This is a genomic window from Oligella urethralis DSM 7531 (assembly GCF_000372065.1).
Taxonomy (GTDB): Bacteria; Pseudomonadota; Gammaproteobacteria; order Burkholderiales; family Burkholderiaceae_B; genus Oligella; species Oligella urethralis.
Window position 1 is genome coordinate 1 of record NZ_AQVB01000017.1, and the last position, 44,090, is coordinate 44,090.

Consider the following 44,090-nt stretch of genomic DNA (forward strand, 5'->3'; position numbering starts at 1 on the left):
TCATATCACACAAGGATATAACCTTACTATTTCTTCATAACTTAAGCATAAGCACTTAAAACATAATTTATTTCGCTCACCGTCGTGAAACGGCGGTCGCTCACCATGTTAAGTGCCCACACTTATCGGTTGTTTAAATTGTTAAAGAACACGTGGTTGATTTCAACCAGTTAAACCATCCTAACGAATCGCTTAGCTTGTTGTCATCAGCACTGCTTCGTGAGCAGCAAAGATTTAAATTATGAATCATCTAAATCTATTTGTCAACACATTTTTAAAAAATATTTGAAAATAAATTTTAGTGTGTTGTTTTTATTTTACTTCGCTTTTACTCGCTATCACTAAATATCGCGAAAGACAGCTATTATGCTGAAGTCTTTTCTTCTTGTCAAGTCTTTTATCGAAAAGCCAAAACATCCTAGTGAGTTACCACTCAAAAGCAAGGCTATTTTAAATAAAAGTGATTTGATAGAAAGAGAAGTGGTGCCGGCTACAAGAGTCGAACTCGTGACCTTCTGATTACAAATCAGCTGCTCTACCAACTGAGCTAAGCCGGCTGAAGATTGAAATTATAGACGATTTATATTTATTTGCAAGTACTTTTGTTGTTATTTTATAAAAAAGTCGAATTTAATGCTTTTTTTGCAACAAAAATGACTTATTTGATAATTTGCAGTATTGAGGCTTTTTTGGTTTCAGGTTTTTCGGAAGCTGCGCCAGGCTCAACTGCGTTATCAACTAAATCATAATCCTCCTCAAAGGGAAAGCCCATACCCTCTTGTGTTTCTCGCGCAAAGAAACTCACCACGGTAGCCACCGGAAACATCACCTCTTGTGCTTGACCACCAAAACGCGCACTAAATGAGACCCAGTGATTATCCACATGAAAATCCTTGGTTGCTACTGGACCCACATTAAAAGTGATATAGCCATCTTTAACAAAGGCCTTTGGCACTTGGCAGTTTTTATCGACGCGCACCACAATATGCGGTGTTAAGCTTTGGTCATAACACCACTCATATAATGCACGAATCAAATAAGGCTTACTGGATGCCGGAAACATACAATCACTCCTTGCACTTAAATCACGCAAAATACCCGAACTTCATCAAACTGACAGCTCGGGTACTAAGCATCATAAAAACTAACGACGCATTACCTTTTCACTTGGGGTAAGCGCCTCAATAAAAGACGGTCTGGAGAAAATACGCTCAGCATACTTCTGAATTGGTGCTGCGCTGCGCGGCAACTCAATCCCATAGTGCTCTAAACGCCATAGTAGTGGCGCAATCGCTACATCAGGCATTGAAAAATCATCGCCTAACAAATAGTCATTTTTGCTCATCACCGGTGCTAACACAGTTAACTGATTGCGAATACGGTTACGCGCCACTTCCACTTCCTTGGCATCTGGACTTAACTGGCGATCCTCTAACACTAGCACGTGTGAAAAAAGCTCACGCTCAAAATTATGTAAAAACAAACGCGTACGTGCACGCATAATCGGTTCGGCTGGCATTAATTGTGGATGAGGAAAGCGCTCATCAATATACTCATTAATGATATTTGACTCATAAAGAATCAAATCACGCTCTTCCAAAATAGGTACTTTGCCATAAGGGTTCATCACTGTAATATCTTCCGGCATATTGAATAAATCAATATCACGGATTTCAAAGTCCATGCCCTTTTCATATAAAACAAAACGACAACGCTGAGAAAAGGGGCAAGTTGTTCCCGAGTGAAGAATCATCATATAAATTGGTCTCCGTTTAAACGAATTAAGGTCAGCGCCATAAGACACTGACCTCATTTGCATTACACAGTAGTGTAGGTACAAAAAACTGTCGGTGTTGAACTATTTTACATTTTTCCAGTATTGCTTGTTCAAGAACCAAGCGACAACAAAGAACAGTGATAAGAATAGCATTACCCAAGTACCGAGCACTTTACGGAAATGCTGATCCGGCTCAGCCATCCAACCCAAGAAAGCACTTAGGTCGGCCATGTTCTTATCAAAGGCCTCACGCTTAGACTCGTCTAAGTATGTAATTTCAGCAGAAGAACTTTCGCCGCCTTTATAATCACTAAGCACTTTTTCACTTACTAAGGTAGCAAAACCATCTTTGTCGAACTTAGTCACCGTTTCAACCCATTTGCGCGTATCGCCGTCCTCAACTGATTTGATATCAGTAATGGTGGCTTCAACCGGACCCTGCATTCTCCATAATGGATTAGGCATTGCCGCATTTGGGAATACGATATTATTCCAACCCGTTTGGCTGCTTTGATCACGATAGAAAGTACGCAAATACGTATAGATGTAGTCCGTACCCGGCTGGCCTAAGTTAGCCGCTCGAGAACGAGCAATCACAGACAGATCGGGCGGCGTCACACCCATCCACTTTTTAGCATCCTGTGCCGGTAAGGCAATATGCATCATATCGCCTACACGCTCACCAGTAAATAATAGATTATCCTCAATCTGCTGCTCAGTGAGACCCAGATCCATCAACTTGTTATAGCGCACATAATTAGCGCTATGGCAGTTCAAACAGTAATTAACAAATAGCTTAGCGCCATTTTGTAAGGCAGCTTTATCAGTTACCTTAACAGGCATCACATCCCAAGCTGGGCCTGTTGTTGCTGCTCCAGCTGAAGTAACAGCAGCAACTGTTAAAGCTAAAACGCTTAATATTTTTTTCAACATGATTCACCCTTGCTCTTAGTGTGGCTTGTAGGTAACACGCTCAGGTACTTCTTTGAACGTACCTAAACGACTCCAAATCGGCATAAAGAAGAAGAACGCTAAGTAAATAACTGTAGCCACTTGCGACGTCAAGTTTAATAAATCTGACGGCGCTTTAGTACCGATGATACCTAAGATAATAAAGTTAATCATGAAGATGGCGTAAAGTAGCTTGTGCCAACCTGGACGATAACGAATCGACTTAACTGGCGATTTATCTAACCAAGGTAAGAAACCAAGCATCACCACCGTACCGCCCATGACCACAACACCCCAGAACTTCGCATCAAACACACGAAGTAGCACAGCCACAGCAATTAAAATCACTGGCCATACAATCTTCCAAATGCCACGGGTATTTTTACTGAAGAATAAGCCAATCGCAAAGAGGATACAGAAAGCAACTAAAGCCCAAGTAAACTCATCCGTGGTGGCACGCAGCATCGAGTAGAATGGCGTGAAATACCATACTGGCGCAATATGCGGCGGTGTCACATAAGGGTCAGCAGGGATAAAGTTATTAGCCTCTAAGAAGTAACCACCCATGGTCGGCGCAAAAAACATAATAGCCGCAAAGACTAATAAGAAACCGGCCACACCTAAAATATCATGCACCGTGTAATAAGGATGGAACGGAATACCGTCAAGAGGACGACCGTTAGCATCTAATTTTTCTTTAATCTCCACACCATCAGGGTTATTAGAACCCACTTCGTGTAAAGCAATGATGTGCGCCACAATCAAACCGATAAGCACTAATGGAATCGCAATCACGTGGAAAGCAAAGAAGCGGTTTAAGGTAGCATCAGACACCACGAAGTCACCGCGAATCCAAGTAGATAAGGCTTCACCTACAAAAGGCACAGCCGCAAAAAGGTTAACAATCACCTGAGCGCCCCAGTATGACATTTGACCCCAAGGCAATAAATAACCAAAGAAGGCCTCAGCCATTAAGCAGAGGAAGATGGCAACCCCGAAAATCCACACTAGCTCACGTGGCTTGCGGTAAGAACCATAGAGCATACCACGCAACATGTGCAAATACACCACCACAAAGAACATGGAGGCGCCGGTAGAGTGCATATAGCGAATCACCCAACCAAAGGGTACTTCACGCATGATGTACTCAACTGAAGCGAATGCTACATTACCATCTGGCTTATAGTGCATCACCAAGAAAATACCGGTCAAGATCTGAATAACCAGTACTAGCATGGCTAATGAACCGAAGAAATACCAGAAGTTAAAATTCTTGGGGGCATAATACTCCGTCATATGCTCCTTGACCATTTTGGTCATCGGAAATCGGCGATCTACCCAACCAAGAAGACCTGTTGTTTCAACAACTTTCTCGCTGGCCATGTAAGGCTCCTTTTTATCAAAAGCTAACAATCAAAAAAACCCTGCAGGTTCCCAAGCGATTAGGCCGGAGAAACCATCCCAATCATGATGTTGAAATCGTCAACAAAGTAATAAGGAGGTACCAGTAGGTTATCAGGGGCCGGTTGGTTTTTAAACACACGACCGGCAAAATCAAAGACCGAACCATGACAAGGACACAAATAACCGCCCAACCAATCGGCGCTCATACCTTGAGAACTACCAGTGGCAAAGCGAGCGGAGGGAGAACAGCCTAAATGTGTACAAATACCCACCATCACCATCCACTCAGGGTTAATTGAGCGGTGCTCATTTTTGGCAAAGTCAGGCGTAAAACCAGGACGATCGGACATTGGATCAACCAGTTCATCATTAAGCTTGGAGAGCGAAGCAAGCATCTCGGGTGTGCGGCGCAAAATCCATACCGGCTTACCCTGCCACTCAGCAGTAATCATCTGACCCGGGGCCACTGCTGAGATATTTACCTGAACCGGTGCACCGGCAGCCTTAGCTCTATCTGATGGTGACATTGATGCCACAAAAGGAATTACCGTAGCAACCCCTGCAACGCCACCGACCGCACAGGCGGTACCTAACCAAAAACGACGAGCGGGATCATCAGGCAACACACTGGGTGAGGCCTGCTCAACGACCATCTCTTTTGAAACTGTAGATTCTTGACTCATATCATTCCCTATTTCTGCCAAGGTCTAAAAAATAAACGATGTGTGGCACCAGAAACCTGCGCTACAATCGTACAAACATAATCTGAAAAATATACAATATTACTATACGCAATACTATTTAACCCCTTATTATATACTTTATAAACCTGTTACATCGATTAAAAGGAAATTTTTTATGAGCAAGGCCTCCAGTTTTATTCAAGAGTTCAAGGAATTTGCTGTTAAAGGCAATATGATCGACCTCGCCGTCGGGGTGATTATCGGTGCCGCTTTCGGCAAGATCATCGACTCATTAGTCAAGGATGTGATCATGCCGCTTATCAGCTTTATCATTGGCGGTTCGGCCGACTTCTCTAATATGTTCGTAGTGCTATCTCGCCCTGAGGGATACAGCGGCCCTGAAACCTACCAAGCGCTGACTGAGGCAGGCGCTAACGTCTTTGCTTATGGTAATTTTGTCACCATTTTAATCAACTTTATCTTACTGGCATTTGTGGTCTTTTTAATGGTAAAAGTCATTGCTAAAGCACGCGCTAGCTTTGAACACGAGAAAAAGGTCGAAGAGGCGGCTCCTGAAGCTGAACCAGCTGATGTTGCACTGCTCCGTGAAATCCGCGATTTACTACAAAAGCAGGAAGCACAGTCGCAAATTGACAACAAATTGCAGTAGTCGTTATTAGCGCTCATCATTGCATCAGCCCGAACCTAGCTTGTTCGGGCTAATTTTTTGCTAAGTAACGCCCCATCAAACTGGGTTTTCAATATTCACAAACTCTAACTGCAGCTGTGGAAAGCGTTCCTGCATCACCCGCATCAAACCCTGCACACCATAGCGCTCAGTCGCATGATGGCCGGCACCATAATAGGCCACACCATACTCTCTGGCCAGATGAAACACTGGCTCTGAGGCCTCACCAGTGATATAGGCATCGGCACCAGCTAAAACCGCCTCTTCAAACATACTTTGAGCGCCGCCGGTACACCAAGCAACGGTGCGAATCCTTTGCTCCGGGTCGCCAATAAAGAGCGGTGCGCGACCCAACGCCAGCTGAAGATGTTCGCTGAATTGCTGCGCAGTCATCTCGTCCTGTGGCGTCTGCCCCAACCAAATCAAATTATCCCTGCCCACGGTGTGTGGTTTATTATCCACATAGTCAACACGCAATCCCAAGACTTGCGCTAACATGGCATTATTACCCCATAATGGATGAGCATCAAGTGGTAGGTGATATGCAATCAGATTGATATCATGTTTGATAAGCTTAGCCAGTCGCTGATATTTTGCATTGATGATTCTGGTGTCTTCATTTTTCCAAAACCAGCCATGATGCACGATAATCGCATCTGCCTGCTTTTCAATCGCTTGTTCCACCAAATCCAGACTGGCAGTGACACCGAAAACCACCTTTTTGATCTCAGGTTTTCCCTGCACCTGCAGTCCATTTGGCGCATAATCCTGAAACAAATGGGGTTGCAGCTGAGTATCGAGCCAATGCATGAGCTCTTTGACTGTAATTTTATTCACGATCGATTCCTACGTTATTTATGTACCGCTATTGGTTGATTTTTACACAAGCCGTCACGATTGTCTTGGCACTGATATTTACAATTAGTACTATCAGGCCCGGATGGCTGGATCGACAAATAGAAATCCAAACTCAACCAACCGCCATGGTCAAGATACAACCCGAGGCGATTCCCAATCAAAACAGCTCCACTAAGTCTCAAAGCCCCATCACAACCACGGTGACGGTCTTTACCTCCTATGCGGATGCAGTGAAACTTGCCGCACCCTCAGTGGTTAATATTTATACCACTAAACGCGTTGCTTCGCCGCTACGCGAACTGAATGATATACCCTCGTTACGCCCCTTTATTCAGGAGCAAAATGAGCGTCAGCGTCTAAGCGATCCAACCAGCCTAGGCTCAGGCGTGATCGCCTCAGAACAAGGCTATATCTTAACCAATTATCACGTCGTTGAAGCGGCGGATGCGATTGAGGTGCTGCTTCATGACGGGCAAAGAGCAGGCGCTAAATTTATTGGCGCCGATCCAGACACCGATCTGGCGGTACTACAAATTGATTTACCAACGATCCAACCCATCAAAAGCGATCCTAATCAAACGCTTAATGTCGGCGATGTGGTGTTAGCGATAGGCAACCCCTTTGGTGTTGGCCAAACCACCACCATGGGCATTATTTCTGCCTTGGATCGCTCAGGCCTCGGCATCAATACCTATGAAAACTTTATTCAAACCGATGCGGCGATTAACCCAGGTAACTCCGGTGGCGCCTTAATTAATGTAAATGGCAGTTTGATTGGTATTAATACAGCGATATATGCTGAGTCTGGCTCTGGCGGTTCTTTAGGCATTGGCTTTGCAACGCCAGCCAGTACGGCCTTAAAAATCATGGCCGAGATTATTGAAACGGGTAAGGTTTCACGCGGCTGGCTAGGAGTTGAGCCGCAAGACGTGACCCCAGATCTAGCCAAAGCCTTTAATCTGCCCCAAGTGCGTGGTGTGATTATTGCCTCGGTAGGTCAGCAAAGTCCTGCAGCCACCAGTGGTTTAGCGGTGGGCGATATTATTTTAAAAATCAATGACAAAGAGGCGATTAACACCCGCCAAATGCTGAATGAAGTGGCCGGACTAAAGCCCGGCACCCTGATTAAGCTAGAGGTCTTAAGAGGTGGTCGTAAACTTAGCTTTGATGTGACTTTAGCGCAGCGCCCTAAAAGCTTTGAGTAGCACTGATTACGACTCCTCTGCTACCGCTTCGCTCTCCGGCTTTCGGACCTTGACAAAGCGGCATAAGAAAATGCCAAACTCATACAAAATACACAGTGGCAAGGCCATGAGTAACTGACTGATAACGTCCGGTGGCGTCACGATAGCGGCTACGACAAAGGCACCGACAATCACATAACCACGAATGGCTTTTAGCTTTTCAACCGTGATAATACCAAATGAAGCTAATACCACGACCACCACCGGCACCTGAAAAGTCACACCAAAGGCCAAAAACATCGTCATCACAAAGCTGAGATACGCTGCAATATCAGGCGCAACAGCAATCGACTCTGGCGCAACCATCGCAATAAACTGAAAGATGGTATGAAATACCACGTAATAGCAGAACAGCATGCCCAAGAAAAAGAGCAAGGTACTGGACACAATTAAGGGGATGATTAAGCGCTTTTCATGCAAATACAATCCCGGTGCAATAAAGGCCCACGCTTGATATAAAACCACCGGCAAAGCAATCACAAAGGCCACCAACAGAGTCACCTTGAGCGGCACCAAAAACGGCGTAATAACGCCTGTCGCAATCATGGTGCGATTTTCTGGTAGGGTACTGATCATGGGTTGCGCCAAAAAATCATACACGGCACCAGTACCAGGATAGATGGTCAGCACCACAAAAACCGCCAACACCGCCAACAACATACGGATGATGCGTGTGCGCAACTCAATTAAATGTGAGAAAAAACTTTGACCCGGATCGTCTGCCGCTGAACTTGCTTGTTTAGACATGTGAGCCACCCCTATCACTACTTGATGTGTTCTTATTGCCTGCTTCGTCGGCAGCGGCCTCCTCATGCTGCGCAAGGCTAACAGCAGCCGATTCAGCACCAGGCTTTTGCTCCCATAGCGCTAAGCCCGCTAAACTTTTATCAGCATTTATAGGACTCTCATGCTCCGCCACATAGGCATCCCAAGCGGCGTTATCTGCTTCAAGCGCCTCCGCATCTCGCTCAGGCGCTAGCGGTGGTTCGTAGCTTGGTCCATCATAAGCACTAGTCAGCTGCTGCCTACTAGCACTCACGCTAGATGCAGCGGACTCCCCACTTGCGGTTGATTCATCAGCATCAGGTATCCAGCGCTTACGCAATACATCCGCGCCGGCGGCTAGACTCTCGTCCTGCTCTTCGGGATAAATTAAGGCCTCCGCCACCGTCGAATCAACGGACCTCATACGCGGCGCTGGCGCCTGCTGATGCTGTGCGGCATCAGGCATTGTGCTCTTAGCCCCAGCCCCCGTCACAGCCTCGGCAGAAGCACTGGAAGCGCCAGCGCTTACCGCAGCCGCATCACGACTGACAGTGCTTGAGGCCACTGTCTTTGGCGCCTCCGTCAGCGGCACCGAAGCCGCTGTCTTCGCTGCTTCGTCTAATTTTAAGCTATCTAAATTTGGTAAAGGGTTTAATGAACCCTTTAGCTGCTGCTCCAGATCCTTTACCTCAGATTTAACCGTATCTAAGGGGTTTGTGATGCTTTTAATGGGATTGGTAATGGAGGTAATTTCACCCTCCACTGAAGACTTAGCTTTGGAGACGTTTGAAGCCACTTCGTCCTTAAACTTTTTAATATCATCAACGTGCATTTCACGCTCGATATCACTTTTAATATCGTTCACATAGCGTTGTGCACGGCCCATCAATAAACCAAGCGCCCTTGCCGTTTTCGGCAGGCGCTCAGGTCCAATCACGATTAGCGCAACCAGCGCAATAATAATTATCTCGGAAAAGCTAAGACCAAACATAGTAACTCGGCACGACCACCTACACCGAAGTGCTTAAGCAGATGGCTTATCCTTGTCCTTAATCTCGGTAAATTCGGCATCGCTAACCTGATTTACGGGCACTGCTTTAGCCTCTTCGGTAGCCGCTTTTTTGGCTACTGTGCTTTCTTCTTCGGCATCACCAAGGCCCTTTTTAAAGCCTTTGACCGCCGTACCTAAATCCTCACCGACATTACGCAATTTCTTGGTACCAAAGACTAAAGCCACTACGACCAAAACGATTAACCAATGCCAAATACTTAATGAACCCATCATATTCTCCCAAAAATTTCTTTGCTAATAGTATAGCATTTGCAAGTTGATACCTTTATGACTAAAAGCAGTCCGACCTATTCAGGACGTGACGCTTTTTCAACTAAACCGGATAAGCCCTCACGCCGTGCCAATTCGGCTAGTACCTGTGCCGGTGAAACGCCATAATAGATCAAAGCAAGCAGACTATGGAACCATAAGTCGGCCGCTTCATAAATAATTTCTTCTTGATTGCCATCTTTGCAGGCCATAATCAGCTCAGCGCCCTCTTCGGCAATCTTTTTCAAAAACGAGTTCTCACCCTTATGGTAGAGCTTGGCCACATATGAGGTGTCGGGATCGCCACCATTTGCCGGGAGACGGCTTATTAAGACCTGCTCTAAATGCGCTAACACCTGTTGCGCTTCAATTTGCTTTTGCTCTGACATTTACCACTCTAACTAATTACTCAGACTTGTACATAAGCGCTGGATCCATCAGCACAGGGTCTACCGCATCCCAATAGCGCTCACCCTCAGCAGATGTCTTTAAGACTCGAAAAAAACAACTCTCGCGACCGGTATGACAAGCCACACCGCCCTGTTGCTCGATCTTGAGTAGCAGCACATCAGCATCACAATCCAGAATAATCTCATGCACAATTTGTGTATTGCCTGAGCTTTCACCCTTACGCCACAGCTTTTTACGAGAGCGGGACCAATAAACACCGCGTTTAGTGGTCACCGTCTCAACTAAGGCTTCATGGTTCATCCAAGCCACCATCAGCACACGATTTGTTTGCCAATCCTGCGCTATCACAGGGATAAGCCCCTGATCATTAAAGTTGACTTGAGTGATCCAGGTCATTTAGTCCATCCTAACTGCAATACCTTGATCGCGCATAAACTGCTTGCACTCTTGCACCGTAAATTCGCCAAAGTGGAATACACTGGCTGCCAACACGGCGCTAGCGCCACCCTTTGTAACCCCATCAGCCATATGCTGGAGCGTACCCACACCACCAGAGGCGGTAACAGGAATGCTCACCGCATCGCTGATGGCGCGCGTTAATGCCAGATCAAAGCCATCTTTGGTGCCATCGCGATCCATACTAGTCACGAGAATCTCACCTGCGCCCTTTGTCTCCATGGTTTTGGCCCATTCAACTGCGTCCATACCAGTGCCCTGACGACCGCCGTGAGAAATAACCTCCCACCGTGGTGCTTCGCCCTCGGCATTCACCTGACGCGCATCAATCGCGATGACGATGCGTTCGGAACCAAAACGCTCGGCTGCCTCCCTAATCAGCTCGGGATTGGCAATGGCCGCACTACCGATGGATACCTTAGAGACGCCAATATCAAGCAGGCGCTGGATATCCTCCAGACTACGCACACCGCCACCGACTGTCAGCGGAATATTGATAGCCGCTACGGTTTTTTCAATGACCGGAAAAATCATCTCACGATCGTCACTAGTCGCAGTAATGTCTAAAAAAGTCAGCTCGTCGGCTCCCTGTTGACAATAGCTTTTCGCTATTTCAACCGGATCGCCGGCATCTCGTAAGCCGACAAAATTTACACCCTTAACTACACGACCACCATTAACATCTAAGCACGGGATGATTCGCTTGTACACATTTGATTGCTGGTTTAATTGGTCGTTTTGCATTATTCCTCTATCTCTTCAAAATAGTCATCAACAAAATCGAGGGCTTCTTCAAAATCCAAAGTACCTTCGTAGATACTCCGGCCGAGGATCACACCCTCAACGCCTTCATCTGCCACCTGACAAAGTGCCTCAATGTCTCGCAAATCAGTCACTCCGCCGGAAGCGATGACCGGAATTCTGGTCGCATTGGCCAGACGTACGGTTGCTTCGATATTAACCCCGCTCAACATACCATCGCGGCCAATATCAGTATAGATAATCGACTCCACTCCGAAGTCTTCAAAACGCTTTGCCATATCGATCACATCATTTTTTGTGATCTTGGCCCAACCATCAGTGGCTACCTTACCATCTTTGGCATCTAAACCCACAATAATATGCCCGTGAAAGGCGCTGCACGCATCCTGTAAAAAACCTGGATCCTTAACGGCTGCAGTACCGATAATGACATAATCAATGCCGCTATCAAGATAATGCTCAATGGTTGCCATATCCCGAATACCGCCGCCAATTTGTACGGGAATTTCGCGATCAACGGCTTTTAAAATGGCATCAATAGCGGCTTTGTTTTTAGGGCGTCCGGCAAAAGCACCGTTTAGGTCAACCAGATGCAGGCGCTCCGCCCCCTTTTTGAGCCAAGCTTCAGCAACTGCGGCTGGGCTATCAGAGAAAATCGTGGTGTCGTCAAGATCACCCTGTCTGAGACGAACACATTGGCCGTCCTTTAGGTCGATGGCTGGGATGAGCAGCATGATATTATAGAATAGTAGAGTAAATAGTTTAAATTTAAATCAAACGGCGATGGATAATATTTATCGCCCCGCAAATAGTATTTATACCTTATTTTGAGTGTTTTGCACTAGCAATTACGAGGATCAATACAATTAAATTTGATGCTTCCTCAAATTGTCGTCCAAAGCCCACGCAGACCCTGGACGACACAGGCAAGACTAGAGCACACCCTTGGTTGAAGGAATTACCCCGGCCATACGCGGATCCTCGGCTAAGGCCATGCGTAGCGCCCGTCCGAATGCCTTAAATACCGTCTCGGCTTGGTGATGTGAATTAATCCCTTTAAGATTATCAATATGCAAGGTCACTGCGGCATGATTCACAAAGCCCTGAAAAAACTCTTGGAACAAATCCACATCAAAGCGACCAATCAAAGCCCGCGTAAAAGGAATGTGGTAGTACAAGCCTGGGCGACCTGAAAAATCAATCACTACGCGTGACAGCGCCTCATCCAAAGGCACGTAGGAATGACCATAGCGGACAATGCCCTTTTTATCACCCACGGCTTTGGCAAAGGCTTGCCCCAGCGTGATACCGACATCCTCCACCGTGTGGTGATCATCAATATGTGTATCACCATCACAGTAAACCTCTAAATCAATCAGACCGTGACGTGCGATTTGATCAAGCATATGATCGAGAAATGGCACGCCCGTATTAATATCCTGTTTACCCGTACCATCTAAATTAATGGCAACACGAATCTTCGTCTCTTGGGTATCACGACTAACTTCAGCAGTACGCATGACATCTTCCTTATAATAAATTAATTCTTATAGCGGTATTCAGCACTACGGGCATGCGCCTGTAGACCCTCACCATACGCTAAACTACTTGCAATCGGCCCTAGCATCGCAGCGCCTGCTTGCGACACCCTAATAAGGCTAGAGCGCTTTTGGAAATCATACACGCCCAACGGCGATGAAAAACGAGCCGTACGTGAGGTGGGTAAGACATGATTAGGACCTGCACAATAGTCGCCTAAGGCTTCAGAGCTATAGGGTCCGACAAAGATCGCACCGGCATGGCGAATTTTATCGACCAAGGGCTGCGCATCTGCGACCGAAATCTCCAAATGCTCCGCAGCGACATAGTTAGCGATCTCACAGGCCTCATCCAAGTCTTTTACTAATATCAAGGCACCGCGATTGGCTAAACTTGTAGCAATAATCTCACGCCGCCACATGTTGGGCAACTGGCGTTGGATCGAAGCCTCCACCTCGTCTAAATAGGCCGCATCAGGGCATAATAAAATGGCTTGTGCCAATTCATCATGCTCAGCTTGCGAAAAGAGATCCATGGCAATCCAGTCAGCTGGCGTTTTACCATCACAAATAATTAAAATCTCACTGGGACCGGCAATCATATCAATACCGACCACACCAAAAACTCGACGCTTTGCCTCAGCCACGTAGGCATTACCCGGACCGACAATTTTATCGACCTGTGCAATCGTCTCAGTACCATAAGCTAAGGCAGCCACCGCTTGCGCACCACCAATGCTGAGCACGCGATCGACACCGGCCACCGCCGCTGCGGCTAGCACTAAAGGATTATGCTCACCGCCCGGAGTCGGGGTCACCATCACCACTTCCTGCACCCCGGCCACCTTGGCTGGCACCGCGTTCATCAAAACCGAAGAAGGATAAGCGGCCTTACCGCCAGGCACATAGAGCCCAACCCGATCCATGGGGCTGATTTTAACCCCTAGCACCGTACCATCCGCCTCCTCGTAATGCCAGCCCTCGCTTTTTTGATGCTCATGATAGCGACGAATACGCTCAGCGGCTTTCATCAGGGCCTGACGCTGCTCCTCAGGCAGACCCTCTAATGCGGCCTGACATTGCGCCTGAGAAATCTCCAACTCAGCCATGCTCTCGGCCTGTACGCCATCAAATTTGCGGCTATACTCAAGCACGGCCGCATCACCACGCGCCCGCACATCCGCTATAATTTCGCTGACCACCTGCTCAATTTGAGCGTCTTGCGTCTCGTCATAGGCTAATAACTGAGCTAACTGCTCACCAAATCCTACACTACTAGCATCTAATCGATTAATTACTGACATAACTATTCCAAGGCAGCCTTTTCAAATGCATCAAGAAAGGGCTGCAAGCTTTTACTACGGGTTTTTAAGGCCGCTTGATTCACAATCAGACGTGATGAAACTGGCATCACATCTTCCACATCAATTAAATTATTCGCTCGCAGGGTACCACCCGTGGAAACCACATCCACAATGGCGTCAGCCAAGCCAGTCAAAGGCGCCAGTTCCATGGAGCCATATAACTTGATTATATCAACGTGTACACCCTTTTTAGCGAAGTGCTCGCGCGTGATATTGACATACTTGGTGGCGACCCTTAGGCGACTCCCTTGGCGCACCGCCTTTTCATAATCAAAATCCTGACGCACCGCCACCGCCAAACGACATTTCGCAATATTTAAGTCAATCGGCTGATAAAGACCACCCGCATGATCCTGACTATATTCATACAGCACGTCCAAACCGGCCACACCAAAATCCGCCGCACCGAACTGCACATAGGTTGGCACATCAGAAGCGCGCACAATCAAAATCTGCAAATTCGGATCGCTAGTGGCTAAAATCAATTTGCGCGAGGTACTCGGGTTTTCTGCCACCTCAATCCCAACACTGGCCAATAATGGCAAGGTGTCATCAAAAATACGTCCTTTGGAAAGGGCAAGCGTCAGCTTATCCATGCTTAATCTATCCTTTGAATTGTTGCGCCCACGGCGCTCAGCTTTTGTTCCATATTGACATAGCCGCGATCGAGGTGATAGATACGATCGACAATTGTCTCGCCCTCTGCGACTAAACCAGCAATCACCAAACTAGCCGAAGCCCGTAGATCGGTTGCCATCACCATGGCTCCGGATAGGTGCTCAACACCGTTAACCACGGCGGTGGGACCATCAAGTAAAATATCCGCATTTAAGCGCAGCAGCTCAGAAACATGCATAAAGCGATTTTCGAAAATATTTTCTACAATCACAGCAGTCCCCTCAGCAACACAATTCATTGCCATCATTTGCGCCTGCATATCCGTAGGGAATCCTGGATGCTCGGCGGTACGAAAACTGACGGCTTTAGGCCGTTGCTTCATGGTTGCATGAATCGTATCCGCCCCAATCTCAAGCGCAAGCCCCGCTTCGCTCAGCTTATCCAGCGTGGCACCCATGGTGTCGGGATTCACATTGCGCAACAACAGCTCACCCCCGGTCGCCGCCACCGCACATAAGAATGTCCCGGCCTCAATACGATCCGAAATAATGGCATAGTCGGTGCCATGGAGCTGCTCAACCCCTTCGATCACGATTCTATCCGTGCCGTGGCCACTGATTTTCGCCCCCATGGCAATCAGAATATTGGCCAAATCAACCACTTCCGGTTCCCGTGCGGCATTTTCTAAAATCGTTGTACCTTTTGCCAATACAGCGCTCATTAAAAACTGCTCAGTACCACCAACCGTCACCATATCAGTACGAATTGAGCCGCCAACCAAGCCTGTCGCACCAGCCTCGCCATAAACATAGCCATGCTCCACCGCTAATTGAGCGCCCAACTCCTTGAGCCCCTTAAGGTGTTGATCCACAGGGCGTGAACCGATGGCGCAACCACCAGGCAAGCTGACCTTAGCACGCCCAATCCGTGCTAGCAACGGCCCTAGCACAAGAATTGAGGCACGCATGGTGCTAACCAATTCATACGGCGCCTCATGCGATGTGACTTCAAGCGTCTGCAACTTCAGTACATCCTCAGCCAACCACTCCGCCACCACACCGAGCTGCTGCAACACCGCAATCATCGTTTCCACATCCTTGAGACGCGGAATATTACGTAAAATAACCGGCTCTGCGGTTAATAAGGTTGTACATAAAATAGGCAAGGCGGCGTTTTTAGCGCCAGAGATCATCACCTCACCGTGCAAAGGCTGACCGCCGATAATTCTTAATTTAGCCATGTTGAGAAAACTCTGCCGGGGTTAAGGTCTTCATTGAAAGCGCATGAATTTCCTCCTTCATGCGTTCACCCAAGGCGGCATAAACTAACTGGTGACGCTGAATTAAGCGCTTACCCTCAAAGGCTTTGCTAACAATGACCGCTTCAAAATGCGAGCCATCACCGACCACATGCACATGCTCACAGGCTAAATTACTCTCGATATACGTTTTAATCTGCTCTGGTGTAGGTAACATCTTGATTAACCCTTTAAAAATTAATTTCTTAGCTTATAACCACTGACAATTAAACGCAAAGCGATCAGTGAAACAATCACAAAAAACACACTAACCACCGCCAAACTTAACCAGGGGGAGGTGTCTGCCACCCCAAAGAAGCCATAGCGCATGCCGTCAATCATATAAAAGATCGGATTCCAATGGGATACGGCTTGCCAAAACGGCGGTAATGAGTGAATTGAATAAAACACACCGGACAAAAAACTCGCCGGCATAATTAAAAAGTTTTGGAATAGGGCTAATTGGTCAAACTTCTCCGACCATAGGCCCGCAATCAATCCCAAGGTAGACATAATACCGCAAGCTAATACAGCAAAGACTAAAACCCACAGTATATTGTAAGGTAGCACCACCCTAAAAATCAGCGCAAAGAGCCACAAGCTCAGTCCCACCATCAAACCACGGATAACCCCACCCAGCACATAAGCACCATACAGCTCATAGGCAGATAACGGTGGCAATAAAATAAACACCAGATTACCGGTGATCCGACTTTGCACGAGCGACGATGAGGCATTAGCAAATGCATTTTGCTGCATACTCATCATAATTAATCCCGGAATCAAAAATGATACATAGTCAATGCTAATATCCGAGCCTGCGTAGCTTTGTACCCGTCCTTGCAAGACATGGGAAAAAACCAGTAAATAAAGCACAGAGGTTAACACCGGCGCCAGGATGGTTTGTAGAGCCACACGCCAGAAGCGCATCACCTCTTTGGCTAAGAGCGTAGGAAATCCAGAACGATAGTCTTTATGCTGGCGCAGTCGTTGATAGGCACTACTTCCTAACGCGCTGTTCTCTACGGTCGACGACACTTGACGATCACTAGTCCTAGTCATGAGACACCTCCAGCGAGGAATCATACATAGCGCGAGAAAATGCGGCCTCAAGATTCGCACCACCATAATGCGCCATAATCGCTTCTGTTGTATCTAAGGCGATTAAATTACCACGTTTTAAAAAGGCCAAGCGATGGCACATGGACTCGGCCTCTTCGAGATAATGCGTCGTTAAAAGTACAGTATGACCCTTTTTATTTAGTCTTGAAATAAAATCCCAAAGCCCACGTCGTAAATCCACATCCACGCCAGCGGTAGGTTCATCCAAAATAATCACCGGCGGACAGTGTACCAAGGCTTGCGCAACTAAAACACGCCGCTTCATACCACCTGATAGGGCGCGCATATTTGCCTCGGCCTTATCGCTTAAGCCTAAATTAGCAAGCACCTCATCAATCCAGTCGTCATTATGGCGAATGCCAAAATAGCCAGACTGCAAACGTAAGGTCTCACGCACGGTAAAAAAGGGGTCATATACCAGCTCTTGTGGCACCACGCCCAAGGCTCGGCGTGCCTGTCTATATTGCTCCTGCACATCAAAGCCCATCACCTTGGCGGTTCCAGCACTGGCTCGCACCAAACCCGACAGCACCGAAATCAGGGTAGTTTTACCGGCGCCATTAGGACCCAACAAACCAAAAAACTCCCCCTCTTTTACCTCAAAGGACACATCATTGAGCGCCTGAAAGCCGCCAGCCTCCACATCACGCCCCATGAGACGGCGCCACATTGAGCTTTCCTTAGGGTATATCTTGGAGACATGCTCAAATTGAATTGCAATAGACATAGATTTATTAACGTTAAGATTCTTATAAAGCAAGAAGTGAGACTAAGCTATTTTAGCCTAATCTCACTTTTAATCAGTTGACAATCCTTAAGCCTAACTCAAGGATGTCTGAACGACGGTAGCTACCCTAAACGCTTAGCACAGCAATCACTAGCGTTGTAGACTCTTAATCAAGCCATCGATACCATTGCGACTGATTTCACCAGCAAACTGGTTGCGGTAATTTTGAATCAACCAAATGCCCTCGATATTCATATCATAAACTTTCCACGAGCTACCGGCTTTTTCCAAACGGTAATCAACCGCTACCGGGGTATTACTCACACCAGTTAAGGTGGTACGCACGACCACATCGGCGGCATTAGGATCACCACGGAATGGCAACACATTCAGCTTGGTACTATCAGTCACGTCCTTTAAGGCACCACTATAGGTACGCACTAAGGTATTTTTAAAGCCCTCAACCAAGGCCGCTTTCTGCTGCTCAGTGGCTTGACGCCAAGGTTGACCGGTGGCTAAGCGGGTGGTTTTTTCCATATTGACATAAGGCACAATGTACTTATCCACCAAGCGATTGGTCGCCCCTACGTCACCGCTACGCGCAGCTTGGTCTTGTAATAAAGCGCTTAAGGCTTGATTAGCGACTTTCTCAACAAAGGCGTTAGGACTTTCAGCTCGGGCCTGAGCGCTAGCAAAAACACCTAAACTGATCAATGCTGCTAAAGCACCACGATTGACGACCTTTCCGGCTGTTAATTTCATAAAACTCTCCATAATCATTTGAGCTATCCATTGATTGGACTCGATTTTTTACAAGAGTGATAGCTCTGTCAGGCTAATGTACAGCATTTAATGCTGTACATTATTTAGTCTTTGTGTAGATATGTAACCCAATCGCTAACTACTAAGCCTCTGGATCCTCATACTGTGGCAAGTCAGCGCTAGTATCTGGCGTTGATGCTGTCGCTGTTGCATCAGCCTCAGGATCCTCGTACTGAGGTAGAGCGGAGGCACTCGCAGCCGTATCAGCGCCGTCCGGGTCATCGTAGCTTGGCAAGCCATCATAGCCTAAATCATCCGTGGTTGGACGATACTGATCCATGGTCGGCTGCATAAACATATCCTCACCCGGACCATAACGATGATCGTCCTCCTTAGTCCATGCGGGTACCTTCGTGCCATCGGTGATTTCAGGAGCCATTTTTTGAGCCACCAGGGCGCGACGATTCTGCAAATAGGCATCACGCACAAAACTGTACTTATCAATGGCAATACTATCTGCCAATTCATCCGCATCTAATAAACTAGCACGGCTATCAATCACACCAAGTCCCACAGCAGGATTACGCAGCCTAACATTATCAATACTCCATGGGGATAAATAAGCCTCGGTTTTAGCTAAAGAATCCACTGCCAAACCAGCCGTATCACGGAAATTGCTTGGGCCAAAGCCAGGCAATACCACATAATCCCCTTCACCTGCACCCCAAACCGCCAAGGTGGTACCGAAATCATTGCGAATTTTATGTGCGCCGTTCATTGAGGCAACATCAATACAGCCCCCTAAGCCCACGGTACTATTAAAAAGTACGCGCCCAAAGGTGTTAACCGCATCCAAGCCGCGTCCCTGTAACATACTGTTGAAACCGGACCAAACATCGCCCAAGTTACCAAAAATATTACTGACACAAGTTCTGACTGGATTCGGCACCAACACCTCGTAGGTACGCGCCACCGGTTTAAGAACCGCACCATCCAAGGCCTCATTTACCTCAAACATAGTGCGGTTATAGCTCTCAAAAGGATCATTTGGATCCGGTTGGGGCACAGACACGCATGCCGATAAAGCAAGCCCTAAAGCGCCTACCGTTAGTAGTTTTTTAGTCATCGCGAGCATCATATTCTCAATCAAAATTATTGTTAGTATTTATTCGGCCGAACCCTGTTTATCAGCCGTGGAGAACAAGAACTTACTAATTAAATCCTCAATCACCACTGCACTTTGAGTGTAAGTAATCACCCCACCCTGTGCTAAATTCTCATCATCGGCTCCGGGCGTTAAGTCAATATACTGCTCACCGATAAGGCCTTGGGTCTTAATCGAAGCGGAAGTATCCGTCGGAAACTGATACTGCTTTTCTATATCCATTTCAACAATCGCACGAAACATTTGATTATCAAAGGCGATATTTTTAACGCGACCTACCACCACACCGTTGCTCTTGACTGCCGAGCGCTTTTTGAGCGAGCCGATATTATCAAAATGGGCACTGACAGTGTAGTTAGGCTGCATACTAAAGGTGCTGAGATTACCGGCACGTAAGGCTAAAAACACCAATGCCAACACGCCTAACAGCACAAAAATGCCAACCACAAACTCAATACGTTTATTCATTTCTAAACCTTTGCTTTAAAACATCACGGCGGTCAATAAGAAATCTAGACCCAAAACCGTTAAAGAACTGATAACCACGGTACGTGTTGTGGCTTGCGAAACGCCCTCGGGCGTGGCTCTACACGTCCAACCTTGATGTAGGGCAATCAACATACACGCCACCCCGAACGCCATGCTTTTTACCACGCCATTTAGCACATCATCAAACACATCAACACCTGCTTGCATTTGAGACCAGAAAGCGCCGTCATCAACACCTAGCGACACCACGCCAACAAACCAACCGCCCATCACGCCGACCGCTGAGAAAATAGCCGCCAAAATCGGCATTGCGATCACACCACCCCAGAAGCGCGGCACTAATACTCGCTCAACCGGATTAATCCCCATCACATCAATGGCATCCAACTGCTCACCGGCCTTCATCAAACCGATTTCGGCCGTAATCGAGGTGCCCGCACGCCCAGCAAACAATAAGGCCGTCACCACTGGACCAAGTTCACGCAACAAAGATAAGGCAACCATCAAACCCAAGGCCTGTTCAGAACCGAACATCGAGAGAATACTGTAGCCTTGGAAACCCAAGACGAAGCCCACAAACAGACCGGATACCGCAATAATCAGTAAGGAATAGACCCCAATAAACAGAATCTGCTCAACCAATAGTCGCGGCCGCTTAAAAATCAAGGCTGAACGCAACACAATCTGCACTAGCAGAATAAAAATATTACCCAGGTGACCAATACCATTAATCACATAGCCACCAATTGATGCAATCCATGAATACATAACTATCGCCCCCTGCGCTTAGACTTCGCTTGGCGAGCAATTTGCAGCTGCTTTTCTGCAAACCAACTTTCATAATCAGGCGTCGTCGGGTACTCAAAGCGTGTGCTACCCTCGGGCGACAGACCATGAATAAAGTTTTGTACCCGCTGATCCGACATGGCACGAATCTGTGCTGGTGTACCCTCCGCAATAATGCCACCTTGATGAAGCATATACACATAATCCACGATGCGGAAAGACTCCTCAATATCATGGGTAATTAAGAGACCAGCGGTGCCTAATTGCTTAGTAATGCCGCGTAGCATATCCGCCGTTTGATTCATGGAAACAGGATCTAGACCCGCGAAAGGCTCGTCATACAGCAATAACTCTGGCTCCATCACAATGGCGCGAGCCAAGGCAATACGTCTTGCCATGCCCCCAGACACCTCGGAAATATTTAAATGAGCCGCAGTCTTAAGACCCACCGCAGCGAGCTTATCCAGCACGCGCTCCACAATCTGCGATTCATCCAGCGTGGTTAATTCACGTAAAGGATAAGCCACATTTTCAAAAGTATTTAGATCTGTAAATAGCGCGCCCTGCTGAAACAGCACACCCATATTTTTACGTAATAGGCTCAGCTCCTTGGGGCTGATCGCATTCAGCACCTGGCCAAAGAGCCTAACCTCCCCGGTCTTGGCACGAATCTGCCCGGTCACGCCACGCATAATGGTTGACTTACCGGAGCCGGAGCCGCCGATTAAGGCGATTAACTGCCCCTTGTGAATCGAAAGATTCACCCCGCTGAGAATAATACGCTTACCATAACCCAAACTGACATCGTTAAACTCAACGACTTTTTCAGAGGATAAATAATCGGCTGCTTTGGTTGCGGCGCCTGCATGACTTAGCGTAGCGTCTGTAGGTGAACCGTCAGAGCTTTGAATTGACATTAACTAGGCTTATAAACGATTAGGTAGATCAATTGATTTTAAATAATCAAATTTTTTCTTGCAATAACTATAACATCAATTACGCCATCTCGTTACAATAGCAACATCACTTATCATCATTTACTGCTTAGGCAATGATCAAAAACGACAATTCCGCACCCGCTTCCACCTCTTCCTTTAACAGCCTCAATTTATCGGAGGCGCAATTAGCCAATCTACAACAACTGGGTTATGAGCAAATGACAGCGATCCAAGCGCTAGCCTTACCACTTGCCTTAAGCGCCCAGGATTTGATTGTGCAGGCGCATACCGGCAGTGGCAAAACCCTGGTCTTTGCCTTAGCCATACTACAAACACTGGAGTTAAGCCGTATAGAGGCACAGGCCTTAGTGCTTTGCCCAACGCGTGAGTTGGCCACACAAGTGGCAGAGGTAATTCGTAAGGTAGGTAGAAGCCACCCCTCATTAAAAGTCAGCCTTATCTGCGGTGGCGCTTCGATTAGCCGTCAACAAGCATCCTTAGCTCAAGGCACCCATATCATTGTGGGGACACCGGGACGGATTGAGGACCTTATCAATCGTGGCGCCTTGCCATTAGGCAGTGTAAAAACGCTGGTCTTCGATGAGGCTGACAAAATGATGGATATGGGCTTTTATGAAAGTCTCAGTACAATTAGCAATGCCTGCCCTTTAAAGCGCCAGACCTTAATGTTTTCTGCGACATACAGCCCGGCGTTATTGGAGCGCACTGAGGGCTTTTTAATCAATCCACACATGATTCAGGCCATAGATGAGCCAAAGCCCGAGATCCAGCAGGAATTTTATTTAGTCAACGCCAATGAGCGAGGCCAAGCGCTTATCAGCTTACTTAATCACCATCTCCCGCTGGCCACACTAGCCTTTTGTAATACCCGTGATGAGTGTGAGCTATTGCAACGCCAATTACAACGCGCCGGTATTATCAGCCATGTACTGCACGGACAAATGGAGCAACGTGAGCGCGAGGATGTATTAATCCAGTTTGCCAATCACAGCTGCAGCGTGTTGGTCGCCACCGATGTTGCAGCGCGCGGCTTGGATATCCATGCCTTAGATTTAGTGGTTAACGCACATATCTCACCGAATGCCGACACCCATCTGCACCGCATTGGACGCACCGGCCGTCAGGGCGCAACAGGGCACGCCATTACCTTCGTCACTGAGGACGAACTTTTCCGTAAAAAAAGAATCGAAGAAGTCAGCGCACAACGCTTTGATTTACTCGCTGCGCCTCCGGCGTGGCAGGGTCGACAACACTTAAAAGCGCCGATGCAAACCATCACAATCCGTGGGGGTAAAAAAGACAAATTACGTGCCGGTGATATCCTAGGTTCACTGACTAAAACGCTTGGGCTAGAAGCAGAGCAAGTCGGCAAAATCACGATTCATGACTTTGTTAGCTTTGTGGCGATCGCACGGGATATTGCCCCGCAAGTAGCACAACGCTGGCAACAAACAACCATCAAGGGCAAGCGTCGCAAAATCAGCTTACTCCCTTGATAACTTACATAAATTAACACCTTACACAGCAAGCAATCAGGGAACTAAAGACTATCTTTGCAGTCAAATTAGCACTCAGACCGATAGAGTGCTAAAATAGCATACAGCGTACTTTATCGGCGCCTATCTATTAAAGGACATATATTACTATGACAAATCAAGCACTTGCTTTACATAATCGCGCATTAGCCACCCTTGGCTCGGGTGCTATTGGCAGTATTGAGTCATATATCAGTAGTGTGAATCAGATTCCTATGTTGACGCCCGAAGAGGAGCGAGAGTATGCGGAGCGTCTACAGTACCAAGATGATATACAGGCAGCCCAAGCCTTAGTGTTATCACATTTACGTTTAGTGGTGTCAATTGCACGCCAGTACTTAGGCTATGGCCTACCGCATGCCGATCTTATCCAAGAGGGTAATATTGGCTTGATGAAGGCGGTTAAGCGCTTTGACGTTAATCGTGGTGTACGTTTAGTCTCTTTTGCCGTACATTGGATTAAGGCAGAAATTCACGAGTACGTGATCCGTAACTGGCGCATGGTACGCATTGCGACCACCAAGGCGCAGCGTAAGCTATTCTTTAATCTTCGCAGCCTACGCTTAGACAGTTCTACCCTGGCGCCCGAGGAGATTCAAGGCATTGCTGACAAGCTTAATGTCAAACCTGACGAAGTGGTTGAGATGGAGATCCGCTTAAGCGGTCGTGATATGTCATTGGATCCAGGCCCTAGCTCACGTGCCGATGATGATGAGTTTACGCCTATCGATTATCTATCCGATGAGGGTGAAAGTAGCCCTTATGAGATCATCGCTAGACGCGAACATGAGGAATTGCAGACGCATGGTCTTGCGGCTGCTTTGGAGTCCCTGGACCCACGTTCACGTCGCATCGTGGAAGCGCGTTGGTTACAGGACGACGGTGGTTTAACACTACATCAACTAGCCGATGAGTTCGGCGTATCCGCTGAGCGTATTCGCCAGATTGAAGCCGCTGCAATGAAGAAAATGCGTAGCTTCCTTGGTGAAGATGCAATGAACTAATCCACACAGCGCAAGCTCACCATTAGTTACATTTTAGGGGTGAGTTTTTGGAACTAACAGGAGATTCTCTGGACTAACACCTGTGAGCAATGGAAACGTAGTTATTACCCCGCTCATCATTCGTCCATTTTTCTCCTCTTTCCCTTCCCCTTAAGGACGAATGTTTAGACACTTCCGGCCCCCTTGCCGGAGGTGTTTTTTTGCGCTGATATTGTTAACCCCCTTTGAATCAATCAAAGTCTCACTCAAGGAGAAGCTTTTTCAAATCAGCAGCCATCTTGTCGGGTGGCGTGCCCTCGCTAAATAAAAGCACGGATTCTGCGGCTTTATCCAATACAAACACATAGGCACTATGCTCCATCGTATAAAAACCCGCTGGTCCTGGCACCTGATGATAAAACACATTAAAGGATTTGGCGATTTGTTGTAATTGTTGAGGCTCGGCAATTAAGGCCTTAAAGCTGGGATCAAAATGCGATAAATACTCTCTTAAGCGCTGAGGCGTATCACGCGCCGGATCCACCGTCACAAAGTAAAACTGCACCGCTTCTGCCTCTGTCGGCGCTAATAAGTTAAGTGCCTGTTGGATCTGCACCAGGGTATTAGGACATACATCCGGACAATGGGTAAAGCCAAAATAAACGAGCGAGAGTTTACCCTTAAAATCATCAAATTTGAAGTCATTCCCACGTTCATCACGAGCCTCTAGACCGCGACCAAAATGACTGCCCCGAATACCACTGCCATTAAAATCGCTATGAGTCAAATTAAACAGATGCTGCCATTGTGCTGCAACCGGGCTCATCGCCAGTAAGGAAAAGGCGACGCTTAGACTAATAAGCAAGGGTAAAAAATAAGCCACAAAACGCATCCTAGCTGCCTCCGATTGTTGATTGAAAAGACGCCAAGCGCTTGAGATATGCTTCGTCACACCCGGACACAGTTCAAACACTAAGGCTTGATATATACTTGGAGATAATGTCATTATTTTAATATCCTAGTATACAGAGGAAGAGTAAGTCATTGAAGCTTGAAAAAATGCAAGCGCTCTATCAGCAGTTAAGCCAGCAGGTTCAAGAGGTGCCCGTGAGCGGCTCAAGACCCTTGATTATTGCCGGTAAAATTGCCGGTTTTATCCATCCCGCCGCCATTAGTGCATTACAAACTAAGCACTACCTTAAGCAGGATGCGTTGGCGGTTTATCTGGCTGAAGCAGGTATTACTCGGAGCGAGTTAAATGCGCTCTTAGTTGATGTAGCCTATTGTTTACGTGATGCAGGCTTAACCAGAGCTTGGCGCAATGAATTGCTAAATGTATACGCCGAGGGCTCCGTGATTGCACAGATTGAGCGTGCTGCCATGCGCCCCCTTGGCCTCTTAACCATGGCGATTCATTTAAATGGCTGGACCCCTGAGGGAGATATTTATCTGCAATTACGCGCCGCCAGTAAGGCCTTCGATCCTAATCGCTGGGATACCTTAGTCGGTGGTTTATTAAATGCCGAGGACAGCCCACCCGAGGGCTTAATCCGTGAATCACAGGAAGAAGCCGGGCTCGCCACCACTCATCTCAAGCAACGCACACCGATTCGTACGATTTTGCGGATGCGTCGACGCCTTCCCGAGGGCTATCAATTAGAAGATATTTTAGTCAGTGATTGCATTATTCCGCCTGACGCGACCCTTGAAAATCAGGATGGTGAGGTAGAGCGCATTGAGACCTTTAGACCGAGCGAAGTGATACAAATGATTGAGGATAAAGACATCACTATTGAAGCCGCCATTGTTCTTTTAGATAGCTTGATTAACCAGCATATTCGTCATTTAATGCAGCAATAATCCACCCAACAAAAGCCGTAGCCTAAGGAGAAAGAGATGAGCAAAGAACCTTTTAACTTTAACTTCCCCTTTGTTAATATGATGCCTGAGGAGATGGACGATCCGAATTTGCTTTTCAATAGCATGAAGATGATGAGTCAAGCCTGGCAGAAATTTGCCAATCTCGCTCCCCAAGCGACCAGCATGGCACTCGATCCTAATGAGCTCGATAAGCGCATTGAGGAACTAAAAGCGGTGGAGTCTTGGCTCAAATTAAATCTGTCCATGCTCTCTAGTAGCATTCACAGTTTAGAAATACAAAAGGCCAATCTACAAAACTTCAACAGTTTTATGGGCATGATGAGCGAGCCGCTAAGAGCTTCGCAAGCCACCACAACAACACCAGCATCCGGGGACAGCGCTTCCTCCCCTGCTCCTGAACAGCCACCGACTGAAGCGAACAAACAGAGCTCACAGCATGCCGCTACCGGTGCCGACGAACAGCAACCAGATGTCCAAAGCGATACGCTTGAATCCAGCATTGCCAATACTGGCGCGCTGATGCAAGAGCAGGCCCTAAACTGGTTTAATCTTCTAGGCGATCAATTTAAAAATATCGTTGCTTCAGTGGCTGCCGCTACCCCGGCGGACGTTGTCGCAAAAGCTGAGACTGAGAGCAAAGCACAGCCCGCTGCCAGCAAAAAAACGGCAGCCAAAAAGGCGGCGAGCAAAAAGACAGCAACAAAAAAAGCGGTGACTAAGAAAGTGGCGACTAAAAAAGCAAGCAAAACCACAGCTAAAACTGCCGCTCAACGCACTACCACGAGCGCCACAAAAAAAGCCACAAAACGTGCGGCTAGCAAGCAGGCGAACGCCAAAACATCAAGCAACGAGTAAACTACTTTACTAACCCATTTTTTAACTATAACCAATTAAGACCATGAAACTAACTATCGTAATTTTGGCTGCCGGCATGGGTAAGCGTATGCAATCTGATTTACCGAAGGTACTCCATAAGTTAGCCGGTAAGCCCATGTTGGCCCATGTGATTGAAAGCGCAAAGCAATTAAAGCCGGCGCAGATTGCCGTGGTCGTCGGTCATGGTGCCGACACGGTAAAAGCCGCCTTTGATAAACAAAAGGACTTAGCTTTTGCCTTGCAGCAGCCCCAACAAGGAACAGCGCATGCGGTACAACAGGCTGAGCCACTTTTTGTGGGCGATGCGGAGAGCGATAAAACCTTAATTCTTTATGGTGATGTGCCCTTAGTGCAGGCAGAGACCTTAAGCCGCTTGATTGAGGCCGCTGGCGATGGGGTTGCGGTATTAACCGAGTTTTTAGACGATCCTAGCGGTTATGGTCGTATTATTCGTGATGCCCAAGGCAATGTCAGCCGTATCGTGGAGCATAAGGACGCTAGCGAAGAAGAGTTACAGACCAAGGAAATCAATACTGGGATTCTTTGTGCGCCGACCAAGCAATTAAAAACATGGCTTAGCAAAATCGATAATAACAATGCCCAAGGTGAATACTATCTTACTGATGTGATCGGCTTAGCGGTTAGTGATGGTGTGACCGTCAGCGCGGCGCAGCCGGCAGCCTCATGGGAAACACTGGGGGTGAATAGCCGTATCCAACAGGTTGAATTAGAACGTGCTTGGCAAGAAGAACAGGCACGCCGCCTATTGGCGCAGGGCGTCACCTTAGCAGACAATAAACGCATTGATATTCGCGGCACCTTAAGCTGCGGTCGTGATGTGTTTATTGATGTAGGTTGTGTATTTGAAGGCGAGGTTGAACTAGCAGATGGCGTACATATCGGTCCATACTGTATTTTAAAAAATGTCAAAGTCGCTAAGGAGGCTAAGATTGAGGCCTATAGCCACCTGGATCAAGCAAGCTTGGCAGAGCAATGCAAGGTCGGTCCATATGCACGCTTACGTCCAGGCGCGCAACTAGGTAAGGGCAGCCAAGTGGGTAACTTTGTTGAAATTAAAAACACGGAATTAGGCGCCTTTAGTAAAGCAAGCCATCTGAGCTACTTAGGTGATGCCGTGATCGGTCAGCGTGTTAATATCGGCGCCGGCACCATCACATGTAATTACGACGGTGCAAATAAATTTACCACCGTCATCGGTGATGATGCCTTTATTGGTTCTGACACCCAGCTCATTGCCCCAGTCACCGTGGGCGAGGGCGCCACTATCGGTGCTGGCACCTCGCTACGCCAAGACGCACCAGCAAATCAATTAACCTTGACGCAAAGCAGACAAATTAATGTCCCCCATTGGCAACGTCCGGTTAAGAAGAAGCATTAATCACCTATGCCTAAACTCAACGCTAAGCCCAGTAGCATCAGCCAACCACAACGACAGTCGCCTGCACTCAAGCCGGCCCAAGGCAGTGCAGGCCTGCCGAAGCCACGACGCTATTGGGCGGTAGCCGCGATCCTATTAGCCATCACCATCAGTGTGATGGACGCCAGTATTGCCAACCTGGCCTTGCCGACAATTTCCAAAGAACTCGGCATTCCTCCTCACCTCACGGTGTGGATTGTGAACGCCTATTTAGTCACCTTAATCGCCACCACCATACCGCTATCGGCCGTGGGCGAACGCATCGGCTTTATCCGGATGTTTCGCTGTGGCATCCTCATTTTTATGTGCGGCAGCACACTCTGTGCCTTAGCCACCAACCTCCCCATGCTGGTAACTGGACGCGTGGTCAATGGTTTGGGCGGTGCTGTGATGATGAGTATTTTCGGCGCCATGATGCGCCATATTTATCCACCCCGAGAAATTGCTAATGGCATCAGTTTAAACGCCATGATGGTTGGGGTATCGGCCATTTTAAGTCCAGCGCTGGGGGCCTTTATCATCTCCATTGCATCATGGCATTGGATTTTTATCTTCCCCATCCCCATTTGCTTGATTTCATTGATATTTTCACACTATCTACCAAGGGTTGATGCGCTTAACAAGCCCTATGATTTTCACAGTGCACTATTAAATATCATCACCTTTGCCTGCTTTATCACTGGCTTAAATCTGCTCACTAATCAAACCCTAATTAGCATGGCGCTACTCAGTATTGCGACCATCAGCGGCACCCTTTTGTGGCGACGTTCACAACGACAAGCCGCCCCGCTTTTCCCGGTAGATTTGCTAAAAATTCCTACCTTTAAATATGCTGTTATCGTCTCAGCCTTAAGCTTTGGCACGGCATCCTCCGCCATGCTGTCACTGCCTTTTTTCTATGAAAATATCATTGGCCTACCCACCAAAACCGTGGGGCTACTCTTTATGGCGTGGCCTATAGGCTCTACCCTGATGGCACGTCCATCAGCCCGACTCTCGGCCATCTACCCGGCTTCTATCCTTGCTGCCATTGGCTCCTGCATCATGCTCGCTAGCCTACTGCTGCTAACATTCATCCCCCATAGCGCTTGGTTAGGCTGGTATGCCCTTTGCATGTTCTGTTGCGGTTTAGGCTTTGGCTTTATTCAAACGCCAAATAATAAAACTATTTTATTATCCACCCCACTGAATCGTAGTGGCGCCACTGGCGCCATGCAGTCTGGGGCACGTATGTTTGGTCAAAGTACGGGCGCCGCCTTGGTTGCGGTATCATTTCATTTATCGGCCGAGCGGGGCGTATTTTTGGCGCTGAGCATCAGCGTACTATCCATTGCCATCGCATCCTTAATTAATTTAATACGGTTTTTTCGCGGTCAAGACATAGAGATTCTTTAAAGAGATGGTTTCAACTCCTACACCTACAGAAACAGCACCAGCCAAAGCCAGCTTAGCCGTGGCCTTGATTGTAAAAAATGAAGCACGCTTATTAGCGCAATGCCTAGAAAGTATTGCCCACTTGGCTGATGAAATCGTGATTCTAGACTCCGGCAGCACAGATGAGACGGAGGCTATTGCACGTCGCTATACCGATAAATTTTATGTTAATGCCGACTGGCCCGGCTTCGGTCCGCAAAGACAGCTTGCGCAACGCTATGTCAGCGCTGACTGGGTGCTATGGCTGGACGCAGACGAAGTGGTGAGCGAGGAGCTAGCCGAGAGCATTCGTCAAGCCATCGCCGAGGATAATCGACAAACTATTTACAAAATCAGTCGCTTAAACTGGGCCTTTGGTCAATTTATACGTCACGGCAGCTGGAATCCAGACTATGTGGCTCGCCTCTATCCCACCGCCTTAACCAACTACAATGACAATCTACTCCATGAAAGCGTGATCATCCCCAAAGGTATCAAAGTCACCGCACTCAAGGGACGACTGCTTCACTACACGTACAATACCTTAGCAGAGCATCTACAAAAATCCCTGAAATACGCAGAAATCTGGGCAGAGCAACGCGCCCTCGCTGGTAAAACATCAAGCATTACTAAAGCCATCTTTAAAGCCTTTGGTCGCTTTGCCAGAGACTATCTGCTAAAACTTGGCTTTCTGGATGGTCTTGCCGGCTTGATGATTGTGATTGTCACCATGCAAGGCACCTTTAACCGATATGCACTCTTGCACTATAAATCCAAAGAAAAAAACAATGAACATCCTACAGATTAATATGGAAAAGGGTTGGCGCGGTGGTGAGAGCCAAACCCTGTTGTGCATGGAGCAATTTAGACAAGCCGGTCATGAGGTTGAGCTATTAGCACGACGCCACAGCGAGTTGGCACAACGTGCAAGCGCTAAAGGCTTTAAAGTACATACGCAAAAAAGCGCAGCGCTGGCTGCACTCTTTTTTTTATTAGGCCGTGCCGCTAAATACGATATCATCCATTGCCAAACAGCCAATAGCCTCACTTGGCCTGCCCTCTTTAAAGGCCTATTTAAAGCGAAGTTAGTTTATACGCGACGCACCGCCTTTCCAATTAAAGCGCATAAAGAAAAGTCCACTCGCCTAAAATGGCGTAACACAGATTTATTTGTCGCTAACACCCAAGCTGGCATGGCTGAAGCCTTGCGCATCAAAGCGCTGGCTGCAGAAGCAGTGCAAACCATCGCGGAGTTTAAGCCGCAAGCGCATGGTAAAGGTCCTACAGCTATCGTGATTCCCAGCGCCACGATACCACAGAGCTATGATGACGCACGTTTTAACGACATTATCGAGCAACACCATTTGCAGGGTAAAAAAATCATTGCCGTGATTGCGGCCTTAACAGAAGAAAAAGAGCCTTTGCTAGAAATTGAGGCAATTCATCAGTTATTTCAACGCCGACAAGATATTGCTGTGCTTCATTTCGGCACCGGCAAGCTACTCCCAAGCTGCCAACAAAAAGTGCAGGCCTTAGGTTTAGCGCCGAACTATGTGTTTATGGGCTTTCAACATCAAGTCGAACAACTGTTTCAGGGCTTCGATTGCTATTTACTCACCAGTCGTCATGAGGGCGCTAATAACGGCATTATCAATGCCTTTTTTAATGAGGTAGCTGTTGTTTCCACCGCCTGTGGTGGACCGAACGAACTGATCGGTCAACATAATGAGCGCGGTTACCTCTGCCCCGTTGGCGACGCCAAAGCACTGGCTGAGGCACTTTATTTAGCCCTTGATCAAAGCCCTGAAACCGCCGCACGCATCCAGGCTGCCAAAGACTATGCACTACAAAATCACACGGTCGAAACAATGGCTAAGCACTACTTAACGGCCTTTAAGGCATTACTTGGGAGGTCTTAAGCTAGCATGACTCAACTTCACCCCCTAGTCATTCACTACAGCACCACCCAGAGCGATATCGGCGTGATTTTGCTGGCCACCCTCAAGCAGCAGATCTATAGTGTGATCCTTGACGATAGCGAAGAAGCATGTCTAGCGGCCTTAACAATACAAACAGCCAAGGATTTTCCTAGGGCCAAACTGCAAGCGACCTCCCCACACCCCACTCTCACCCTGATTAGCAACTTTATCGCTGCACCTAGTCATCAGCGCTATCAGTCATTACAGCGCATAGATTTATACTGCCAGGGCACAGATTTTCAGCAGCGAGTCTGGCAAGCCTTAAACCGTATTCCGCTAGGACAAACCGTGTCTTACGCCACCTTAGCTCAACAACTAGGCTGCCCCAAGGCCGTGCGTGCGGTGGCACAGGCGTGTGCGGCGAATCGGCATGCTATCATCATTCCATGCCACCGTGTTTTACGCAGTGACGGCAGCATCTCAGGTTATCGCTGGGGCGTTGCTCGTAAACAGCAGTTACTCGCCCTTGAAGCCACCACTAAGGAAGCATCATGAGTACTACCAAAGACTCGTTTAAGAACAGCGCCGTTTGGGAGCAACGCTTTAACACCCAGGACTCTGCCAACCGCTCCGAGAGAGAGGTTAGAACGCCTTGGGAGCGAGATTATGCACGGCTAATCCATTCTTCTGCCTTTAGACGCATGCAGTCTAAAACACAGGTACTCGGCCTAGGTGAAAGTGATTTTTATCGCACCCGTCTCACCCATTCATTGGAAGTAGCACAAATCGGTGTCGGCATTGTGCGCTGGCTTGAACAAAAACTCGAACGTAAAGAGTTTCTCGTGAGTGAGGTGGAGCAACACCATAGCAGTCAATTAAAACAGCTACTCCCTGATTATGAATTGATGAATGCGATTTGCCTGGCCCACGATCTTGGTCACCCACCCTTTGGTCATGGTGGTGAGGTAGCTTTAAATATCTGTATGCGTGACTATGGTGGCTTTGAGGGCAATGGTCAAAGCCTACGTATCCTCTCCCGCTTAGATAAATACACCAAAGCCAATGGCATGAATCCGACCCGTCGGTTGCTATTAGGCATACTGAAATACCCACTACCCTATAGCGAACTGTGTGTGCCTGAGGCCTATGGCCCTCTTGCCACACCAGTTTGGCTAAGCAAAGCCAAAGAGCAACTACCGCCTAAATGCTACTTAGATAGTGAAAAAGAGATCGTAGACTGGATTTTAGAACCACTCACGGCGGTCGAGAAAGAAGCCTTTACCGCAACCAAAGCCCGCTCAGACACAGATAGCACGCCCAAGCACCGTAAAACCCGCTTTAAATCCTTTGATACCTCGATTATGGAATTGGCGGATGATATCTCCTATGGTTTGCATGATTTAGAGGATGCGATTTCCCTAGGTTTAATCAGTCAACAGCATTGGCAGCAGCATTTTAAAACGCATCTGCACTTATTCGAGGCCCTATGTAGCGGCAGCAACCAGGGCAAAAGCCCTCAACAAATGGCCAAGGAAGTAGAGACTCAGCTATTTTCCGAGCAAAGCTACGAGCGTAAACGACAAATTGGACGCTTGGTGCATCACTGCATTACCAGTATCTTTATTGACTCCAGCGGTATTGAGCATGCCACTCAGCCATTAATTAGGTATAACGCCTATCTCGGCGCTGAGCAAAGCGATTTACTGGCGCATATTACGACACTGGTCTTTGACAAAGTCATTCGTAGCGCCAATGTACAACAATTGGAATTTAAGGGTCAAAAAATCGTGATTGAGATCTTCCAAACCCTCAAGGCCGACCCGCTGCGCTTACTCCCGGACGGCACCCGTGAACGCTATCGTCAAGCGCTAACTCAGCACCCTCAGGATACTGCGCTACATATGCGCATCATTTGTGATTTTGTGGCTGGCATGACGGATGAGTATGCCGCACGCTTTTATGAACGCATTTACCACCCGCATGAGGGCTCGGTATTTGATCGGATGTAGGGTTTAAAGAACATGAGCTTAACTCGCAAACAAGCAACGAGCGTACCGGTGCTGATGTATCACCACGTGACCCCAAGTGGCGGTTCACTTAGCTGTAGCGTGAAAAACTTTGAATCGCAAATGCGCTTTTTAGCCAAGCATGGCTACACCAGCCTCCGGGGCGAGCAGTTTGCTGCTTTTTTAGAGGGCAAGGCCGTACCTAAACGCTCCGTGCTTCTCACCTTTGATGATGGCTATTTGAATAATTATCAATATGCGCACCCCATTCTTCAACGCTACGGCATGCATGCCATGCTATTTTTAATTACGCAATATATACACGATGGACCACTACGCCCGACCATGCTCAATGGCGCCGATCAAGCGTATAGCCCAGGGCACTATGAATGTAAAAAGCTGATCGCTGAGGGTAGAGCCAATGAGGTGATGCTACGTTGGGAAGAGGTGCGCGCCATGCAAGCGGCGGATAGCTTTGAGTTTCACAGTCATACCCACACGCACAATCGTTGGGATCTAGCCGCCGACAACGCGAATAAAAACCGTCATATTCGTGAGGATCTGCTGCAATCACAACTCGAGTTCCAAACCCATCTGGGCGCCGTCAGCGATCATCTATGCTGGCCACAAGGCTACTTTGATAAAGACTATGTTGCTATTGCCAAGGCATTAGGCTTTAACTATCTCTATACCACCGACGCCTACGGCATGAATCAGGCACATGGTGCAGCTGACCATATTTATCGAATTGCCGTCCGTAATCGCCCAGGGCTATGGCTGGGGCAACGCTTATGGTTAGCAAGCCATCCGCGACTAGGACCGCTATATAATCAAGCAAAACTAAAGAAAAAACAGCGTCGTGAGCAAAAACGCTTAGCCCGCCAGGATGAGGCTTCTTAAGTCGATCACTAGACTTGAGGCAAGTAAGCAAAAGGCCACCCTCAATGGGTGGCCTTAAGCGCTTAAGCAAGGAAAAAATTACTCGACGCGCTCAAAAATAGCGGAGATACCCTGACCACCACCAATACACATCGTCACTAAGGCGTATTTACCGCCGATACGATGTAATTCATGTAATGCCTTGGTCGTAATAATGGCACCGGTCGCACCGATAGGGTGACCCAAACCAACGCCACTACCGTTAGGATTAACCTTGGCAGGGTCTAAGCCTAAAGACTTGGACACGGCTAAGGCTTGTGCTGCGAAGGCCTCGTTTGCCTCAATCACGTCCATATCCTCCACGCTAAGGCCTGCTTTTTTCAACACTTTTTCAGAGGCTGGTACCGGACCAATACCCATGATTTCAGGATCCACCCCAGCGTGAGCATACGCCACTAAACGGGCTAAAGGCTTGGCGCCGTGCTTTTTCACTGCCTCTTCGCTCATTAATACTACGGCGGCTGCACCGTCATTAATACCGGAGGCATTACCCGCAGTCACGGTACCATTTTCTTTAACAAACACCGGACGTAGCTTAGCTAAACCCTCTGCCGTCACGTCACCGCGCGCATGCTCGTCGGTATCGAATACGACCTCACCCTTGCGCGTTTTGAGCGTGATAGGCACGATTTGCTCTTTGAAATAACCGTTCTCAATAGCGTGACGGGCACGACGGTGAGACTCAACCGCTAAGGCATCCTGCTCTTCGCGTGTGATATTGTACTTCTTGGCAACGTTTTCAGCGGTCACGCCCATATGAATCACTTCGAAGGGGTCAGTTAAGGCACCGGTCATCATATCCACGACCTTATTGTCACCCATACGCGCACCCCAACGTAAGCTAGGCGTGATATAAGGACCACGGCTCATCACCTCAATACCACCGCCGATTGCCACATCCGCATCGCCCAGTTTAATCGCCTGAGCAGCTGAAACAATGGCTTGTAGACCAGAGCCACATAAACGATTAACGTTCATGGCAGGGGCGTCCTTGGTCACACCCGCATTCACAGAAGCTAATCGAGATAAATACTGGTCTCTAGGCTCCGTGTTAATCACATGACCAATCACCACGTGATTCACATCATCCCCCGTGATACCCGCTTTTTCAATTGCGGCTTTGATCACGGCAGCGCCTAACTCATGTGGTGGCATATCCTTTAAACTACCACCGAAACCACCAATGGCGGAGCGCATTGCTGACACTACATAGACTTCTGACATACCAATCTCCTCAGAAAGTTAAGACAAAATAATTTAGTCCAGGCAAACATACTCAAGGGCTGAATAAAAACCACCCAGCATAAAACTAAACTATCAAATTTATATTACACGATTAAGAACAAAATACCCCACTTAAATAAGCGGGGTAATGAATTTGTATTAACTTATTTGTCGCCAAGCTCTAAAAGCGATAAATCGAAGCAATACCGGTATCCGTTGGCATATACTGACTTGGGATAATTTTCACATCGCCACCGCGACGTAGCACCATTTCAGCCAAATCATCTAACACATCATCGGCATTGGGGTCGGAAAAGTCCGCCACTAGCTCAACCTTACGGGCTTCACGATCAATTTTGCCGGCAAGCTTTTTCTCGGCATCAACTAATAAAGTATCCACCCGACCATCTAGAATTGCCGCTAAGGTGCGATCAAGGTCGCCATTGGCAAGACCCGTGCCGTGCGTTTGCTGAAAACGACTAATTTCCTCCTGCACCCGCTTTGCCGCTACTGGTTCCACGATCGCCCACGCTTTTTCAAGCAATTGCTCTTCACTTAAAGCGCTCGGATCAACATGAATCTCTTGCTCCAAAACATATGGATTTGCATTGTGCTTGCGGAAAGCGCCCAGGTTTTCAGGTAGCCCCACTAACACCACAGGCAGTTTGGCATTTTTGCTGATATTGTTATGCAAAGCACGTGCCACCACTCCTAAAAAGCGCTCTTTATCCGCCTGTACAGCGTCTTTACGACCACCTTGATAGCGCAAGGCCTGACGCTGACGATAGGATGGACCTAAACCATAGGAGGAGCTCGGTATCATTGGCGCCGTTTCGTCGTACGTATCATCAATATGCTCAGGGAAGCCCTCAGCAAAAATCACCTGATCCAGACCCTCACGTGTGCCCTCATACATCTCAATATCGGTACGGGTAATGCAAAGCACCTGGAAGCGATCTTGCGTCTGCGTGATGCGTAGCAAAGGCTTTAAGTGAAAGGAATCAGACACAACAGCAAAGGCTTCGGGCTGACGCTGCAAGGTAAATACCTCAAAATGAGTTTCATCCGCCAAAATTGCTAAGCCATCTAAGACCTGACGCTGCCAAAAATCATGATTATCAGCCAACTGCTGAAAAGGTTGCATCAGCGACTCGATCTCACTTTTAGCATATTTCTCTGCCAAGGATTGCTCTAATGTCTTGAGCAAGTTTTTGTAGCGAATCAGATCCTGCTGATTTTCAGGGTGGCTCCGGTGTGTCGGTTGGTACAAAGATAAGCAAGGTCCCTCGTGCCTTTCTAAAAAATAACTCAGGCTTTGAAGATTAACTGGTTGCATCGTACTCTCCTTATTATGTAATTTGTGAAAAACCTCAATCAAGGCCGTGATATCAGCTACCACTAGTTATCCGCTGATTACCTATGAGCGGTGGTCCTGCGACTTGGAAATCACTTTGCTAAGACCTTGTACTAGCTTACGCGTGGCCTCAAGAATAGCAATCTGAATATCCTCTGAGCGATGCTCAGCCACCACTGGCTTCATTGCCGCTACCCGAGCCTCAACCAAGCAACGCTTATCAGTAGCACCGGCACGTGTTTCACTATTGACATCCGACAGATGATATTCAACGCGAGTTAGATGTGCTGCTTGATGCTTTAACTCCTTCGCCGCGATCGCCTCAATGCGTTGAACTAATGCCTCGCTACGTGTGGTGTGCCTGTCAGTATTAACTAAAATTTGCATAGAACCTCCTTGAACTACTGCGTTTTATTATTACTCTATTATTACTAAAGATTGAGCATTAAGCCAATCCGTAGCGCATGATTTACTCCTTTGGATCGACTATATTTTGATCAATAACAATTAACGCTGAGGCAAATAGTAGCTAATTTCTCAAGGACTTAACGCAACGCTCGGCACGATCATAACGTCGCTGGCGGTTAATATGGTACTTACAAAGTTTTGCAAAGACTTAAGTTTTGAGTCGATTATTTAAGCCTCAACTAAACACCATCTGCTACATTACAAAGCACCCCTAAATCACATGAAGCGATCGTATATGACTATGTTTAAGCCAGTGAAGCATTTCATCCAACAAAGCTTATGCCTACCCCTATTAACACTTAGTATGGTGATGCCAGCCAGTGCCGCTGCACCCTATCAGGCAATTGATTATGTCGATGCAGAGTTTGCCGTGTCCTATAACCAGGCCGCTGCAGGCGGTACAGCCAAGCTAACAATTCGTCAGCAGCAACATCACTACGATGTGAATTTCAACATCCAGCATAGCCTCTTAAAGGCAAGGCAGCAGGCGCATTTCAGTGCTGAGGGTTGCGATATCACGCCCCAGTCCTATAGCGCCAGCACGGAAGCGGCATTTAAAGGCAGGAGCCAGGAAAATTTAGGCTTTAACTGGGCGGATAAAATCGCTACTCGTCAACATAATAAAGACGGCGATACCAGCTTTCAGCTCACACAAGCTTACTATGACCCGATGAGCTTATACTTCAAAGCCCGTTGCGATTTGATGGCGGGTAAACAGCAACTCAGCTACCCTCTTATTTATAAAGGCAAAGAAAGTACCCACCGCTACCAGGTGGTTGGTACCGAAAAAGTCAATACGGGCATGGGTGAATTTGAGGCCTTGGTGGTAGAGCGTCAGCGCCGCAACAAAAACCGTCGCACCACCTTTTATGTGGCGCCAGCGCTGGACTATTTAATTGTTAAGATCGAGCATCGTGAAAGTAGCCTCGCCACCGTCAGCATGACCTTAAAACGTATGGACTATCAACTCCAATAAAAAAGCGCTCCCAAGCACTAGGATTGAAAGCACTTTAAAACTAAATTAAAAAATCGCCTAGCGACCCGCTTTGAGCTCAGCCCAGAGACGTGTTTGTAATCGCAGCAACTCCATGGACTGGGGTTGCATCAAAAACAGCGTATCACGCACTTCCTGCGGTGGATAAAGCATCGGGTCGTTAGCAATTTCAGGCTTGACGAACTTTTTGGACTCCAAATTGGCATTGGCAAAGAACATCTCATTGGTAATCTCTGCGTGCACTTCGGGGGTTTCCATGTAGTTAATAAAGGCCATGGCATTATCAAAATTAGGGGCGTTTTTAGCCACTGCCATCATGTCCATCCAAATCAATGCGCCACCGCGCGGGATCACGTAGGCAATTTCATAAGGACGATTCGCCTCTTTGGCACGGTCAGCGGCAATATAAATATCACCATCGCCCGCATAGACTAAACACACATCATTTTGCGCCAGCTCCTCAATATGAGCAGCAGGGCTAAAATGCTTAATATAAGGACGAATCGATTTTAAGACCTCAAAGGCCGCTAAATAATCATCCGGATCTTGAGAGGCCGGATCCTTGCCCATGTAGTTAAGTACCGCAGGGAAAATCAAACCCGCCTCATCGTACAGCGAGATGCCACAGCTAGCGAATTTTTTGGCCTTTTCTGGATCAAATAAATTACCCCAATCCATTAGGTCCACATCCTCACCTGCCACTTCCTTGGCACGGGTCACGTTATAACCTAAGCCCAAGGTACCCATGGCCCAAGGCACTAAGTATTGATTGCCCGGATCAACCTCCTCCAAGATCTTCATAATCTCAGGATCCAAGTACTTTAAATTAGGTAGTTGAGACTTATCGAGCTTTTCTAAAAGACCCGCTTCAATCTGGCGCTTCGCGTAGTAACTACTGGGAATCACCACATCATAACCGGAATTACCAATCAGCAATTTGGTTTGTAAGACGTCATTATTATCAAAGGTATCAAAATTTACCTTGATGCCGGTACTGCGTTCAAAGCCTGGAATCGTATCCTCTGCCACGTACTCCGCCCAGTGATAAATATTTACCACCCCCTTATCCTGAGCCGCTGCGCCGTAATTCACCGCAAATAAGGCGCCTGCCATGGCAATGCCTTTTATTAATTTATTAAACTTCATCGTATCCCCCCCTTATCAAGATGGACCAAACTACTTATAAAAATAAAAGACAATGCTGTCTTAAAAAACGGATCGATTTTATTTCATTTTCCTATCATAAAGGCTGCAATAGCGCGATTTTTAATAAAAAATATCAGCCCACTGGCGTACTAGGACGTAGTGGGCTCAGACGCTACTGTAGAAACGGCAATTGCGTAAAGATTTGCAGCACAGTGGCGTTAATTAAATCCACAAAAAACGCACCCACAATGGGCACTAGCAAAAATGCCTTATAGGATGGACCGTAGCGGTCGGTCACGGCCTGCATATTCGCCACCGCCGTGGGCGTAGCACCCATCCCGAAGCCGCAATGACCTGCCGCTAAAATCACCGCATCATAGTCCTTGCCCATGACCCGATAGGTGATCAAAATCGCATAGCACATCATTAGTAATACTTGCACCGCTAAAATCACCAATACGGGCAAGGCTAAATCTACTAACTCCCACAACCGTAATGAGAGCAATGCCATTGCCAAGAATAAAGAAAGTGAGGCGTTACCAAAGACATCAATGGCCCGATCAAACATATCGAAGCTAAAGACATGGGTCAGGATATTACGTAGAATCACACCGCACATTAAAGCCCAGACAAAGGTCGGCAATTCAAACGCCGTGCCCTTGGCCACATTCGTCATCACATCGGCAAAAGCCAAACAAGCCGCAAAGAGCGCCAGGGTCTCAATGGCTGAAGAAGCGGTGATACGACGAATCTGATCCGGTTTATCAAAGAGTGCATCATCATAGCCATCATCATCCTCATCGTGACGCGTATTGTAAAGCGAGGTCTTTTTAGCTTGTTGCTCCAGCGGGGTCAACTCCGCTGGCTCAGGTAGGCGCTCACGTTGCATTCTTTTTAATAGAAACTTAGCCACTGGACCACCAATCATACCCCCAGCCACTAAGCCAAAGGTAGCGGTAGCGACCCCCAAGGTGGTAGCACCAACGATGCCGTACTGATCCTCTAAAATCGGCCCCCACGCCGCTGCCGTACCATGTCCGCCGGTTAAGGTAATGGAACCAGTCACTAGACCCATCAAAGGATCCAGTCCAACTAAAGAGGCCATGGCGACACCCACCACATCCTGCACAATAATCAGACCTGAGACCGTAAAACTAAAAATCACCAGGGGCATACCGCCCACTTTGAGACGCTTGAAATCAGCACTTAAGCCGATGGAAGCAAAGAACATCAGCATAAAGGCGGTTTGCAGCGCCCCATCGAACTTAAAGGAGATGCCAAAGAAGTACTTCAGCAGCATCACAATACAACTTGCTAACAATCCGCCTGCGACTGGCTCGGGAATATTATAAGACTCCAAAAACTTAATGCGACGGGTCAAGATACGACCTAAAAGCAGCACTAAGGTGGCCAGAATTAAAGTGTAATAGCCATTTAGTACAATTTCCATCATATACCTCTTTGTTATTCACGCTATGCCACAGTTTAAAACACTCTCGGCAAAATGCGAAATTTAAATTTAAACTGCTGTCTTATCCTGTTCGTACTTTACCTAGGGTTACCTAGCATTTGTGCTAATGTTAAATCAGACCGATTTACCCTATGCTTTAATACATAGCCATTTATTCATCTTTATAGTTTTAGTTTAGCGCATGAGTTCTTATTACAAACTGCTTAACCGCACAATTCAGGACGATGGCACGGTGGTTGCCAACTATCAACCGACTATCCACAGTCAGGGTGCATGGAATGCACATGAGCAGCATATGGCCCCTGCTTCTGGTGTGATGAGTTATGAGTTAGAGCTATTTCAGCCGCGTGACGATATGATTTACGGTCGTTTAGGCTTTGATATTTTGGGTTTGATCCCGCTTAAAGACTTCACCATCACCACGCGTAATATTCGCCCCGGCAAAACCATTGAGCTGATTGAGAGCAGCTTAAGCTGTGAGGGCAAGGTCGCCATTGTACTCCGTGCTTGGCGGGTGATGAAAAATGACACGAGCACGGTAGCAAGTGTGGCGGATGAACCAATCACCCCACGCAATGAGATGGTCGAGTGGACGGCACTCAAAGGGGTCTGGGCCGGCGGCTATATTGCCTCCATTAGCGATCATATCCGTAGCAACCGTGAGCGCCGTCCAGGATGTGCGCAAGTCTGGTTGAGTAATGATCTCGCCATGGTGGAGGGTGTTGCAACCAGCTCCTTTGTGAAGTTAATGGGCATGGTTGACACCAGTAACGGGGTGGCGGTGTCGCAGCAGTCACCCTTTAGCCATATGTTTCCTAATGTTGATCTGCAAATCCACCTATACCGTCTACCCCAAGGTCAATGGTTAGGCCTTAATACTCGCCAACAATATGGCGCCCAGGGCGTGGGTCTCACCACCTCGATTCTATACGATGAGATGGGCCCCTTTGGTCATAGCGAGCAGATCCTCACCGTGCGCCCTATGCCTATTAAGGCTTAGCGACGGGCAGCTTCCCACACGGCGGCCCAACCAAGCGACAACTCGGCGGCACGTTCGGCCGCCATCACCAAACTATCTTCTCGGGCAATGGTTTGACCGGCAATATCAAAGGCGGTGCCATGATCCACCGAGACACGCACGACTGGCAGACCGACCGTGATATTTACCCCCTGATCACCATACACCGCTTTAAAAGGTGCATGACCCTGATCGTGATAGCACATCACTAAAAAACGCCAACGCTGATCGCGCACGGCTTGAGGCCAAATCACATCCCCTGGGATGGGACCGTGTAAATTAATCCCTCGTGCCCGACCTCGCTCAATCGCAGGCAGAATAATGCTCGACTCCTCGGTACCGAACAGATTATTTTCTCCCGCGTGTGGATTTAGACCGGCCACCGCAATGGCTTCACCCTCACGCCCCAAGGCTTTGGAAAAGGCATGCACCAACGCAAAGATGGCATCAAAACGCGCTGCTGTGCAGTCCTCAACCGCCTGCTTCATGGATACATGGGTGGTGGCATGAAACACAAATAACTCACCGCTAGAGAGCACCAGTGAAAAATCCTCCACCCCGAACTCATGCGCTAGCAGCTCGGTATGCCCTGGCCAATGATAACCCCCCAGATGCATCGCCTCTTTATTTAAGGGGGCGGTGACAATGCCGTCCACCTCACCGGCACGGGCTAAGGCACAGGCCTTTATCACAAACTGGGCAGCAGCTGCACCGGCACGGGCATCTACGGTAGCCAGCTGCACCTCGGCTAAGCTTGTCCCCACCTGTATCACCTCAATACTATCGGGCGCATTAATAATCTCTGTGGGGCTTTGCACCTCACGCACCACCGCCGCATCAAAACCGATTTGCTGTGCTGCTTTTTGCAAAGCAGCGACATCCCCTATCACCACAAAACGCGCTTTAAGCCGCAGATGAGGGTGCTTTAGCAGCATTTTTGCAGTGACTTCGGGACCGATACCGGCGACATCACCTAAGGTGACCGCCAGGATGGGTAAGCGCTTTTGAGTAGACACGATGGCTGTTCCTTGTAGCAAAAAATCAAAGGTATCGTTATTTTACACCTGCGCTATTAAAAATCGAGTAGGGTGAGGTTTGCACCTCATCCCTCTCACAGAACCGTACGTACGGACCTCGTATACGGCTCATGCACATTACCATTTAGCATATGCGCTAAACACGTAGCCAGTCTCAACTTTCCCCATATCATACAACGTTAAACTATCTAACCACTTATTCGGCATAGCATAGTGAGCTAATGGACTGGCTGAGTTTCTC

Annotated in this window: 47 protein-coding genes and 1 tRNA gene; 15 read left to right on the plus strand and 33 right to left on the minus strand. The window is 47.7% G+C overall.

What is annotated here, in order from left to right; all coding sequences use genetic code 11:
- Positions 1 to 481: 481 nt before the first annotated feature.
- From A3GA_RS0109160 to petA, 6 genes are all read right to left on the minus strand, one after another.
- Positions 482 to 557, minus strand: a tRNA-Thr gene (locus A3GA_RS0109160).
- Between the two features lie 101 nt (positions 558 to 658).
- Positions 659 to 1,063 (minus strand): ClpXP protease specificity-enhancing factor, encoded by a 405-nt coding sequence (locus A3GA_RS0109165; protein ID WP_018027105.1) that lies wholly within the window; start codon positions 1,061 to 1,063, stop codon positions 659 to 661.
- A gap of 81 nt (positions 1,064 to 1,144) precedes the next feature.
- Positions 1,145 to 1,756: a glutathione S-transferase N-terminal domain-containing protein gene (locus tag A3GA_RS0109170; protein ID WP_018027106.1), complete on the minus strand. Its 612-nt coding sequence runs from the start codon at positions 1,754 to 1,756 to the stop codon at positions 1,145 to 1,147.
- Between the two features lie 102 nt (positions 1,757 to 1,858).
- Positions 1,859 to 2,710: a cytochrome c1 gene (locus A3GA_RS0109175; RefSeq protein ID WP_018027107.1), complete on the minus strand. Its 852-nt coding sequence runs from the start codon at positions 2,708 to 2,710 to the stop codon at positions 1,859 to 1,861.
- A gap of 15 nt (positions 2,711 to 2,725) precedes the next feature.
- Complete coding sequence (locus A3GA_RS0109180; RefSeq protein ID WP_018027108.1) at positions 2,726 to 4,111, minus strand: cytochrome b; 1,386 nt, start codon at positions 4,109 to 4,111, stop codon at positions 2,726 to 2,728.
- A gap of 59 nt (positions 4,112 to 4,170) precedes the next feature.
- Positions 4,171 to 4,815, minus strand: coding sequence for a ubiquinol-cytochrome c reductase iron-sulfur subunit (gene petA, locus A3GA_RS0109185; RefSeq protein ID WP_018027109.1), 645 nt, complete (start codon positions 4,813 to 4,815; stop codon positions 4,171 to 4,173).
- Positions 4,816 to 4,990: 175 nt separating this feature from the next.
- Here petA and mscL point away from each other — a divergent pair, with 175 nt between their 5' ends.
- Positions 4,991 to 5,485: a large conductance mechanosensitive channel protein MscL gene (mscL, locus tag A3GA_RS0109190; RefSeq protein WP_018027110.1), complete on the plus strand. Its 495-nt coding sequence runs from the start codon at positions 4,991 to 4,993 to the stop codon at positions 5,483 to 5,485.
- Positions 5,486 to 5,560: 75 nt separating this feature from the next.
- On the opposite strand, the gene A3GA_RS0109195 is transcribed toward mscL, so the two are convergent.
- Positions 5,561 to 6,340 carry a Nif3-like dinuclear metal center hexameric protein gene (locus tag A3GA_RS0109195; RefSeq protein ID WP_018027111.1) on the minus strand — a complete coding sequence of 260 codons (780 nt, stop codon included), beginning with the start codon at positions 6,338 to 6,340 and terminating at the stop codon, positions 5,561 to 5,563.
- Positions 6,341 to 6,360: 20 nt separating this feature from the next.
- Between A3GA_RS0109195 and A3GA_RS0109200 the strand changes: the two genes are divergently transcribed.
- Positions 6,361 to 7,566, plus strand: a complete 1,206-nt coding sequence (locus tag A3GA_RS0109200) for a S1C family serine protease (protein WP_026156919.1) — start codon at positions 6,361 to 6,363, stop codon at positions 7,564 to 7,566.
- A 6-nt stretch (positions 7,567 to 7,572) separates the two neighbouring features.
- Here A3GA_RS0109200 and tatC read toward each other — a convergent pair whose 3' ends face one another.
- The 19 genes from tatC to A3GA_RS0109295 all read right to left on the minus strand — a co-directional run bounded on the left by tatC (position 7,573) and on the right by A3GA_RS0109295 (position 22,105).
- On the minus strand, positions 7,573 to 8,352 hold the full coding sequence (gene tatC / locus A3GA_RS0109205; RefSeq protein WP_018027113.1) for a twin-arginine translocase subunit TatC: 780 nt from the start codon (positions 8,350 to 8,352) through the stop codon (positions 7,573 to 7,575).
- Positions 8,345 to 9,361, minus strand: coding sequence for a Sec-independent protein translocase protein TatB (gene tatB, locus A3GA_RS11860; RefSeq protein WP_018027114.1), 1,017 nt, complete (start codon positions 9,359 to 9,361; stop codon positions 8,345 to 8,347). The genes tatC and tatB overlap by 8 nt, the downstream gene beginning before the upstream one ends.
- Before the next feature lie 33 nt (positions 9,362 to 9,394).
- Positions 9,395 to 9,652, minus strand: coding sequence for a Sec-independent protein translocase subunit TatA (gene tatA, locus A3GA_RS0109215; RefSeq protein WP_018027115.1), 258 nt, complete (start codon positions 9,650 to 9,652; stop codon positions 9,395 to 9,397).
- Between the two features lie 77 nt (positions 9,653 to 9,729).
- A complete protein-coding gene (locus tag A3GA_RS0109220) occupies positions 9,730 to 10,080 on the minus strand; it encodes a phosphoribosyl-ATP diphosphatase (protein ID WP_018027116.1) in 351 nt (116 codons plus the stop codon).
- A gap of 16 nt (positions 10,081 to 10,096) precedes the next feature.
- Complete coding sequence (gene hisI, locus A3GA_RS0109225; RefSeq protein WP_018027117.1) at positions 10,097 to 10,498, minus strand: phosphoribosyl-AMP cyclohydrolase; 402 nt, start codon at positions 10,496 to 10,498, stop codon at positions 10,097 to 10,099.
- Positions 10,499 to 11,302, minus strand: coding sequence for an imidazole glycerol phosphate synthase subunit HisF (gene hisF, locus A3GA_RS0109230; protein WP_018027118.1), 804 nt, complete (start codon positions 11,300 to 11,302; stop codon positions 10,499 to 10,501).
- Complete coding sequence (hisA, locus tag A3GA_RS0109235) at positions 11,302 to 12,054, minus strand: 1-(5-phosphoribosyl)-5-[(5-phosphoribosylamino)methylideneamino]imidazole-4-carboxamide isomerase (RefSeq protein WP_018027119.1); 753 nt, start codon at positions 12,052 to 12,054, stop codon at positions 11,302 to 11,304. Before hisA ends, hisF begins: the two co-directional genes overlap by 1 nt.
- A 198-nt stretch (positions 12,055 to 12,252) precedes the next feature.
- On the minus strand, positions 12,253 to 12,840 hold the full coding sequence (gene hisB, locus A3GA_RS0109240) for an imidazoleglycerol-phosphate dehydratase HisB (RefSeq protein ID WP_018027120.1): 588 nt from the start codon (positions 12,838 to 12,840) through the stop codon (positions 12,253 to 12,255).
- A 20-nt stretch (positions 12,841 to 12,860) separates the two neighbouring features.
- Entirely contained in the window at positions 12,861 to 14,162 is a 1,302-nt protein-coding gene (gene hisD / locus A3GA_RS0109245; protein ID WP_018027121.1) for a histidinol dehydrogenase, read from the minus strand.
- Between the two features lie 2 nt (positions 14,163 to 14,164).
- Positions 14,165 to 14,818: an ATP phosphoribosyltransferase gene (gene hisG, locus A3GA_RS0109250; protein ID WP_018027122.1), complete on the minus strand. Its 654-nt coding sequence runs from the start codon at positions 14,816 to 14,818 to the stop codon at positions 14,165 to 14,167.
- A 2-nt stretch (positions 14,819 to 14,820) separates the two neighbouring features.
- On the minus strand, positions 14,821 to 16,080 hold the full coding sequence (gene murA / locus A3GA_RS0109255) for a UDP-N-acetylglucosamine 1-carboxyvinyltransferase (protein WP_018027123.1): 1,260 nt from the start codon (positions 16,078 to 16,080) through the stop codon (positions 14,821 to 14,823).
- Positions 16,073 to 16,315, minus strand: a complete 243-nt coding sequence (locus tag A3GA_RS0109260; protein ID WP_018027124.1) for a BolA family protein — start codon at positions 16,313 to 16,315, stop codon at positions 16,073 to 16,075. Before A3GA_RS0109260 ends, murA begins: the two co-directional genes overlap by 8 nt.
- A 20-nt stretch (positions 16,316 to 16,335) precedes the next feature.
- On the minus strand, positions 16,336 to 17,199 hold the full coding sequence (locus A3GA_RS0109265; RefSeq protein WP_018027125.1) for an ABC transporter permease: 864 nt from the start codon (positions 17,197 to 17,199) through the stop codon (positions 16,336 to 16,338).
- Complete coding sequence (locus A3GA_RS0109270) at positions 17,192 to 17,986, minus strand: ABC transporter ATP-binding protein (protein ID WP_026156923.1); 795 nt, start codon at positions 17,984 to 17,986, stop codon at positions 17,192 to 17,194. The genes A3GA_RS0109265 and A3GA_RS0109270 overlap by 8 nt, the downstream gene beginning before the upstream one ends.
- A gap of 150 nt (positions 17,987 to 18,136) precedes the next feature.
- On the minus strand, positions 18,137 to 18,748 hold the full coding sequence (locus A3GA_RS0109275) for an MlaC/ttg2D family ABC transporter substrate-binding protein (protein ID WP_018027127.1): 612 nt from the start codon (positions 18,746 to 18,748) through the stop codon (positions 18,137 to 18,139).
- 142 nt (positions 18,749 to 18,890) lie between these two features.
- Entirely contained in the window at positions 18,891 to 19,874 is a 984-nt protein-coding gene (locus A3GA_RS0109280) for an MlaA family lipoprotein (RefSeq protein WP_225792214.1), read from the minus strand.
- 39 nt (positions 19,875 to 19,913) lie between these two features.
- The gene (gene mlaD, locus A3GA_RS0109285; protein WP_018027129.1) at positions 19,914 to 20,381 is read right to left on the minus strand and encodes an outer membrane lipid asymmetry maintenance protein MlaD; all 468 of its coding nucleotides are present in this window, start codon (positions 20,379 to 20,381) and stop codon (positions 19,914 to 19,916) included.
- A 15-nt stretch (positions 20,382 to 20,396) separates the two neighbouring features.
- Entirely contained in the window at positions 20,397 to 21,170 is a 774-nt protein-coding gene (gene mlaE, locus A3GA_RS0109290; protein ID WP_018027130.1) for a lipid asymmetry maintenance ABC transporter permease subunit MlaE, read from the minus strand.
- A gap of 2 nt (positions 21,171 to 21,172) precedes the next feature.
- Positions 21,173 to 22,105, minus strand: coding sequence for an ABC transporter ATP-binding protein (locus A3GA_RS0109295; protein ID WP_018027131.1), 933 nt, complete (start codon positions 22,103 to 22,105; stop codon positions 21,173 to 21,175).
- A gap of 134 nt (positions 22,106 to 22,239) precedes the next feature.
- Here A3GA_RS0109295 and dbpA point away from each other — a divergent pair, with 134 nt between their 5' ends.
- Together dbpA and rpoH are read left to right on the plus strand one after the other, a co-directional pair.
- Positions 22,240 to 23,643 carry an ATP-dependent RNA helicase DbpA gene (gene dbpA, locus A3GA_RS0109300; RefSeq protein ID WP_018027132.1) on the plus strand — a complete coding sequence of 468 codons (1,404 nt, stop codon included), beginning with the start codon at positions 22,240 to 22,242 and terminating at the stop codon, positions 23,641 to 23,643.
- 149 nt (positions 23,644 to 23,792) lie between these two features.
- Complete coding sequence (gene rpoH, locus A3GA_RS0109305; protein WP_018027133.1) at positions 23,793 to 24,686, plus strand: RNA polymerase sigma factor RpoH; 894 nt, start codon at positions 23,793 to 23,795, stop codon at positions 24,684 to 24,686.
- Positions 24,687 to 24,927: 241 nt separating this feature from the next.
- Here rpoH and A3GA_RS0109310 read toward each other — a convergent pair whose 3' ends face one another.
- A complete protein-coding gene (locus tag A3GA_RS0109310) occupies positions 24,928 to 25,671 on the minus strand; it encodes an SCO family protein (RefSeq protein WP_018027134.1) in 744 nt (247 codons plus the stop codon).
- Between the two features lie 38 nt (positions 25,672 to 25,709).
- Here A3GA_RS0109310 and A3GA_RS0109315 point away from each other — a divergent pair, with 38 nt between their 5' ends.
- The 9 genes from A3GA_RS0109315 to A3GA_RS0109355 are packed head-to-tail and all read left to right on the plus strand — an operon-like array spanning position 25,710 to position 35,098.
- The gene (locus A3GA_RS0109315; RefSeq protein WP_018027135.1) at positions 25,710 to 26,525 is read left to right on the plus strand and encodes an NUDIX hydrolase; all 816 of its coding nucleotides are present in this window, start codon (positions 25,710 to 25,712) and stop codon (positions 26,523 to 26,525) included.
- Between the two features lie 36 nt (positions 26,526 to 26,561).
- Complete coding sequence (locus A3GA_RS0109320; RefSeq protein ID WP_018027136.1) at positions 26,562 to 27,401, plus strand: PhaM family polyhydroxyalkanoate granule multifunctional regulatory protein; 840 nt, start codon at positions 26,562 to 26,564, stop codon at positions 27,399 to 27,401.
- Between the two features lie 43 nt (positions 27,402 to 27,444).
- Positions 27,445 to 28,821: a bifunctional UDP-N-acetylglucosamine diphosphorylase/glucosamine-1-phosphate N-acetyltransferase GlmU gene (gene glmU, locus A3GA_RS0109325; protein WP_018027137.1), complete on the plus strand. Its 1,377-nt coding sequence runs from the start codon at positions 27,445 to 27,447 to the stop codon at positions 28,819 to 28,821.
- A gap of 6 nt (positions 28,822 to 28,827) precedes the next feature.
- Positions 28,828 to 30,255 carry an MFS transporter gene (locus A3GA_RS0109330; RefSeq protein WP_018027138.1) on the plus strand — a complete coding sequence of 476 codons (1,428 nt, stop codon included), beginning with the start codon at positions 28,828 to 28,830 and terminating at the stop codon, positions 30,253 to 30,255.
- A gap of 4 nt (positions 30,256 to 30,259) precedes the next feature.
- Complete coding sequence (locus tag A3GA_RS0109335) at positions 30,260 to 31,081, plus strand: glycosyltransferase family 2 protein (protein ID WP_018027139.1); 822 nt, start codon at positions 30,260 to 30,262, stop codon at positions 31,079 to 31,081.
- Positions 31,062 to 32,192 (plus strand): glycosyltransferase, encoded by a 1,131-nt coding sequence (locus A3GA_RS0109340; protein WP_018027140.1) that lies wholly within the window; start codon positions 31,062 to 31,064, stop codon positions 32,190 to 32,192. Before A3GA_RS0109335 ends, A3GA_RS0109340 begins: the two co-directional genes overlap by 20 nt.
- Positions 32,193 to 32,198: 6 nt before the next feature.
- Positions 32,199 to 32,747, plus strand: a complete 549-nt coding sequence (locus A3GA_RS0109345) for a methylated-DNA--[protein]-cysteine S-methyltransferase (RefSeq protein ID WP_018027141.1) — start codon at positions 32,199 to 32,201, stop codon at positions 32,745 to 32,747.
- Positions 32,744 to 34,201, plus strand: coding sequence for an anti-phage deoxyguanosine triphosphatase (locus tag A3GA_RS0109350; RefSeq protein WP_018027142.1), 1,458 nt, complete (start codon positions 32,744 to 32,746; stop codon positions 34,199 to 34,201). The genes A3GA_RS0109345 and A3GA_RS0109350 overlap by 4 nt, the downstream gene beginning before the upstream one ends.
- A 12-nt stretch (positions 34,202 to 34,213) precedes the next feature.
- Positions 34,214 to 35,098, plus strand: a complete 885-nt coding sequence (locus A3GA_RS0109355; RefSeq protein WP_018027143.1) for a polysaccharide deacetylase family protein — start codon at positions 34,214 to 34,216, stop codon at positions 35,096 to 35,098.
- Positions 35,099 to 35,176: 78 nt separating this feature from the next.
- Here A3GA_RS0109355 and A3GA_RS0109360 read toward each other — a convergent pair whose 3' ends face one another.
- The 3 genes from A3GA_RS0109360 to A3GA_RS0109370 all read right to left on the minus strand — a co-directional run bounded on the left by A3GA_RS0109360 (position 35,177) and on the right by A3GA_RS0109370 (position 38,102).
- Entirely contained in the window at positions 35,177 to 36,361 is a 1,185-nt protein-coding gene (locus A3GA_RS0109360) for an acetyl-CoA C-acyltransferase family protein (RefSeq protein WP_018027144.1), read from the minus strand.
- 181 nt (positions 36,362 to 36,542) lie between these two features.
- Positions 36,543 to 37,697, minus strand: a complete 1,155-nt coding sequence (locus tag A3GA_RS0109365) for a baeRF3 domain-containing protein (RefSeq protein ID WP_026156925.1) — start codon at positions 37,695 to 37,697, stop codon at positions 36,543 to 36,545.
- An 81-nt stretch (positions 37,698 to 37,778) separates the two neighbouring features.
- Positions 37,779 to 38,102, minus strand: a complete 324-nt coding sequence (locus A3GA_RS0109370) for an HPF/RaiA family ribosome-associated protein (RefSeq protein ID WP_018027146.1) — start codon at positions 38,100 to 38,102, stop codon at positions 37,779 to 37,781.
- Positions 38,103 to 38,418: 316 nt separating this feature from the next.
- On the opposite strand from A3GA_RS0109370, the gene A3GA_RS0109375 reads away from it, so the two are divergent.
- Positions 38,419 to 39,159 carry a DUF3108 domain-containing protein gene (locus A3GA_RS0109375; protein ID WP_018027147.1) on the plus strand — a complete coding sequence of 247 codons (741 nt, stop codon included), beginning with the start codon at positions 38,419 to 38,421 and terminating at the stop codon, positions 39,157 to 39,159.
- A gap of 57 nt (positions 39,160 to 39,216) precedes the next feature.
- Here the strand turns inward: A3GA_RS0109375 and A3GA_RS0109380 are convergent, their stop codons facing one another.
- Both A3GA_RS0109380 and gltS read right to left on the minus strand, forming a co-directional pair.
- On the minus strand, positions 39,217 to 40,323 hold the full coding sequence (locus tag A3GA_RS0109380) for an extracellular solute-binding protein (protein ID WP_018027148.1): 1,107 nt from the start codon (positions 40,321 to 40,323) through the stop codon (positions 39,217 to 39,219).
- Positions 40,324 to 40,495: 172 nt separating this feature from the next.
- Positions 40,496 to 41,773 carry a sodium/glutamate symporter gene (gltS, locus tag A3GA_RS0109385; protein WP_018027149.1) on the minus strand — a complete coding sequence of 426 codons (1,278 nt, stop codon included), beginning with the start codon at positions 41,771 to 41,773 and terminating at the stop codon, positions 40,496 to 40,498.
- Between the two features lie 202 nt (positions 41,774 to 41,975).
- On the opposite strand from gltS, the gene A3GA_RS0109390 reads away from it, so the two are divergent.
- Positions 41,976 to 42,794 carry a thioesterase family protein gene (locus A3GA_RS0109390; protein ID WP_018027150.1) on the plus strand — a complete coding sequence of 273 codons (819 nt, stop codon included), beginning with the start codon at positions 41,976 to 41,978 and terminating at the stop codon, positions 42,792 to 42,794.
- Here the strand turns inward: A3GA_RS0109390 and pdxA are convergent.
- Positions 42,791 to 43,828, minus strand: a complete 1,038-nt coding sequence (gene pdxA / locus A3GA_RS0109395) for a 4-hydroxythreonine-4-phosphate dehydrogenase PdxA (protein WP_018027151.1) — start codon at positions 43,826 to 43,828, stop codon at positions 42,791 to 42,793. The two genes, A3GA_RS0109390 and pdxA, sit on opposite strands and share 4 nt — an antisense overlap.
- Positions 43,829 to 44,090 lie beyond the last annotated feature (262 nt).

Bases quoted from the DNA above. Each gene is read 5' to 3' on its own strand.
- A3GA_RS0109165 (WP_018027105.1), bottom strand. From the start codon at position 1,063: ATGTTTCCGGCATCCAGTAAGCCTTATTTGATTCGTGCATTATATGAG.
- A3GA_RS0109170 (WP_018027106.1), bottom strand. From the start codon at position 1,756: ATGATGATTCTTCACTCGGGAACAACTTGCCCCTTTTCTCAGCGTTGT.
- A3GA_RS0109175 (WP_018027107.1), bottom strand. From the start codon at position 2,710: ATGTTGAAAAAAATATTAAGCGTTTTAGCTTTAACAGTTGCTGCTGTT.
- A3GA_RS0109180 (WP_018027108.1), bottom strand. From the start codon at position 4,111: ATGGCCAGCGAGAAAGTTGTTGAAACAACAGGTCTTCTTGGTTGGGTA.
- petA (WP_018027109.1), bottom strand. From the start codon at position 4,815: ATGAGTCAAGAATCTACAGTTTCAAAAGAGATGGTCGTTGAGCAGGCC.
- mscL (WP_018027110.1), top strand. From the start codon at position 4,991: ATGAGCAAGGCCTCCAGTTTTATTCAAGAGTTCAAGGAATTTGCTGTT.
- A3GA_RS0109200 (WP_026156919.1), top strand. From the start codon at position 6,361: ATGTACCGCTATTGGTTGATTTTTACACAAGCCGTCACGATTGTCTTG.
- tatC (WP_018027113.1), bottom strand. From the start codon at position 8,352: ATGTCTAAACAAGCAAGTTCAGCGGCAGACGATCCGGGTCAAAGTTTT.
- tatB (WP_018027114.1), bottom strand. From the start codon at position 9,361: ATGTTTGGTCTTAGCTTTTCCGAGATAATTATTATTGCGCTGGTTGCG.
- tatA (WP_018027115.1), bottom strand. From the start codon at position 9,652: ATGGGTTCATTAAGTATTTGGCATTGGTTAATCGTTTTGGTCGTAGTG.
- A3GA_RS0109220 (WP_018027116.1), bottom strand. From the start codon at position 10,080: ATGTCAGAGCAAAAGCAAATTGAAGCGCAACAGGTGTTAGCGCATTTA.
- hisI (WP_018027117.1), bottom strand. From the start codon at position 10,498: ATGACCTGGATCACTCAAGTCAACTTTAATGATCAGGGGCTTATCCCT.
- hisF (WP_018027118.1), bottom strand. From the start codon at position 11,302: ATGCAAAACGACCAATTAAACCAGCAATCAAATGTGTACAAGCGAATC.
- hisA (WP_018027119.1), bottom strand. From the start codon at position 12,054: ATGCTGCTCATCCCAGCCATCGACCTAAAGGACGGCCAATGTGTTCGT.
- hisB (WP_018027120.1), bottom strand. From the start codon at position 12,840: ATGCGTACTGCTGAAGTTAGTCGTGATACCCAAGAGACGAAGATTCGT.
- hisD (WP_018027121.1), bottom strand. From the start codon at position 14,162: ATGTCAGTAATTAATCGATTAGATGCTAGTAGTGTAGGATTTGGTGAG.
- hisG (WP_018027122.1), bottom strand. From the start codon at position 14,818: ATGGATAAGCTGACGCTTGCCCTTTCCAAAGGACGTATTTTTGATGAC.
- murA (WP_018027123.1), bottom strand. From the start codon at position 16,080: ATGGCTAAATTAAGAATTATCGGCGGTCAGCCTTTGCACGGTGAGGTG.
- A3GA_RS0109260 (WP_018027124.1), bottom strand. From the start codon at position 16,315: ATGTTACCTACACCAGAGCAGATTAAAACGTATATCGAGAGTAATTTA.
- A3GA_RS0109265 (WP_018027125.1), bottom strand. From the start codon at position 17,199: ATGACTAGGACTAGTGATCGTCAAGTGTCGTCGACCGTAGAGAACAGC.
- A3GA_RS0109270 (WP_026156923.1), bottom strand. From the start codon at position 17,986: ATGTCTATTGCAATTCAATTTGAGCATGTCTCCAAGATATACCCTAAG.
- A3GA_RS0109275 (WP_018027127.1), bottom strand. From the start codon at position 18,748: ATGAAATTAACAGCCGGAAAGGTCGTCAATCGTGGTGCTTTAGCAGCA.
- A3GA_RS0109280 (WP_225792214.1), bottom strand. From the start codon at position 19,874: ATGACTAAAAAACTACTAACGGTAGGCGCTTTAGGGCTTGCTTTATCG.
- mlaD (WP_018027129.1), bottom strand. From the start codon at position 20,381: ATGAATAAACGTATTGAGTTTGTGGTTGGCATTTTTGTGCTGTTAGGC.
- mlaE (WP_018027130.1), bottom strand. From the start codon at position 21,170: ATGTATTCATGGATTGCATCAATTGGTGGCTATGTGATTAATGGTATT.
- A3GA_RS0109295 (WP_018027131.1), bottom strand. From the start codon at position 22,105: ATGTCAATTCAAAGCTCTGACGGTTCACCTACAGACGCTACGCTAAGT.
- dbpA (WP_018027132.1), top strand. From the start codon at position 22,240: ATGATCAAAAACGACAATTCCGCACCCGCTTCCACCTCTTCCTTTAAC.
- rpoH (WP_018027133.1), top strand. From the start codon at position 23,793: ATGACAAATCAAGCACTTGCTTTACATAATCGCGCATTAGCCACCCTT.
- A3GA_RS0109310 (WP_018027134.1), bottom strand. From the start codon at position 25,671: ATGACATTATCTCCAAGTATATATCAAGCCTTAGTGTTTGAACTGTGT.
- A3GA_RS0109320 (WP_018027136.1), top strand. From the start codon at position 26,562: ATGAGCAAAGAACCTTTTAACTTTAACTTCCCCTTTGTTAATATGATG.
- glmU (WP_018027137.1), top strand. From the start codon at position 27,445: ATGAAACTAACTATCGTAATTTTGGCTGCCGGCATGGGTAAGCGTATG.
- A3GA_RS0109330 (WP_018027138.1), top strand. From the start codon at position 28,828: ATGCCTAAACTCAACGCTAAGCCCAGTAGCATCAGCCAACCACAACGA.
- A3GA_RS0109335 (WP_018027139.1), top strand. From the start codon at position 30,260: ATGGTTTCAACTCCTACACCTACAGAAACAGCACCAGCCAAAGCCAGC.
- A3GA_RS0109340 (WP_018027140.1), top strand. From the start codon at position 31,062: ATGAACATCCTACAGATTAATATGGAAAAGGGTTGGCGCGGTGGTGAG.
- A3GA_RS0109345 (WP_018027141.1), top strand. From the start codon at position 32,199: ATGACTCAACTTCACCCCCTAGTCATTCACTACAGCACCACCCAGAGC.
- A3GA_RS0109350 (WP_018027142.1), top strand. From the start codon at position 32,744: ATGAGTACTACCAAAGACTCGTTTAAGAACAGCGCCGTTTGGGAGCAA.
- A3GA_RS0109355 (WP_018027143.1), top strand. From the start codon at position 34,214: ATGAGCTTAACTCGCAAACAAGCAACGAGCGTACCGGTGCTGATGTAT.
- A3GA_RS0109360 (WP_018027144.1), bottom strand. From the start codon at position 36,361: ATGTCAGAAGTCTATGTAGTGTCAGCAATGCGCTCCGCCATTGGTGGT.
- A3GA_RS0109365 (WP_026156925.1), bottom strand. From the start codon at position 37,697: ATGCAACCAGTTAATCTTCAAAGCCTGAGTTATTTTTTAGAAAGGCAC.
- A3GA_RS0109370 (WP_018027146.1), bottom strand. From the start codon at position 38,102: ATGCAAATTTTAGTTAATACTGACAGGCACACCACACGTAGCGAGGCA.
- A3GA_RS0109375 (WP_018027147.1), top strand. From the start codon at position 38,419: ATGACTATGTTTAAGCCAGTGAAGCATTTCATCCAACAAAGCTTATGC.
- A3GA_RS0109380 (WP_018027148.1), bottom strand. From the start codon at position 40,323: ATGAAGTTTAATAAATTAATAAAAGGCATTGCCATGGCAGGCGCCTTA.
- gltS (WP_018027149.1), bottom strand. From the start codon at position 41,773: ATGGAAATTGTACTAAATGGCTATTACACTTTAATTCTGGCCACCTTA.
- A3GA_RS0109390 (WP_018027150.1), top strand. From the start codon at position 41,976: ATGAGTTCTTATTACAAACTGCTTAACCGCACAATTCAGGACGATGGC.